The 57,671-nt window shown below is 46.1% G+C and carries 48 protein-coding genes, 1 tRNA gene and 4 pseudogenes; 42 read left to right on the forward strand and 11 right to left on the reverse strand.

All coding sequences use genetic code 11. From position 1 onward, the window contains the following. Positions 1 to 351: 351 nt before the first annotated feature. The 8 genes and pseudogenes from ACO9K6_RS14895 to ACO9K6_RS14930 form a co-directional block, all read left to right on the forward strand. The gene (locus ACO9K6_RS14895) at positions 352 to 1,161 is read left to right on the forward strand and encodes a DUF1963 domain-containing protein (protein WP_424768352.1); all 810 of its coding nucleotides are present in this window, start codon (positions 352 to 354) and stop codon (positions 1,159 to 1,161) included. 234 nt (positions 1,162 to 1,395) lie between these two features. Then, positions 1,396 to 1,698: a hypothetical protein gene (locus ACO9K6_RS14900; RefSeq protein WP_424768353.1), complete on the forward strand. Its 303-nt coding sequence runs from the start codon at positions 1,396 to 1,398 to the stop codon at positions 1,696 to 1,698. A gap of 172 nt (positions 1,699 to 1,870) precedes the next feature. After that, a complete protein-coding gene (locus tag ACO9K6_RS14905; RefSeq protein ID WP_424768354.1) occupies positions 1,871 to 2,395 on the forward strand; it encodes a WGR domain-containing protein in 525 nt (174 codons plus the stop codon). Positions 2,396 to 2,602: 207 nt separating this feature from the next. After that, positions 2,603 to 3,109, forward strand: a pseudogene (locus ACO9K6_RS14910) (IS110 family transposase); the annotation flags it as partial. A 195-nt stretch (positions 3,110 to 3,304) separates the two neighbouring features. After that, positions 3,305 to 3,595: a restriction endonuclease subunit S gene (locus ACO9K6_RS14915; RefSeq protein WP_424768355.1), complete on the forward strand. Its 291-nt coding sequence runs from the start codon at positions 3,305 to 3,307 to the stop codon at positions 3,593 to 3,595. A gap of 793 nt (positions 3,596 to 4,388) precedes the next feature. Further along, positions 4,389 to 5,561: an acyltransferase family protein gene (locus ACO9K6_RS14920; protein ID WP_424768356.1), complete on the forward strand. Its 1,173-nt coding sequence runs from the start codon at positions 4,389 to 4,391 to the stop codon at positions 5,559 to 5,561. 820 nt (positions 5,562 to 6,381) lie between these two features. Next, complete coding sequence (locus tag ACO9K6_RS14925) at positions 6,382 to 7,962, forward strand: recombinase family protein (RefSeq protein ID WP_424768357.1); 1,581 nt, start codon at positions 6,382 to 6,384, stop codon at positions 7,960 to 7,962. A 22-nt stretch (positions 7,963 to 7,984) separates the two neighbouring features. Beyond that, positions 7,985 to 8,083: pseudogene (locus ACO9K6_RS14930) on the forward strand (LuxR C-terminal-related transcriptional regulator); the annotation flags it as partial. A gap of 178 nt (positions 8,084 to 8,261) precedes the next feature. Here the strand turns inward: ACO9K6_RS14930 and ACO9K6_RS14935 are convergent. Next, positions 8,262 to 9,818: pseudogene (locus ACO9K6_RS14935) on the reverse strand (catalase); the annotation flags it as partial. 242 nt (positions 9,819 to 10,060) lie between these two features. Here ACO9K6_RS14935 and ACO9K6_RS14940 point away from each other — a divergent pair. The 8 genes from ACO9K6_RS14940 to ACO9K6_RS14975 all read left to right on the forward strand — a co-directional run bounded on the left by ACO9K6_RS14940 (position 10,061) and on the right by ACO9K6_RS14975 (position 22,318). Further along, positions 10,061 to 10,735: a tetratricopeptide repeat protein gene (locus ACO9K6_RS14940; protein ID WP_424768358.1), complete on the forward strand. Its 675-nt coding sequence runs from the start codon at positions 10,061 to 10,063 to the stop codon at positions 10,733 to 10,735. Further along, complete coding sequence (locus ACO9K6_RS14945) at positions 10,696 to 12,510, forward strand: sensor histidine kinase (protein WP_424768359.1); 1,815 nt, start codon at positions 10,696 to 10,698, stop codon at positions 12,508 to 12,510. Before ACO9K6_RS14940 ends, ACO9K6_RS14945 begins: the two co-directional genes overlap by 40 nt. A 100-nt stretch (positions 12,511 to 12,610) precedes the next feature. Continuing rightward, positions 12,611 to 14,209, forward strand: a complete 1,599-nt coding sequence (locus ACO9K6_RS14950) for an SWIM zinc finger family protein (RefSeq protein ID WP_424768360.1) — start codon at positions 12,611 to 12,613, stop codon at positions 14,207 to 14,209. Beyond that, positions 14,206 to 17,115, forward strand: coding sequence for a DEAD/DEAH box helicase (locus ACO9K6_RS14955; RefSeq protein WP_424768361.1), 2,910 nt, complete (start codon positions 14,206 to 14,208; stop codon positions 17,113 to 17,115). Before ACO9K6_RS14950 ends, ACO9K6_RS14955 begins: the two co-directional genes overlap by 4 nt. Before the next feature lie 9 nt (positions 17,116 to 17,124). Beyond that, on the forward strand, positions 17,125 to 17,316 hold the full coding sequence (locus tag ACO9K6_RS14960) for a hypothetical protein (protein ID WP_424768362.1): 192 nt from the start codon (positions 17,125 to 17,127) through the stop codon (positions 17,314 to 17,316). A gap of 185 nt (positions 17,317 to 17,501) precedes the next feature. Beyond that, positions 17,502 to 18,842: an extracellular solute-binding protein gene (locus ACO9K6_RS14965; protein WP_424768363.1), complete on the forward strand. Its 1,341-nt coding sequence runs from the start codon at positions 17,502 to 17,504 to the stop codon at positions 18,840 to 18,842. Between the two features lie 63 nt (positions 18,843 to 18,905). Then, a complete protein-coding gene (locus ACO9K6_RS14970) occupies positions 18,906 to 20,717 on the forward strand; it encodes a cache domain-containing sensor histidine kinase (protein ID WP_424768364.1) in 1,812 nt (603 codons plus the stop codon). Continuing rightward, on the forward strand, positions 20,714 to 22,318 hold the full coding sequence (locus ACO9K6_RS14975; protein ID WP_424768365.1) for a response regulator transcription factor: 1,605 nt from the start codon (positions 20,714 to 20,716) through the stop codon (positions 22,316 to 22,318). The genes ACO9K6_RS14970 and ACO9K6_RS14975 overlap by 4 nt, the downstream gene beginning before the upstream one ends. 98 nt (positions 22,319 to 22,416) lie before the next feature. Here the strand turns inward: ACO9K6_RS14975 and ACO9K6_RS14980 are convergent, their stop codons facing one another. After that, positions 22,417 to 23,556 carry a YfbR-like 5'-deoxynucleotidase gene (locus ACO9K6_RS14980; RefSeq protein WP_424768366.1) on the reverse strand — a complete coding sequence of 380 codons (1,140 nt, stop codon included), beginning with the start codon at positions 23,554 to 23,556 and terminating at the stop codon, positions 22,417 to 22,419. Positions 23,557 to 23,668: 112 nt separating this feature from the next. Here ACO9K6_RS14980 and ACO9K6_RS14985 point away from each other — a divergent pair, with 112 nt between their 5' ends. From ACO9K6_RS14985 to ACO9K6_RS14995, 3 genes are all read left to right on the forward strand, one after another. Beyond that, positions 23,669 to 24,652 (forward strand): bile acid:sodium symporter family protein, encoded by a 984-nt coding sequence (locus ACO9K6_RS14985; protein WP_424768367.1) that lies wholly within the window; start codon positions 23,669 to 23,671, stop codon positions 24,650 to 24,652. 67 nt (positions 24,653 to 24,719) lie between these two features. After that, positions 24,720 to 26,498, forward strand: coding sequence for a two-component system histidine kinase PnpS (gene pnpS / locus ACO9K6_RS14990; protein ID WP_424768368.1), 1,779 nt, complete (start codon positions 24,720 to 24,722; stop codon positions 26,496 to 26,498). 105 nt (positions 26,499 to 26,603) lie between these two features. Beyond that, positions 26,604 to 27,326: a response regulator transcription factor gene (locus ACO9K6_RS14995; protein ID WP_424768421.1), complete on the forward strand. Its 723-nt coding sequence runs from the start codon at positions 26,604 to 26,606 to the stop codon at positions 27,324 to 27,326. A 47-nt stretch (positions 27,327 to 27,373) separates the two neighbouring features. Here ACO9K6_RS14995 and ACO9K6_RS15000 read toward each other — a convergent pair whose 3' ends face one another. Then, positions 27,374 to 28,240 (reverse strand): AraC family transcriptional regulator, encoded by an 867-nt coding sequence (locus ACO9K6_RS15000; protein ID WP_424768369.1) that lies wholly within the window; start codon positions 28,238 to 28,240, stop codon positions 27,374 to 27,376. A gap of 179 nt (positions 28,241 to 28,419) precedes the next feature. Between ACO9K6_RS15000 and ACO9K6_RS15005 the strand changes: the two genes are divergently transcribed. Next, entirely contained in the window at positions 28,420 to 29,271 is an 852-nt protein-coding gene (locus tag ACO9K6_RS15005) for a lipoate--protein ligase family protein (RefSeq protein WP_424768370.1), read from the forward strand. A 24-nt stretch (positions 29,272 to 29,295) separates the two neighbouring features. Here ACO9K6_RS15005 and ACO9K6_RS15010 read toward each other — a convergent pair whose 3' ends face one another. The 4 genes from ACO9K6_RS15010 to ACO9K6_RS15025 all read right to left on the reverse strand — a co-directional run bounded on the left by ACO9K6_RS15010 (position 29,296) and on the right by ACO9K6_RS15025 (position 32,666). After that, complete coding sequence (locus ACO9K6_RS15010) at positions 29,296 to 29,727, reverse strand: threonine/serine exporter family protein (protein WP_424768422.1); 432 nt, start codon at positions 29,725 to 29,727, stop codon at positions 29,296 to 29,298. A 24-nt stretch (positions 29,728 to 29,751) separates the two neighbouring features. After that, positions 29,752 to 30,510: a threonine/serine exporter family protein gene (locus ACO9K6_RS15015; protein WP_424768423.1), complete on the reverse strand. Its 759-nt coding sequence runs from the start codon at positions 30,508 to 30,510 to the stop codon at positions 29,752 to 29,754. 38 nt (positions 30,511 to 30,548) lie between these two features. Then, positions 30,549 to 31,748, reverse strand: a complete 1,200-nt coding sequence (locus tag ACO9K6_RS15020; protein WP_424768371.1) for a M20 family metallopeptidase — start codon at positions 31,746 to 31,748, stop codon at positions 30,549 to 30,551. 81 nt (positions 31,749 to 31,829) lie between these two features. After that, positions 31,830 to 32,666, reverse strand: coding sequence for an AraC family transcriptional regulator (locus tag ACO9K6_RS15025; protein WP_424768372.1), 837 nt, complete (start codon positions 32,664 to 32,666; stop codon positions 31,830 to 31,832). Positions 32,667 to 32,799: 133 nt separating this feature from the next. On the opposite strand from ACO9K6_RS15025, the gene ACO9K6_RS15030 reads away from it, so the two are divergent. The 9 genes from ACO9K6_RS15030 (at position 32,800) to ACO9K6_RS15070 (ending at position 43,589) form a co-directional block, all read left to right on the forward strand. Further along, the gene (locus ACO9K6_RS15030; RefSeq protein ID WP_424768373.1) at positions 32,800 to 34,869 is read left to right on the forward strand and encodes a beta-galactosidase; all 2,070 of its coding nucleotides are present in this window, start codon (positions 32,800 to 32,802) and stop codon (positions 34,867 to 34,869) included. Between the two features lie 133 nt (positions 34,870 to 35,002). Further along, entirely contained in the window at positions 35,003 to 36,103 is a 1,101-nt protein-coding gene (locus ACO9K6_RS15035) for a methyl-accepting chemotaxis protein (RefSeq protein WP_424768374.1), read from the forward strand. A gap of 211 nt (positions 36,104 to 36,314) precedes the next feature. Beyond that, positions 36,315 to 37,070, forward strand: coding sequence for a phosphate ABC transporter ATP-binding protein PstB (pstB, locus tag ACO9K6_RS15040; protein ID WP_424768375.1), 756 nt, complete (start codon positions 36,315 to 36,317; stop codon positions 37,068 to 37,070). 37 nt (positions 37,071 to 37,107) lie between these two features. Then, a complete protein-coding gene (gene phoU / locus ACO9K6_RS15045; protein WP_424768424.1) occupies positions 37,108 to 37,767 on the forward strand; it encodes a phosphate signaling complex protein PhoU in 660 nt (219 codons plus the stop codon). A gap of 182 nt (positions 37,768 to 37,949) precedes the next feature. After that, positions 37,950 to 40,628, forward strand: a complete 2,679-nt coding sequence (gene polA / locus ACO9K6_RS15050) for a DNA polymerase I (protein WP_424768376.1) — start codon at positions 37,950 to 37,952, stop codon at positions 40,626 to 40,628. Positions 40,629 to 40,707: 79 nt separating this feature from the next. Continuing rightward, positions 40,708 to 41,568 (forward strand): DNA-formamidopyrimidine glycosylase, encoded by an 861-nt coding sequence (mutM, locus tag ACO9K6_RS15055; protein ID WP_424768377.1) that lies wholly within the window; start codon positions 40,708 to 40,710, stop codon positions 41,566 to 41,568. Between the two features lie 129 nt (positions 41,569 to 41,697). Then, positions 41,698 to 42,414 (forward strand): MntP/YtaF family protein, encoded by a 717-nt coding sequence (locus ACO9K6_RS15060; protein ID WP_424768378.1) that lies wholly within the window; start codon positions 41,698 to 41,700, stop codon positions 42,412 to 42,414. Between the two features lie 15 nt (positions 42,415 to 42,429). After that, positions 42,430 to 43,026: a dephospho-CoA kinase gene (gene coaE, locus ACO9K6_RS15065; protein WP_424768379.1), complete on the forward strand. Its 597-nt coding sequence runs from the start codon at positions 42,430 to 42,432 to the stop codon at positions 43,024 to 43,026. Continuing rightward, complete coding sequence (locus tag ACO9K6_RS15070; RefSeq protein ID WP_424768425.1) at positions 43,023 to 43,589, forward strand: lytic transglycosylase domain-containing protein; 567 nt, start codon at positions 43,023 to 43,025, stop codon at positions 43,587 to 43,589. The genes coaE and ACO9K6_RS15070 overlap by 4 nt, the downstream gene beginning before the upstream one ends. Before the next feature lie 101 nt (positions 43,590 to 43,690). On the opposite strand, the gene ACO9K6_RS15075 is transcribed toward ACO9K6_RS15070, so the two are convergent. Then, entirely contained in the window at positions 43,691 to 43,909 is a 219-nt protein-coding gene (locus ACO9K6_RS15075; protein WP_424768380.1) for a small, acid-soluble spore protein, alpha/beta type, read from the reverse strand. 141 nt (positions 43,910 to 44,050) lie between these two features. Here ACO9K6_RS15075 and nrdR point away from each other — a divergent pair, with 141 nt between their 5' ends. After that, positions 44,051 to 44,536 (forward strand): transcriptional regulator NrdR, encoded by a 486-nt coding sequence (gene nrdR, locus ACO9K6_RS15080; RefSeq protein ID WP_424768381.1) that lies wholly within the window; start codon positions 44,051 to 44,053, stop codon positions 44,534 to 44,536. Between the two features lie 43 nt (positions 44,537 to 44,579). Further along, positions 44,580 to 44,655, forward strand: a tRNA-Ala gene (locus ACO9K6_RS15085). A gap of 154 nt (positions 44,656 to 44,809) precedes the next feature. Here ACO9K6_RS15085 and ACO9K6_RS15090 read toward each other — a convergent pair. Beyond that, positions 44,810 to 45,445: a C40 family peptidase gene (locus ACO9K6_RS15090; protein WP_424768382.1), complete on the reverse strand. Its 636-nt coding sequence runs from the start codon at positions 45,443 to 45,445 to the stop codon at positions 44,810 to 44,812. Positions 45,446 to 45,887: 442 nt separating this feature from the next. Then, positions 45,888 to 46,958: a PAS domain-containing protein gene (locus ACO9K6_RS15095; protein WP_424768383.1), complete on the reverse strand. Its 1,071-nt coding sequence runs from the start codon at positions 46,956 to 46,958 to the stop codon at positions 45,888 to 45,890. A 179-nt stretch (positions 46,959 to 47,137) separates the two neighbouring features. Between ACO9K6_RS15095 and ACO9K6_RS15100 the strand changes: the two genes are divergently transcribed. From ACO9K6_RS15100 to ACO9K6_RS15145, 10 genes and pseudogenes are all read left to right on the forward strand, one after another. Further along, positions 47,138 to 47,497 carry a response regulator gene (locus ACO9K6_RS15100; RefSeq protein WP_424768384.1) on the forward strand — a complete coding sequence of 120 codons (360 nt, stop codon included), beginning with the start codon at positions 47,138 to 47,140 and terminating at the stop codon, positions 47,495 to 47,497. A 75-nt stretch (positions 47,498 to 47,572) separates the two neighbouring features. Next, on the forward strand, positions 47,573 to 47,953 hold the full coding sequence (locus tag ACO9K6_RS15105; protein WP_424768385.1) for a hypothetical protein: 381 nt from the start codon (positions 47,573 to 47,575) through the stop codon (positions 47,951 to 47,953). Continuing rightward, on the forward strand, positions 47,938 to 48,156 hold the full coding sequence (locus tag ACO9K6_RS15110; RefSeq protein ID WP_424768426.1) for a hypothetical protein: 219 nt from the start codon (positions 47,938 to 47,940) through the stop codon (positions 48,154 to 48,156). Before ACO9K6_RS15105 ends, ACO9K6_RS15110 begins: the two co-directional genes overlap by 16 nt. A 158-nt stretch (positions 48,157 to 48,314) precedes the next feature. Then, positions 48,315 to 48,620, forward strand: coding sequence for a hypothetical protein (locus tag ACO9K6_RS15115; RefSeq protein WP_424768386.1), 306 nt, complete (start codon positions 48,315 to 48,317; stop codon positions 48,618 to 48,620). Between the two features lies 1 nt (position 48,621). Next, positions 48,622 to 48,789 (forward strand): EAL domain-containing protein, encoded by a 168-nt coding sequence (locus tag ACO9K6_RS15120; RefSeq protein WP_424768387.1) that lies wholly within the window; start codon positions 48,622 to 48,624, stop codon positions 48,787 to 48,789. 31 nt (positions 48,790 to 48,820) lie between these two features. After that, the gene (locus ACO9K6_RS15125; RefSeq protein WP_424768388.1) at positions 48,821 to 51,265 is read left to right on the forward strand and encodes a sensor domain-containing protein; all 2,445 of its coding nucleotides are present in this window, start codon (positions 48,821 to 48,823) and stop codon (positions 51,263 to 51,265) included. A 21-nt stretch (positions 51,266 to 51,286) separates the two neighbouring features. Continuing rightward, entirely contained in the window at positions 51,287 to 52,102 is an 816-nt protein-coding gene (locus ACO9K6_RS15130; protein WP_424768389.1) for an alpha/beta fold hydrolase, read from the forward strand. 21 nt (positions 52,103 to 52,123) lie between these two features. Continuing rightward, positions 52,124 to 53,122, forward strand: a complete 999-nt coding sequence (locus ACO9K6_RS15135; RefSeq protein WP_424768390.1) for a GGDEF domain-containing protein — start codon at positions 52,124 to 52,126, stop codon at positions 53,120 to 53,122. A gap of 14 nt (positions 53,123 to 53,136) precedes the next feature. Further along, a pseudogene (locus ACO9K6_RS15140) lies at positions 53,137 to 53,620 on the forward strand (transposase); the annotation flags it as partial. 133 nt (positions 53,621 to 53,753) lie between these two features. Next, on the forward strand, positions 53,754 to 55,592 hold the full coding sequence (locus ACO9K6_RS15145; RefSeq protein ID WP_424768391.1) for a UbiD family decarboxylase: 1,839 nt from the start codon (positions 53,754 to 53,756) through the stop codon (positions 55,590 to 55,592). On the opposite strand, the gene ACO9K6_RS15150 is transcribed toward ACO9K6_RS15145, so the two are convergent. Beyond that, positions 55,580 to 55,870 (reverse strand): hypothetical protein, encoded by a 291-nt coding sequence (locus tag ACO9K6_RS15150; protein WP_424768392.1) that lies wholly within the window; start codon positions 55,868 to 55,870, stop codon positions 55,580 to 55,582. The genes ACO9K6_RS15145 and ACO9K6_RS15150 overlap by 13 nt on opposite strands. 519 nt (positions 55,871 to 56,389) lie before the next feature. On the opposite strand from ACO9K6_RS15150, the gene ACO9K6_RS15155 reads away from it, so the two are divergent. Next, a complete protein-coding gene (locus ACO9K6_RS15155; RefSeq protein ID WP_424768393.1) occupies positions 56,390 to 57,403 on the forward strand; it encodes an LLM class flavin-dependent oxidoreductase in 1,014 nt (337 codons plus the stop codon). Positions 57,404 to 57,671: the final 268 nt, after the last annotated feature.

Here is a 57,671-nt window from a genome sequence, read left to right on the forward strand (position 1 = left end):
TGCCCCGGCTACTGACAAATACACCACCAAAATATAAAGTGGTCAACCAGTAATAACTGGCTGACCTCATAATACGATGGGTAACGATAGTTGAACAAACAAGGAATAGTTTGCTACGGCAGCTGCTCCTTTCTTCGGTTAACGAATAAGTATGAACGTTTCAAATAAATAGTAATTGGAAAATAACTGCTTTAACATATGATCCCGAGAGTATTTAAAGTAATGATTTTGAAAGGTAGGGTAATGACATTGAACGTATTTAAGAAGGCCGCTGCATGCATCCTATTACTCATCTCATTAACAGCATGTAATGACGGTTACTATGAGAACTTGAATGAGGAGAGCCTAATTATGACTGATAAGACGTTAGAGCCTTCTATGGAAGAAATACGATTGATGTTAGAAAATGCAGGACTCGGTGGATATTGGGAGAAATTAAAACAGCATATTAGACCAGGATTCTATATGGTTCCAACGATAATTGACGAGGAGAAAATTGAGGTTGGAACTAGCAAAATAGGTGGACATCCTGATGTACCTTCTACATTTAATTGGCCTTCTTGGAAAGACCATCATATGTCGTTTCTCGCTCAAATTAATCTAGAAGAGTTCCCAATGAACTCCGTTGATTTGGAATATCCAACAAGCGGGATCCTATATTTCTTTTATGTGTACGATTCAGATCTCTATTATGACGATGATGCCTACGATTCCGATTCCAGGAATAACAATGTTGTCTATTTTGCAGCTGAAACTTCAGATTTAATAAGAATGGAACCGCCCAAAGATTTAATGGAATCCCAAATTTTCAAATCAGCCCTTATCGAGAAAAAGATTGAATTGACGATTCCCGACGGTGATTATTTGGACGCGAATAAACTTATAAAAGACAAAGGTGATTTGGAGAAATACTCTCTTGAATTTAGATCTAATTTCTTCGAAACCTATGATCAAGGGATCGGTTATCGTTTTTTAGGTCACATGACACCACTTCAATTCGGAGGCCATCCGAGCGACGAAATTCTATTATTTCAAGCTGATTCAGACGATGAGATTGGGATGGAATGGGACTTGTCTGGGTTATTATATTTCTTTATGGAGAAAGATGACTTCAAAAAAAGCTTTTTCGAGAATGTCTATACAAGCCGTGTAGGTACATAAGAAGTATTCATTGCCTCATTAAGCAAAAGTGTTAACGATAGTTAAATAACACACAAGGATGAGCAGACACTGCGGTGAGCTGCTCATTTAATTAAGCTAACGGGCAGTTTAGCGCAATGGTATATTAAAGCTTTGGACTTAATCGTTGGATTTCTTAGGGGGCAAATTAATGGACTATCTAAACACAAAACGATTGTTAATCTGGAGAGGACTTCAAGAAGGTGTAAGTAGGTAATGAAGGACATCATAAAGTTCTTGGTTGCAATTTTACCCTCTATTCTAATAGTTTGGTTGCTACTTGAGCTATATCCATATACAGGATTAGGGAGAATAATCGCTTTACCAATGATTTTCATAATAAATACTGCCATTATTTTAATTGCAATGGTAAGTATGAAAAGTATAAGAAAAAATCGGCACCCCGTTATTTGGATTTTAATCGTCCTTTTAACAATAATTATTTCAGTCGGTTTTTACCCTCAAGATGGTGGACCACATGTTATCAAACTAATTTGGGATAGCGTCATCGGATATTAAGCTAACGGGACACGATAGCACAGCGGTGGAACCGATCCATCGCTTATTTTGTATTGCTGGAAATCCGCTCAGCTAACGGGCAGTTTAGTTCCAATATGTGTTTATATTTTCGGCTGTTTTTTTATCTAAAAATAAAGGGTAAATAAGAGAAGTATGAAATGGGGTATTTGAATTGATTAAATTGATTAAAAAAGAGACCCAAATGCAATATTGGGAAGTTTGGGAAGATGGAAAAACTTTAATCGTACATTTTGGAGCCGTTGGAAATACAGGAGAAACAGAAGAAATAAAGTTGTCTTTGACTCAAAGGGCAAAAAAAGTGATGGAGAAATTAGCAGAAGAGAAAATAAAAAATGGATTCGAAGTTCTGGATGAAGATAGGCTGATTCAACTTGTTGTTCAGTACAGTTATGAAGAAGGAGAAATGGAAGCAACATTAACTAAAAGACATTCTGTTGAAGATTTAATGAATGAATGTTTAGGCTGGACTGGAAATGGTGCTTGTGATGGTGGGGATATTGGCGGTGGAACGGCTAATGTTTTTAACTATGTTTTGGATGTGGAAGAGGCATTAAAAGCAATACTTGAGGTACTAACACAGAATAATCTGCTTGAAAATGTAAGAATAGCCTACCTAAATGAAAACGAAGAATACATTTCGCTATATCCAGTTGATGCTTCTTTTGACATTATGTAATTGAGCTAAAGGGAGACGATAGTTAAATAAAGGAAATTAACGAGGCTGCCGCGAATATGTACGGAAGCCTCGTTAAGCTAAAGGGCAGCATTCCTATTATGGAGAAATACGAGATTTGAGAAACAAAAAGACTCCTTGGTATGATGTTGATGGGTCCACGATGCTGGCCAGCGACCGGACCCAAAAACAAGCCAAGGAGACTAGAAGATGAATTCTACTCAAAATGAACGTATTAATCAAATTACTTCTTCTACCTTAATTATCGGTATCGACATTGCAAAATTCAAACATGTGGCTCGAGCACAAGACTACCGCGGAGTCGAGTTTGGGAGACCCATTACTGTTGAGAACAATCGTGAAGGCTTTGAAATGTTCGTTAGCTGGTTCAGAAAGATTGCGACGGAGCAAGGGTTCCAGGACACCATCGTTGGTATGGAACCGACCGGTCACTACTGGCTGAACCAGGCCTATTTTCTAAGAGAACATCACATTACGTGCGCTGTGGTTAATCCGCTCCACGTGAAGAAAAGTAAAGAGTTAGATGACAATTCGCCAACCAAGAACGACATCAAAGATGCTAGAGTCATCGCACAGCTCGTCAAAGACGGAAGATACGCCGTACCTCATCTTCCCCAGGGCATCTATGCCGAACTAAGGGAAGCGATGAAAATTCGCGACCATCTGTCGACTGATCTGCGCATGGTGCAAGGCCGTAGACCTGGGCATTTTCTTAATAACGAGAAAAATGGAGAGGCTCAACCATACATGGTTAGCTTCTTTTCTCATTTTATGTGATTTTGAATCTAACTACTTACATTATCTGGGTAAATCTTATCTTTAAATCATGTTATTCAGTACGCTACTGAGAATAGTAGTGGAATTAATCTACCAAGGGTATCGCCAAAGGCTATGAACCGACTTCCTTTTCCACTCCCGCCGCTTAATGAACAAAAAAGGATTGTTGATAAAGTTGAAAGATTTTTGGATAGAATTAATCAAGCCAAGCAATTAATTGAAGAAGCTAAAGAAACATTTGATCTTCGTCGAGCAGCAATTTTCGATCAGGCTTTTCGTGGTGAGTTAACGACGAAGTGGCGGGAAAAAGTTCAATGTGAGGGTTCTGCAAAATCATTCTTAGATAAAATTCATTTGAAGAAACAAAATAATCAAATGAAAAAAGCAGTCAGTAAAACCAATTAAAATATCTGAACCCTACATGTTACCTGATGGATGGAAATGGGTCTTACTCTAAGAATTGATAGAGAAATCGACTTACGGGACATCAACAAAAACAAGTGACGATTTCGGAATCTTACGGACACAGAGACCCTTATTTCACAATATTTCATGCTTTTGGGCTTCATTACGAGGAAATAGTCCGATAGTATTTGAGCCTAAATTTCACAAATAACGGCTTCTGTATCCATTCGAGTGAAGCCTTAATAAGTCCAGCACTGATTATTGAGTTAAACCATATTAATAAGAAGAAATAAATTTTTCAAAAATGAAAAAAATGTAACTAAGAGCAGACCACAACTGTTTGTTCATTTTAATAAGGTTAACAATCTAAAAAAGACAACTCGATAATGTATTATTGGGAAAAAATCACTTTAAAACTCACTAATTATGGTAATAATGAGCAAGCTACATTAAGTGTGTAGAAGTGACATGAAAGCAGATTTAAACCTACATAAACTGGCTGGACTCTTTTAAAAGAGATTAAGGTTTATTGTTCTTTATAACGAATGGTGTTATACTTATCCTAAAATTGTAGGAGGGCGATTAAAAATAGTTATTGGTTTAATGGGTATAGTATTAGCAGCAATCTTTTTCTCTTATTTATTTATCTATACTCCAAAACCAAGTGACAATTATCCTTCTGATATTGGAATTAAACAAAATTTACTGACTGGTAAATTATATATTTATGATCGTGAGAAACATGATTGGGCAGAATACGTGCGATTAAATTAATAGGAGATTGGGTGAATTAATGACAAGTCGTTATGAAGAATTGGATTCACTAAGGGGTTTAGCAGCGTTATCTGTGTTTTTCTCACATATGCTTCTTATATTTAAAGGGAGTTTATTTTCTACTTTACTTTTTGAATACGGTCCATTACGATTCATGGTTGCTGGAAGTGAAGCAGTGACACTTTTTTTTGTCTTGAGTGGATTTGTCCTATCTTTACCTTTTTATTCAAACAAGAAATCTAACTACATTACATATGCGATTAAGCGTTTTTGTAGGATATATGTACCGTACATTGCAGCAATCATGATTTCACTGTTATTTTGGAATATGTTTTATTCGGGAAAGATATCAAGTTTTAGTGATTGGTTTAATGTAAATTGGTCATACCCTTTAAATATTAGTTCATTAATAAATCATTTATTGCTCATAAAAACTTTTACAAGTAATCTTAATAATGTGGTATGGTCATTGGTACATGAAATGCGAATATCGCTTATATTTCCATTCATCATGTTTTTATTGGTAAGAATGAATCTTAAACAAACTATTGGTATGGGAGTATTACTTTCTGTTTTAAGCTTAATTTATGCCACTGTAACTAATGCTCCATTTATTGGAACAGAATTATATGCCACTGTACATTATACATCTATCTTTATTCTCGGTGCATTGCTAGCTAAATATCGATATTCAATAACGAGTAAGTTATTAAATATACAAACAAAGTTTAAGATTTGTTTGCTTTCCTTCGGTTTTATCTTCTATCTTTACGCTCATCCTTCATTTATACTCAACATTGTATTTCATGGTTTTAATCCGTATTATCGGACAGTAATTGACTCATGGTTTACTGCATTCGGAGCATCAATTATTATTGTATTTTCAATTTCCTCTGCTCGGTTCGCTCATGTTTTAAAAAACAAGGCAATAAATTATATTGGCAAGATTTCTTATAGCCTATATCTTACTCATCTTGTAGTGTTATTTTCCTGTATTCATCTCTTACATGGAGTAATACCAACTTGGGCTATTTGTTTAGTTGTTTTGGTTTTAACTTTTGTTATGTCTAGTAGTATGTACTATTTAGTAGAAAGACCATCTATGAAATTAGGTAAGAACATATCTCGAATACTAAGCCTAAACAGCAAACATAAAACAATCGCAACTTCACCAAACACTAAATCATTATAAGACGACTCAAATAATCAAAAATTAGCTTTTTTCATGAGTACGTTTATTACGATTGATAGTCAAGCACTAGTTTTGGTTATGAGCCGAAAAAAATGCTGAGTATATTTGTTATTACATTAATAGCTCTTACGGTAGAAGTTTATTGCTCTCAATGGTAATTCAACAAGTTGGTCAGGCAAACATCAATGCCTAGAAACTAGCATCATTAATTATACCGCTCCCACCAGAAGAGGAACTCATTGAGATTACACGTGTAATAAATTCTTTAATTGATAAAGAAAAATATGTTATGCATGCATTGAATGCGGAAAAGGAGATAAATAATTTAGTACAATCTACCCTCTCATTAGCTTTTCAAGGAAAGCTTGGTACAAATATCGAAAGTGAAGAAAGTCCATTGCAATTGTTGAAAGAAATTATGTGAATTGGTTAATTACAAAGTAATTAGCACCTAAGCTATATGGAGCTAAACCATCATATTTCTTAAGAACAAGGCCTCCCTTTACTCGGGAGGCTTTTTTGATACCCCATCAATATTAATCTTTTTCTCAATCAGTTAAGCATGAGGAATTATTTAAAGAAAGCTAACCTGTCCCCCTGTAATAGGACAATCTCAACATGAAATAGGCATTACAACGAGGTGATGCCTATGCACAAACTACAATTCAAGATTATCTTTAAGGAATCTGATTCAGATATACCAATCCAACAGATCATTGACGAGTTGGTGAGAGATACCATCAGAAAGGTGCTCACCCAGTACGCTGATACAGGCTATAATGTTGATAACGAAAAGGATCAACGTTAGGTGGTAATACTTATGAACCATGATGTTACAGCGATATATATTCGGGTATCAACGACCAAGGCCTCTCAAAAAGACAGTCCTGAGCATCAGAAAGGCTTATGTGAAGAAAAAGCTAGGATGTTGGATATGGATGTTCATTATACCTACGAAGACCGTGACACGGGTACCTCCATCGTTGCAAGGGAGGAGATCCAGAAGTTAATACAAGACGCTCAAAGCAAGCATTTCGGCACTGTAATTTTCGCCTCACTTTCGCGTTTTTCTAGGGATACACTCGATTCATTGAATCTTAAGCGAATACTTGTTGACGCATTAGGCATCAGGGTCATTTCAATTGAAGAAAGCTTTGATTCATTAAAAGACAATGATGAATTGAAGTTCCAAATCATTTCTGCTGTGAACCAGAAAATGAGTGAACAGATTAGCCTTTCTTCTAAACGCGGAATACGTCAATCGGCATTGAAGGGGAATTTTACTGGCAGTATTACTCCGTACGGCTACAAAAAAGTTGTACTTGGTAATAGGAAAACTCTTGTGCCAGATGAAGATACAATGCAAGTAGTAAAATTGATTTTTGATTTGTACACAGCTCGGAAGATGGGCGACAAAGCAATAACGAATTATCTAAACAACGAAAGTGATATACCTTCGCCCAAGGGTGGGGTTTGGGGCATTACAACCATCCAAGTGATTTTGAAGAACGAGGTATATACAGGCGAGAACGTCTTCAGTAAATATGAAATAAAAAAAGTGTACAACGATATCAACAACTTGACAGACAGAAGCAAAAAACAAGTTCAACGAGACAAATCCAAATGGGAGAGATCAAACGGGAAAACACATGAAGCGATCATTGATGAAGAAACATTTCTACTCGCCCAGGAGATTCGGCTTAAACGCGGCGGTGGAAAGCGCGGAGGGGTAAGAAATAAAGTCAATGTGTTCGCGGGTATGATTTTTTGTAAGCATTGCGGTGCTTCTATGGTAAGCTGCAAATCCAAAAGTAGAAGCAAAAATACGAACGGTAAGGAATACCGTCATTTGATTTGTTCAACTAGAAGAAGACAAGGGGACAAAGGATGTAACAATAACTTGTGGGTTCCGTACTTTGACTTTCGAGATGAGTTAATATCAGATGTAAGCATTAAGCTTAAACGAATCATCGACGCTGAATCCATTACTAACGACTATAAGGGTAAAATCGTGAAAACAAAAACCTATGACAATGAAAAGGATATTAAGAAAATTGAGAAGGCCATTGAGTCAGCTCGTAAAATGCTATTCGAATTAAGAAAACAGAAGATGCTCGAAGAAATCGATAATGAGCAATATCTTTATGAAAAAGAGCTGTATGAAAAGGAGATCGCGTCTAATCAATCTAAACTCGTTCAGTCCTCTGCAAAGGCCGCTGAGGAAGTAAATATCGAGATCATTTACGATGCCATAAGAACTGCTTTAACTAAACTGGCTGAACTCACGTTCGATCATATGGATGAGATGAGACTTGTATTATCAAAGTTGATTGAGAAGGTAACAGTAAGTAAAGACGGCGAAGTGGAGATTTACACGCCGTTAGGACAATTGGAAGCTTGAATCATTCCTTTTATTATTATGTGTTTCAAAACACATCATGAATGTCATGCAGAAATTGAACGTAAAGGGTCGTTCGCAGGCGGTTGTCGAGCTAATCAAGCTTGGGGAATTACAAATCTGACATAGCCAGAAATCGGGCGGCATAGTGATATGCTGTCTTTTTTTGTGTCATTTTACAAACCGTAAGCACGAATGTGTTTACAGCAAGAGAGTAACAAGTGCTTAAGAGCTGCTAGTGCAAATAGGTGCTTACAAAAAAAGCAGAGAAACAGCTCTCTGCCTTTTATCCTCAATACAATTCAATACCCGTCGGTCGAATGGCCAAGCTCTTCGGAAAGCTCCATGCCTTCGTTGGCGGGATTCGTGCCGACATGGCTGCTATCCTTAGTGCGCAGATCGGCTTGCTGCAGCCCTTCGGCTACTAGCTTCCCGTATTCGGCATCTGCATGGGTAAAATGCTGTACCATTTGATCTCGAATAATGGTGCTGCAGGTGCTTAGCGCCCCTACTAAATTTTCAATCAGCTCATCGCGTTCCCATTTTTCCAGCTTGCGATAGGTTTCGCCAGTCTGCTTGTAATTGTTCTGGCGGTCGATTGGCTCGCGGACCAGCTTGGCCGAATAGGAGGGCTCATGAGGCTTGCCGGAAGGAGACGCCTCCTGAAGGCCTCCAAGTACAGAGGGCTCATAGTTGATATGCGGATTTTGTCCCGGAGCGATATCAACATAGAAGGCCATCTGACCGTCTCGCTGATTAGTAGCAACCGGCTTCTTAGGCGCATTGATCGGCAGCTGCAAATAGTTGCTTCCAACACGGTAGCGCTGCGTATCCGAATAGGAGAAGGTGCGTCCCTGCAGCATTTTGTCGTCAGAGAAATCGAGTCCGTCGACTAATACGCCAGTGCCGAAGGCTGCCTGCTCTACCTCCGCAAAATAGTTTTCCGGGTTTTTGTTCAAAACCATCTTGCCTACTGGCAGCATGGGGAACTGCTCAGGGTCCCATAGCTTCGTATCGTCAAGCGGATCGAAATCAAGCTCCGGATGCTCATCATCGCTCATCCATTGTACCTGAAGCTCCCAAGCGGGATGATCGCCTCGTTCGATTGCTTCATACAAATCCTGTGTGGCATGATTGAAGTTTTTGCCCTGCAGCTGCTCGGCTTCCCGCTGCGTCAAATTGCGGATGCCCTGCAGCGGTTCCCAGTGATATTTCACCAGCACGGCTTTGCCTTCCGCATTCACCCATTTATATGTATTCACGCCGGACCCCTGCATTTGCCGGTAATTCGCAGGAATTCCCCATGGCGAGAACAGGAACGTAATCATATGGAGCGATTCAGGAGACTGGGAGACGAAGTCGAAGAAGCGCTCCATGCTTTGTACGTTCGTAACGGGATCAGGCTTGAACGCATGGATCATGTCCGGAAATTTTAAGGCATCACGGATAAAGAAGATTTTCAGGTTATTGCCGACCAAATCCCAATTGCCGTCCTCCGTATAAAATTTCGTTGCGAAGCCCCGCGGGTCGCGAAGCGTCTCCGGTGAATGGGTTCCGTGAATAACGCTTGAGAAACGAACGAACACAGGTGTTTGTTTACCTGCTTCTTGAAACAGCTTCGCTCGCGTATATTTAGAGATAGGTTCATTTCCAAGCTTGCCGTAAGCTTCAAAATAGCCATGCGCCCCTGCGCCTCTGCCGTGCACGACACGCTCGGGGATGCGTTCACGGTCAAAATGGGAAATTTTCTCGATATAATGATAGTTCTCCAGCGTCGAGGGACCACGGTTTCCGATCGTTCTTATGTTCTGATTGTCGTGGATAGGATGTCCTTGCCGATTGGTTAACGTTTGATCTGACGTTTCTTTGGATGACATGATGCTTAGCGCCTCCATCTTCCTGTAGATTTTTTCCGACTCGTCTAGTATGATATTAAATTCCAGTTCTTATTCGAACAGTAGAATCGACATTTATTTATTAACTGTAGTGACTCTTAATGAAGTGGATTTTATGGTATGATGGAACTATATGCGTGCATTCCCTAATATGGGCATAAGCTTGCGAAGCACACTTGCTTTCGCAATTTTTTTGGGAGGATGAGATGTTAAAATTAAGTCTTGTGCTTTTTTTGGCGTGGATATTCGGAAACCCATTTATTGCGATCATTGTTCTGCTCATTTTATTCTATGCCCTGGATCGCCGCTTTGTCGGGCTGTCGCCAAGCTTCATTAAACCATTGAAGCGATTATCGAGAATTAGGAAGCTGAAGCAGCATACACAGTTATCGCCTAATGATGTATCCGCCAAGTTGGAGCATGCGCGTCTCTTAATAGAAAGAAAGAAGTATAGCGAAGCATTGAAGTGGCTGGAGCCGCTGGAGCATACGCTTGAGGATTCGGCAGAATATTGGGATGATCTCGGCCTAAGTTACTTCTATTCAGGAAACTCAGATCGCGGAGTAGCATGTATGCATCGTTCGTTGGAGCTTAACCCGCGTGTGAAATATGGAGCTCCTTACTTACGCCTTGCCACACATTATTCGAAAGCTCGTACAGATCAGGCGCTGTCTTATATTCGTGCTTTCCAAGAAATCCATTCCTCCTCCTGCGAGGCCTACGACCGTCTGGCTGCCATCTATAACCTTATGGGTCAGAAGAATGAGGCGGCGCGTGTCGTCGAGGATGGCCTTCGAATCTATCGGACATTACCGCGATTTAAGAAGCGGCAGGAGCGCAAATGGGCGGTTCGATTGCTTTTCAAAAAAATAATAGGATGAAAATTAGACAGAAGGGCAAGATGTGGGAGATGCAGCGCAATATTTGGCTTATGGCGATCGGAATTATCGTCGTATTAATTTTAATTAACAATTCAGCCTACTACTTTTTAACGAAAAAAACGTTAGAGGATTCCTTCAATGAGGAGCTGCTCGAGCATGCCAAGCGGCTGGAAATATCGCTCGAGCAATCCAGGCAGGGGGCAGAGCTGTTTCAGGATCAGATTGGGAGAGAGTTGAGAACGGCTTCGATTGCAGCACAATATGCGCTTGATCCAGATGTGGAGAAGGTAACGAACGAACAGCTGGTTGAGCTGAGCAAGAAGCTGGGGATTAGCCATATTACCCTTCTCAAGAGACTTCCCGACGACATTGTTTTATACAAATCCTCAGATGATTCCCAGCTTGGCAAGAGCACAAAAACGTGGGAGCCGTGGTATGAGGTATTCAATCAGCTGTTCGATGAGAAGAATGCATCCGTAGATTGGTTAGGGCAGACGCTTCCAAATTTCTGGAGCGGTCCTTTTGAAGTATCATCGACGAGGCTGGACCAGGTTAATAAGTGGGGCTATTACTACGACGGCGCGACGAATTACATAACGGATCCTTACGTCGGCTACGAACGGCAGGAGGAATACGAGAATGCCACTGGTGTTCATCGGATGATAGAGAATTCCGTGCAAAGCAGCGAGTCACTGCTGGAAATTGCTTTTATTAATCCGGAAACATTCCCAGACGGAGAGCAAACGATTCATCCGAATGGCGATGTGCAGGGTCACAAGGTTCAGGAGCCGATATTTTACGGCTCTTACACCATCAAGTCGGAGAAGGACACCGAGCTGGTACGACAAGCTTATTTCTCCAAAGAAACGGTCACGCTAAGAGAAAATATTAACGGCAAAGAAATATTCAAAATGTTTATCCCCGTGTTCGCGACGGATAAAGGAATTAATATTACCGATCGAGACGGCATCCCGATGGACAGCTATGTGCTGTCATTAACCTCCGACTACCATATTATTCAGGAAAAGCTGGACTCGCAATTTTTAAACCTCGGACTTATCATTATTTTATTGACTGGTTTAAGCTTGCTGATTGCGGTTGTAGCGATGAGGTACTACAGACAGTCGCGCGATAAAGTCGTTAGCGTTACCCAAGAAACGTATGTGGAAGAAATCAATCAGCTGTTCCAATCGATTCGCGCTCAGCGACACGACTTTTTGAATCATGTGCAGACGATTCATTCGCTTGCGGAGCTTGAGAAATCGAAAGAGCTGGTTGCCTATACGAAGGAATTAACCGGAGATATCAGGCTGATGAACGACATTATCAACATTGGCAACCCGGCTATTGCGGCGCTTGTACGTTCGAAAATATCCCAGGCGGAAAGCCATAGGATCCAATTTAGCTGCTCCTTTACAGGCCTCAATATGCAGGAAATGGGCGTGAAGACACTGGATGTCAATCGTATGCTCGGTAATTTGATCGATAATGCTTTTGACGAGGTGCTTAAATATGAAGAGGACAGGCGACATGTTACGCTGATCGGCAAACAAACGGCTGATGATCTGGAGTTTACGATCAGCAATTCCTGCGAGCAAGCGGATGAGATCGTAACGAAGCCGCTCTTTGAGTCGGGCTACTCCACGAAGCAGCAGGATCATCAAGGCCTGGGGCTCTCGATTGTGAAGTCCATAGCTGAGCAATACAAAGGAGATATATTTGTCATAGCGGAGCCGGCGGGCAAGCTGACCTTCACTTTGAAAATTCCGCTCTAAAAAAAGAGCTGCGCCATGCCGGCCGAATTCTATTCGGTGGCATGGCGTTTTTTTTGTTATAATAGAAGGAATGTACATTGTTCGGAAAGGAAGCGGGTGAATGTCTGAAATGCGCCTTAATGAAAAGCTGTATGCGGCCTTTGAGCAGCAGCTGAACGATCATGCGTCGATTGCGATTTTGAAGCGCGGCTGGAGCTACTATACGGAAGGCCATGTGAACAGCGCGAATGCGGGTGGTCATGAAAATATTTATGGTGTTGTGCAAGGCTCGGACCTCTACGCCGTTATTCTAGATGGGGGACATTTTAGGTACAGCTCCTGCACCTGCCCCTACAACGGATTTTGCAAGCATATGGCTGCGGTCTATTTCCAATATTGCAGTCAGCAGGAAGGCGGTCATGAGCAAGCGGAGCGAGCTTATTTCCGGCTGCTAGGCCTCTCGGCTGCAAGCAGTCTGCTTAAGACGACACAAGCTGAACGTCCCGCACCGGAGCTTCTTGAAGCACCTGGCGATTCAGCAACGGCTGAGGAGTGGCTGGCATGGATGGATGCCAAGCACGGTGAGGTATGGCAGAAATGTCGTCATTCTCTTCATGCTCTCCAGCCAGTTCTGTCCTCGTTGAAAGGCTTGTCCAAGGATTGGGAGAAGCCGATGCAGCGGCTCCACTGGGCTGCCGCGATCCTATTCGTATTGGAGCAAGCAGAGCGAGCGATTACAACGGTAGATTCCTTCAGCAGATATTATCATGAAATGTCGTTTGCTCGCATGGCCGAGCCATGGGTTGAGCATTTGTATACGCTTATAGCAGAGCTTACACCGGGTGCGATGAATGAATTGGAAGAGGCGTGGTCAGACGTGCTGGTTGCGCGCGTGAAGAAGCGGGCATCAAGCGCTGAGCAGCAGCTCTTTGAATGGGGCTTCATGTATTTGGCTTGGAGCGAGAAGCTGTCGGAGAACCGCGGCTGGCACGAGCGGGAGCTTAATTCTATGCTGGATTGGGTAGAGCGCGGCGAGCAGCCGGACGGTAACCAGGCGTTTTACCATATGGCGATTGCGATGATGTATTTTTTTGACAAGCAGGATGAGCTGGCGATTCATCATTTTGGCCGGACCAGCTTTGATCGATCACAGCGTGTGATGTATCCATGCGTGGCGCAGCGGATGGAAGAAGGAAAATGGGAGCTTGTGCTGCAGTGGATGAGCTTCTTGTTCGAGCACGTAAGCAAGGTGAAGAGCGGACGCACGGTTGGACCGTTCATTACGCTCTGCCGCCGGGCAGACCAGGATCGTCCAGACCTGGACATTTGGACCGAATATATGACGCGGCTGCTGCCGTATTCCTATACAGAGCTCTCCGATCATTGGCTTGACCAGAAGCGTTATGACGAATGGGCTGATCTTCAAATTTTGATCGGTTCCCGAATTGAGGATGCAGGCGCTCATGCACTGCGCGACATTGCCAAGCAGGCGCCGCGTGTGCTGCTGCCGCTGTACCATCAATCGATAGAAGCATGGATTCAGACACGTAACCGGCAAGGGTATCGGATGGCTGTTAAACAGCTGAAGAAGCTGGAACGACTCTATAAAGCAGATAAGGATACGCCGAGATGGGAGCATTATATTAACGGTCTAGTTCGTAAGCATCAGCGTTTGAGAGCGTTTCAGGAAGAGCTGTGGAAAGGGAAAATTGTAACATGAGAGCATTCGTAGGCACACGTAAGCTTGTAATAGACGGATTTTGGAATGAGGAGGAGGGCGAAGCTTCGCTCTTGATGAGCGCTCTTGACCGGAAGGACGCGGCGGATGGAAGACTTCGCTCCCTGCTGTTCGCGTGGCATAAAGCTTCCTGGTACGGTGCAGAGATTGAAGAAATGAACTTAGGCGAGAGAAAGCTGTTAAAAGTGCCGCCTCTCCTGGCTGTCGATTATTTATCCTCGCCGAAGCCTGTACGTCTGCTTCAAATAGAGTGGACAGCGCGGTTAGCTGTGCTGCAGCATATGGCAGAGCAAATAAGAACAGCACTGATAAATGGCTGGTTCCTGCCGGACTTCGAAGGGTGGACAGACGACAAGCGCAGCTGGAAAATGGCCATACCCGAGCAGGAGGAGCAGTTGAACCGCCAATGGAATGAGACGGTGCGAGACGCTCATGCTAATGGAGATCATGGGATTGAGCGGTGGCTAAGCAGTGCAATCGAGCAAATGCTTGCCGAATATGAGCAGTCTGCACTTGCTTGGCGGGATATAGGCGCAGCTTCGGGCGAAGCTGTATTGAGGCAGAAATCCACCTATGAGGAGGATTGGCTCATTGCTATCGGACTGCGAAAGGATACATTGCCTTTCCGAGTTGCGGTCCAACTGGTCGAGCCGGGCGATGTTGGCGGCTGGCGGCTTCGTCCTGTGCTGCAGGACCGTGATGGCGGCGAGTGGCTGCCGATTAGGAAAAACGGTCGGCAGAATGGTTGGGAAATAGATGCCAATGTCAATGATGAGCGATATATTCCTTCGGCCTGGCTGACTCATTTGGATGAAAAGCTGGTGAAGGAGCAGCAGAAGTGGATAGCTGCTCTGCCAGAGTGGACAGCCGCAGATGATGACGGCAGGCTTCGGGAGGAGCTGTCCGAGAATGAGGCTTGGCAATTTCTTGAAGAGGCAAGCGTTCGGCTGCTTGAGGCAGGCTGTCCAGTGCTGCTGCCTAGCTGGTGGGAGGCTGTTCGCTCACGCAAGCTGAGATTAAAGGCGAAGATGAAATCTTCCGTAGGTTCTGCGGCGCAGCCCATGTTCGGGCTTGATCAGATCGTACAATTTGATTGGAAGCTTGCGCTTGGCAATGTGGATCTGTCGGAAGCGGAATTTCTCCAGCTTGCGGAGCAGAATCGTCGTTTGATCAAGATCGGGGAAGAATGGGTGCATCTCGACCCGCAGGACGTAACTCAAATTAAGCAGTGGCTGAAGCGCATGGGCAAGAAGAAGGGCCTGTCGTTTCGTGATGTGCTTGAATTGCACCTTCGCGGAGGCACGTCACTTAATGAGGACAGTGAGCTAGAGTCGGATTGGCGAGCCGAGGTTGAGTTGAACGAGCATTTAGCCGCTTGGCTCGAGCAGCTGCAGCAGGTCTCGCAAATTCCGCTTGTCGATGTTCCGAAGAGCTTTCTCGGTGACCTTAGGCCTTATCAGCATCAAGGGGTATCATGGCTGCTGTTCCTGAGGCGCTTTGGCCTGGGAGGCGTTCTAGCGGATGATATGGGACTCGGCAAAACGATTCAATTCATGGCTTATCTCATCTATATTAAGGAACATAAGCTGCAAGCAGACGGTCCTTCGCTGCTCATATGTCCGACTTCCGTAATCGGCAACTGGGAGAAGGAGCTGGAGCGGTTTGCCCCAACACTTCAGGTCATGCTCCATTACGGAAGCAAACGCGACAAAGGCGAGGCGTTGAGAGAAGCAGTGCAAGGCGCAGATCTCGTGATTACCTCGTATTCGCTCTCCCAGCTCGATGAGGAAGATCTGAGCCTGGTCCACTGGGACGCACTTTGTCTCGATGAAGCGCAAAATATAAAAAATGTATATACGAAGCAATCCAGCGCCATTCGCCGATTGCCGGCGAATCACCGGCTTGCGCTTACGGGTACGCCGATGGAGAATCGTTTGACCGAGCTTTGGTCCATTTACGACTTCATTAATCCGGGCTATCTTGGCAATTTGAATGAATTCCGGCAAGCTGTTGTGAATCCGATTGAGAAGACGCGCGATGAGAGCCTGATCAGCGGTCTGCAGCGCTGGGTGAAGCCATTCATGCTTCGGAGAGTGAAGAAGGATCCATCGATTCAGCTGTCTTTGCCGGACAAAAATGAAACGAAAACCTATATGACCTTAACGGCTGAGCAGGGAGCCATGTATGAAAACCTGGTCGCTGATCTGCTCGAAAATCTGGATAAATTAGGTCCTATGCAGCGAAGAGGTCTCATCCTTGCTGCGCTCACAAAGCTGAAGCAGCTATGCGATCACCCGGCTCTGCTGGCGAATGAGAGAAGTACGGGTTTATGGGATATCGAGCGATCGAATAAGGTCGCGAGACTTCTGGAAATGTGCGAGGAAATTGCGGCTGAAGGGGAGCGCTGCTTGATCTTTACTCAGTATGTTGAGATGGGTCATCAGCTGCAGCGGCTCCTCGAGCAGCATCTCGGTATGTCTGTGCCCTATTTGCACGGCGGCGTAACGAAGGTGAAGCGCGATGAGATGGTCGAGCGGTTTCAGAATTCGGAGGAGCCGTGCAGCGCCTTCGTGCTATCACTAAAGGCAGGCGGAACAGGGCTTAATCTGACCGCTGCGAATCATGTCTTCCATTTTGACCGCTGGTGGAACCCCGCAGTAGAAAATCAAGCGACTGACCGTGCGTTCCGGATTGGGCAGACGAAAAATGTTCAGGTGCATAAATTTATTACGCTCGGTACGCTCGAGGAGAAAATTGATGAAATGATCGAGCGGAAGCAATCACTTAACGATCAGGTTGTCGGTCAGTCGGAGCAATGGATAACAGAGTTGTCCACGGATGATCTGCGGGAGCTGTTCTCCCTGCGTAAATCCTGGTTAAAGGGATGAGGGATATAAATGTCTGATACAAGCCTGCGAGCAAAGCAACATAAACTTGGGCTAGGTGGCGCATCCACTGATGAGAATAAGGATAGCCAGCTGCCAATTGATGAAAAAACGGTTGTCAATCCTCATTTGGATGGCGCCAATCAAGAGTGGAAGCGATTTTACGAGGTTATTAAGCAACTAACAAAGGATATGCGTGACTAATACGCTGAAATGTGATGGCCTGCCAAGGGGGATTCGTGAGGCAGGCCATCCGTGTGTAGCCATCATTCAAAAAAAGAGAATAGTATCCCTTGCAGCGTATAATTTTGGCCTCCTCTCGCAATAAAGGTAAAGCATATAATAAAGAGAGAGGCAACAAGCAACACCACAAATGAGGAGGTTCTCGCATGGGAAAAAGCTTTACTCTGATTGCCGCCCTTATGGTTGCTGTAATACTGCTTGTATCCGCTTGCAGCACCACAAGCTCCGAGGGCACGGACAAGCAGGCCGAAGCCGTTGGGCCCGCTAATCAGGCAAAGGAAGTAACGCTTTCTCTCCGTCATACTCAAATCAAGGAAACAAGCAAAACACGCTTGAAAATTTTAGAGGATGTCGTCGCAAGAACAGAGAAGGAAAACGAAGGAGTGACCTTCAAGCTGGAGGGCATCGACGAGATCGTTAACCGCGACCAGAAGCTGAAGGCAGAGATGGCTGCAGGCAATCCGCCGGATATTTTTGAGGTTTTCGGCGGCGCTGACTTGAAGCTGTATGTAAAAGCGGGGCGAATGCTTGATTTGACTCCGATTATTGAAGAGCTTGGCATCCAACATCAATTCGCAAGCTTGTCCGAATTTACGATCAACGGCAAGGTTTATGGCTTGCCCTTTGGAGGCTACAGCGAGGCTATTTTTTTCAATAAGAAAATGTTCTCCGAGCTTGGACTGGAAATACCGACGACCTGGGAGCAATTACTCGATATTGCCGATAAAATCAAGGCGGCAGGCTATACGCCCTTCGGGCTTGCCGCGAAGGATGCTTGGGTAAATGGGATGTTATGGAACTCGGTGATGGAGCGTCACGTCGGGATGGACGCGCTCAGTAAAGTAGTCTCCGGAGAGACGAAATGGACGGATGAGAGCTTTGTTAAAGGCTTTGCCAAATATGCCGAGCTCGTCAATAAGGGATATTTCACGGAGGGGGCGCTCGGCCTGGCCTATGTGGATCAAGGCGCCCAATTGCTCTCCGGCAAAGCCGCTATGGTATTCACCGGATCTTGGGATGCTAACCGATTCACAAGTGAAGAAGCGGGTGCGCTGAAGGGACAAATCGGTTATTTCGCTTTCCCCGCTATCGCTGATGGCGCTGGAGATCAAACCTCGATCAACGCTTCCTATTCGAATGGATTCGGCTTCTCTTCTAACCTTAGCGATCATCAGGTGGCGGTCGTCAAACGATTCATTGCAAATTTTTTTAATGAAGATATTCAGAAACGCACTCTAATTGAGGACAAAATGCTGCCTTCTATGAAGCTGACCGATCTGTCAGGCGTCGACCCGTTAATTTCAGAGGTTTTAACCGTTATGGCGAACGCTTCTAGCTCATGGCCGGCATTCGACGCGATCACACAGCCGGCTGTAACCGCAGAGATCGGCTTTGGACTCCAGGAGCTGATCGGCAAAGTGAGCACGCCCGAGCATGTAGCTGCCAAAATTCAAGCTGCTCAGGAGAAAGCGAACTCTGCGCAGTAAGCGGCAGACATGAGCATGAGCTATGACGAAGTAACAAAGCGATAAGGAAAGGAGACCGACCCATTGAATCTGCGACCTAAGCTGATGCTGGCCTTCATTCTTCTCATCATTATCCCTATGATTGGGCTTGGGATCTTCTCCTTTATCAATTCGGAGGCGCTGCTGGAGAAAAAATACAGCGAGCAGACGGAAATTTCACTCAAGGCAGTGGGAGGCAACATTCGATATTTCTTTCGCGAGCTGGATCAGCTCTCCGATGGCAATTTGACCAGCCCGGAGCTGCAGGATACGTTAAAATACAGCACCTATTCCTCAAACGATGCCAGGACGCAAATAAAAATCAATCAAGCGGAAAAGGAAATGAACCGCATTTTGTTTCAGCATCCGGCGGTTAGCTTCGTCGTGTTATATGCGAAGGATGGGACGATGTTCCGTACGTTCCGGAATGATCCGACGACCTTCAGACCTATTTCCTTCGATTTGCTGCAGCAGCATTCGACCTATAAGGATGTGCTGAACTTAGGAGGCCGCCCGCTTTGGATCGGTCCTTACGAGCAGCGTGTGCTGACAGGCGTCCAGCCGCCGCTTCTTACGCAAATGAGGCTGGTGAAGGACATCGAAACGTTTAACGACTTAGGCGTGATGGTGACCCAGTATAAAACCGAAGAGGTTTACAGCATGCTGAAGGCCTTTCAAAACCCGAGTGCTGACGGCGAGGATACAAGGTATGTCATTGTGAACAAAGCTGGGCTTATACTCCTTGACAGCCGCAAGGAAATTGAAGGGCTGAACATCAATCATTATACGGATGCGCAGCCTCAAGCTACAGTAAGCTATGCAAGCTCACGAGAGAGCTTTGAGGAGGTCGACAGCCTCGTATCCTCTTATCAATTGGATCGTAATGGCTGGGTGCTTATTTCCGTGAAATCCTGGAATTCGCTTACGAATGAGAATGTAAGATTCGTTCAGTGGATCGGGATGATTACCGTGATGGGAATACTTTCGGCTGTGCTGTTCAATGTTTTTTTCGTGAATCGCGTTGCGAAATCAATCATTAAGGTTGTTCGTAAAATGAGGCTTGTGGAGCAAGGGCTGCTCGATATCCGAGTCACCGCGCAGGGCAGAGATGAAACGGTACTGCTTGCTAACAGCTTTAACAGCATGGTCGAGCGTATCGGAAATCTTCTTAGCGAGGTGCGAAGAGAGCAGGCCCGCAAGCAGCATGCGGAGATGATGCTGATGCAGGCACAAATTAAGCCTCATTTTCTGTTTAATACATTAGAATCGATTAATGCGCTCGCAGCGCAAAACGAAGGCGCAAAAATAATGCTCATGGTTCGCAGATTAAGCAATTTGCTGCGCACGAGCATGCATCATTCGGAGGAAATCAGCATACGTCAGGAAATCGAGCATGCGCGCAGCTACCTGGAGATTCAAAAATACCGTTTTGAAGAGCTGTTCTCTTATGAACTGAACGTTCAGGAGGAGGCGCTCGAATACACCATCTTGAAGCTCACGCTGCAGCCGCTTGTAGAAAATAGTATCCAGCATGGATTTGAGGGCTATGCGGATGGTGCTGGCGTCATTTCGATTGAAGTTACTGCGCTGCCTCAACAAATTGTGATCATGATTCAAGACAACGGGGCAGGCATGAGCGAGGATGTCCTGCTGCGATTGGCGGCAGGCATGAATCCTTCAAGCAAGTCGTCAAGTGAGGCAGAGCTTGGAGAGCGAAGAGGGCTTGGTCTGCGAAATGTAGCCGACCGCCTTCGCATTCATTATGGACCAGCATATGGGATTTGGATATGCAGTCAAGTGGGCAGCGGGACCACAATCCGCTGTGTTATTCCAAAGAGCCGAGGTGAAGAACGATGACCGGAAAAGTGCTTCTAGTAGACGATGAGGCTCATATTACGAGAAATTTAGAGAAGGTCATTCCCTGGGAAATGCTTGGATTAACCGTAGCAGGCGTAGCTAAAAACGGTGTTGAGGCGCTGGAGCTGATGGAGCAGATCAGCTTCGACCTGCTGCTGTGTGATATTCGTATGCCAGTCATGGACGGTCTGGAGCTGGTACGGCATATTCGCGACAAAAGCTTAAACTGTGACATCATTATGCTCTCGGGCTATCAGGATTTTACGTATACGCGGGCGGCTATCCAATATGGCGTAAATGATTACGTTCTGAAGCCGATCCCGTATGACGAGCTGACAGGGGTCATTGCAAGGGTCATGGCGACTCAACGGAACAAGCAGAAGCAATTGCGGGAAGAGCAGCAAAAGCTGGGGAGGATGATCGACCTTGCCAGCGAGAAAATACTATATGATATTATCATGGATTATACGGACGTGACGGGTGACAATTGGCTGCTTGCAGGCCATGAACAGCTGTTCGAGCAGCAGCAATTTGTCTTGATCGTGCTGGATCTCGATGTCAGTTCGGAGAAAACAAAGGATTGGCGTGACTGGTCGGACAAGGAACGAAAGCTGTGGAATTTTGCTGTCTGCAACGTGCTTCGCGAGAATCTGCATCAAGGCGGGCTGCATCATGCTGTCATCCAAATACGAGATGGGGAATGGTGTGTTCTAATTGAAAGCGAGCAAACGGCCGCCTTTGATCTGGAGGCGATACGAGGGTGGGCCAATATGCTGCTTACTGCGGTCAATAATCATGTGAAGCTATCCTTGATTGCCGGCATCTATCGCGATTATGCTGGCGTTGTTGATTTATCGCAAGCTTATAAGCATGTGCAGCAGGGCATGCAGCTTACGCCGGTACATGACATCATTACCGTCTATCCTTCGGAGCGGCAGAAATCCTCACAGGCGGATCAAGCTTTCTGGGACACGGCGGAGAAAATTATCGGTGCGGTTAAGCGCGGCGACTCAATCGCGGTTGATCATGAGCTTCAAAGCGTGACAAAGCAGCTGCTGCAAATGAATGAGCTTTCCCTCAATCGCGTGAAGCCGCTGCTGCATTTTTTCGTTCTGCATCTCATGCGAGAAATAAAGGAGATGGGAGTATTCACGAAGGAGCAGGAGGATATGCTTTGGCGCAGACTTGATCGGCGCTTCGGCATTAAGGATTTGTTGTCTGTCATTCGCCAGGTAACGAACACGGTGTCGGATAAATCGATGGATAAAAAGAAGCAATCAGAGCGTTCAATGATGGAGGCAAAGACGTTTCTGGACCGCAACCTGTACCGCGATCTAAGCGTAGAGGAGACCGCGACACATGTGGGCCTCAGCAGCTCGTATTTCAGCCTGCTATTTAAGCAAACCTTTGGTGAAACGTTCATTGAATATGTAACCAAACAGCGGATGGAGCGGGCAAAAATCATGCTGACGGAGACGCCTAAAAGCGTGGCACAGATCGCGAAGGAGGTCGGTTATGCGGAGCGGCGGTATTTTACGAAAGTATTTATGAAATATACAGGTGAGAATCCGACTGATTACAGGGCCAAATCGCCGAGCTAAACGATTCGAGCTGCTGATCTAGCGAGCAATAGGGCGGTCCCTCCAGTAGTAAAATCTGCGGGAGGGACCGCCCTATATTCATGGGAATGGGACTTTTATTATCCAATTAAATTGGAGTAGGTCAAATCGTGCAGAATGTAGGCAAGGAAAAAAATAACGCAAGGGTTCTCGTAGCGATGCTGGATTTTGACGAGCTGGTTGTAATAAGTGTCTGCATAATGGGGATTGTTGCGCATCTCCAGGCTTGCCTTGATTAAGGCATCTAGCTTATCGGCGATGTCGACCATCTCGCCAACCTCATCATCGGATTTGCTGTGTACGATGTACTCGATCATGTCCGGATGGAAGAAAGCGGGCAGCTTGCTGATCATCGTTTGCGCCGTTTCCTGCTCGTACAGCTCGAAGGCGCGTTTGATATTAGGATTATTATGTTTAAAATTGCTTACGACATCGCCGGACAGCGCCTCGGGCAAGTCATGAAGCGTTGCTTTTGCCAGCAGCTTTAAGAGATCAATGCTTTTGCTGCCGAAGCGTTCAATTTCAAGAAGGCCATTAAACAAGGCCAGCGAAGCGACCCGGAACGAATGTGTGGCATCATTATCGGGAACGAGATTGTAGCTGCCATTCCAGCGTTTGACCGTATCCAGATTGATAATGTATCCAATAAATTCGTATAAGCCTTCCTTCTTATCGTATTCCTCCAGCAGCCAGTCGACCGATTCAAGTCCTTTAGCCTGCAGCGCTTCTCTCAGCTCCAGACGCTTGGCTTGGAAGAACGGATTGGTGTCGCTCAGCGATTCCCTGTGGCAATACAGGAAAGCATCCAGCGTATCGATAGCATCTACCAGACGGCCGACATGCGTATCATCCTGTGCGTTTACGATAAAATCGAATGCGGCAGGCTGTAGTGATTTCGATAAATAAGAGACGATTTCCTTGCTAAGCGCCGTCTCGTAAGCTCGTATATGATCCATGACGAGCGATTCCTTCTTCGTGACATGCTTAATAGAACCTGTTCCCGTATTGTTCAGATCCCCCCATAGGCATCTGGCGAGCAGCTTCAGCTTATCCAGCGGATGGTTAAATACTTTCTCTTCGATGATGCCGATCAAAATGGACAAGGCCGCGCAGCGGAAGCTATGGCTTGCCGCATTATCCTCAAAGCGCGGGGCGTATTCGCTCCATCTGGGTACATATTGCATACGGATGATGGTGCTTGTGAATTTGCCGTTCTTCATTCCTTACACTCCCTTAGGCAGCTTCAAGCCGAAAACCGCCGTTCATCAGTAAGACTGTCTATGCTATTATAAAGCTTATGTATGAAAACGACTAGAAGAGGTAATGAGGAAAATGGGTATACGTGAGTTTGGTTTGACCTTCAATCGGCAGTTTGAACGGTGGATGTTTATTATTATTCCGGCTTCATTGGTACTTGGTTTTGTATTTGCTTCGCCGCTTGCGCCATTCATTCAATCGGTTCCGTATTTGTTCGCCTATGTGACGCTTACGATGGCCATCGGCTGCGGCCTTGGCCAATTGCGCGCGGTGATGCGCAGACCAGGCATTATGGGGCTTACTTTTATTATCGCGCATGTTCTGTCTCCGCTTGCCGCATATGGACTCGGAACGCTTATTTTCGGCGCCGGTTCACCGTACGTGGTTGGTCTGGTGCTTTTCACGATCATACCGATTGGCGTCTCTACGGTGCTCTGGGTCGGCATGTCGGGCGGCAGCGTGCCGCTTATGCTGGCGATGGTGGTGCTGGATTCGGCGCTTAGCCCGCTGATCGTGCCTGTCGGCATTCAATTGTTTTTTAACTCAGCCGTCGAGGTGAAGGCTGGGCCCATGATTATTGATTTGCTAATCATCATCGTGCTGCCGACCATCATTGGTGTTGCGCTGCATCAGCTAAGCAAGGGACGTATTCAAGGTTTCGTCCAGCCTGTCGCAGCACCGATCTCGAAGTTATGCTTCGTTGCTGTCGTAGCCCTTAATGCATCTGCAATAGCTCCTCATGTGGAGCAGCTGAAGGAGGACATGCTGGTGCTTGTTCCGCTTGTTGTCGTTCTCGTAGGCATCTGCTACGCTCTTGGCTATATAGGTACGATCCATTTGCGTAATCATGAGCAGCAGGTGACCGTTTCTTATGCAACGGGTATGCGCAATATATCGCTTGGCATCGTGCTGGCGCTTAGCTATTTCAGCCCGCTTGCGGCTGTGCCGGTCGTATTGTCGATCCTCATTCAGCAGCCCATTGCAACGGTTCATCAATATATTTTACAAAAACTTTATAAAAAGAAGTCTGGCGAAACCGCTGTACGGGATGTACGATGAAATTTATAGTTTGCACGATGAAGCATTCGCTGATAACGCGTAATTACTACGTTAGGGAGTGAAAGGTATGAACAGCTTTCGGATGAGGCTGACGCTTATTATGATTACGATGATTGCCTTATCGGTTGGCGCGGCAGGCTTATTCATGGCAAATTCCTTTAAGGTTAATCATATCAATGCGCTGGAAGACAACATGGTCCGTGAAATGAATATCATTGCAGCGAAGATAGAATGGAAATCAGGCGATTTGACTAAGCTCTATGCTTATTATACGAATGAGGCGAAGGAGCTTAAAAATTATACGGGAGCTCGTGTGACGTTTATACGCAGCGATGGCGTCGTGCTTGGAGATTCAGACTGGGATCCGAAAAGTATGGATAATCACCTTGGTCGAGTCGAAGTGAAGGAAGCAATCGAGAGCGGTACGGGGCGAGCGATTCGGGCAAGCGGAACGGCTAACCAGAACAATATGTATGTAGCGATACCGGTTGAGACAGCACCGATTCAGGCGCCCAAAATCATTCGGCTCTCGATGAGCTTAAAGGAGGTTGACGAGAGTATACGTCAACTAACGCTGGTGCTCATCGTCGGGTTGCTGGGGCTCTTCATCGTTGCCGCATTCATCAGCTATCGGATCGCTTTAGGCTTGACCCGCCCGCTGGAGCAAATAACAAGAGTTGCGCAGCGAATTAAAAATATGGATTACCAGGCAAGGGTAAAGGTATCGAAGCAGGATGAGATTGGCGAGCTTGGCCATGCGATCAATGCGATGGCCGACAGTCTTCAAGTCCAAATGAGCCGTATTCAGCAAAACGAGAATCAGCTTGAAAGCGTCTTGAATAACATGATTAACGGTATCGTTATGATTGATAAAAATGGAAAAATTGTGCTCATGAATAGACGTGCGGAGCTGGTGCTGGGCTTCTCCGCACGCGATCTTGTCGGCCGGCATTACGCGGAGGCGAAGCAGCAATACGAGCTGTCCCAAATGATTCAGGAGGGCCTTACAGGACAGCAGCATTTGCGTGAGGAAATTACATTCTACTTCCCGGAGGAGAGACTGCTTGAGCTTAATTTGGTGCCAATTCATCCGGAAGGGAATGAGTTCGCCGGCGTGCTTCTAGTGCTGCAGGATGTCTCGGCCATCCGAAGGCTGGAGCGGATGCGCAGTGAATTCGTTGCGAATGTATCCCATGAGCTGAAGACGCCGATCACTGCGGTTAAGGGCTTTGCTGAGACGCTGCTCGGAGGTGCAGTCGATGATCCAGAGACAGCGCGATCGTTCCTGCAAATCATTTATGACGAGAGCGACCGGCTTAACCGTCTGATCGGGGACATTCTTGAGCTATCGAAAATCGAATCGCGCCGTATTCCGCTCGTGCTCTCACCCATCGAGATGGATACCTTCATAACGAAGTCGGTTACTCTAATGGAATCGGAGGCCGCCCGCAAAAACATCGAGCTCGGCATGAGTATAGAGCCTGGTTTGTATGTCGAGGCTGACGAGGATCGGCTTCGTCAAATCATAATGAATTTGCTTTCCAACGGCATTAACTATACGCCGGAAGGCGGCAGGGTATCGCTTAGCGTAGAAGGGATCGGCGATGATTATATACGCTTTCAGATTAGCGATACAGGCATCGGAATTCCGAAGAAGGATTTGCCGCGTATCTTTGAAAGATTTTATCGTGTGGATAAGGCCCGCTCGCGCAGCTCAGGCGGGACAGGGCTTGGCTTGTCGATCGTCAAACATCTTGTGGAGCTGCACAGAGGCACGATCTCGGTCACGAGCTCTATCGGTATCGGAACGACGTTTACGATTGAGCTTCCAGTGATACAGAACTGAAAAAGATTTACCTATTATTCATGAACCATGATAAACTTATTGTAAAATGTTTAATTATTAAATAGCAGCATCCGCATGCTGGAATTCGCTTGGCTGGAGGTTAACATGTCGCATAAAGTGCTCGTAATCGAAGACGAACCGACACTGGCAAGGCTTTTGTCTTACAATTTGACGCAAGAGGGCTACGAAACGACGGTAATCGATCATGGCGGAGAAGGGCTGCAGACCGCTCTGCAGCGCAGCTTCGACTTGATTATTCTAGATATTATGCTGCCTGGCATGAACGGCTTTGAGGTTTTGAATCGCCTTCGACAAAATGGGGTAAGAACGCCGGTAATTATTTTAACGGCCCGCAATGCCGAGGAAGAGGTCGTGCAGGGATTGAAGCACGGCGCGGACGATTATATTACGAAGCCGTTTGGCGTGGCCGAGCTGCTTGCGCGCGTATCGGCGGTGCTTCGACGGACGCAGCAGGAGGACAGCAAGCCTTTGGAATCATCCGAGAAGGTTATTACGGCAGGAGATTTATCGATTTATCCGGAGAAATATGAGGTTATTTTAAATGGCGAAGCGATTCCGCTTCGTCCGAAGGAATTTGAGGTGCTTCTTTACTTGGTGCAGCGGCCAGGCATGGTGATTACGCGCGATGACCTCATGAATGTCGTGTGGGGCTTCGATTATATCGGCGGCCAACGAACAGTCGACGTCCATGTCAGCTCCCTAAGGAAGAAGCTGGAGCTCAGCCAGCAATCAGTTCAAATTGAATCGATTCGCGGCGTAGGCTACAAGCTCGTTATGCCAAAAAAGCTCGCTACCCCTAAAGCATAGGGTAGACGAGCTTTTTTTTCATGTGAATGACTGAAATACAGACGGAGCTATTGACGATTCCAGACTAGCATTTTACGTTGAAACTGCTTCGGTGAGCAGTCATTGTATTTTTTGAACATTTTATAGAAATGAGCCATGTTCGGCATGCCGATCCGCTCGCCAACCTCCGATATGCTCAAATCCTTCGTCAATAAAATCCGCTCTGCCCATTTCACTTTGCGGTAGTTTACGTATTCCGTAAACGAGAGACCGATCGTCTTTTTGAAATATTTGACGAAATAATAGTAGCTCATATTGGCGATCTTGCATACCTCTTCCACTTGAATGCGATCGGTTAAATGACTCTCTACATAGTCAAGCACGGGCTTCAGCCGAACCCGGTCGAAATTATCCTGCTCGATGAGCACCTTTTGTGTATCATTGCGCAGCAGGAGCAGCAATATTTGTTTGATCAGCACGCTAACCGCAAGCTCATAGCCAGTCTCCTTATGCGACGCTTCATTAAGAATTTGCTGGATGCAGGAGGCGGCTTTCTGCTTCACTTCACTGTTTTCCTCGAAAATATAATTCGCCTTGCTAAGCGGCATTTGAGTTTCGGAGAAATAACGCATATAAGGAATCGTGCTTTGGTCGAAAAATTGCTCAAGGTCAAATTGCAGGACGATATAGTTCAGCAGCCCCACACTTCTGTCACGGTGCAGCTCCGAAGCTCCGATCAGAATAACGTCTCCGGATTGCAGGTGAAAGCTCTCTTCATCTACATAAACGTCCAGCCGGCCTTCGAGAATTAGCAGCAGCTCCAGCTGTTTATGGTAATGCCAGTTTGTGTATCCTTCAAAATCGCGCATGGTTTGAAATATGCGCAGCGATAGAAGCGGGTTTTCATATGCGACCTTTTCATTTATAGCTTCCAATTGTTGCGTCCTCCCGGGCACTGTCTCAGCGATATCTATATTGTAGTGAAACCGTTATAGCTTGGCAATAAGGGATACTTGAATAGGGATGCGCGAAGAGAGCAATAGCGTTAAAATGGTAATAAATAAAAGCGGCGCAATGGCCGCAGGTTAGACTGGTGAGGTCTGGGGGTTGGACGATGGGACAGGATATATTCAAGAATGCCGGGCTGAGCAATGTGCTGCTGCTCGATCGGATGAACGATAGAACAGAACGGGACGTGCTTTATTCCTTTGCGCTGGATGAGCTGCTATGTCGGAGTACGGGGCGAGGCGGTCCGTCTATTTGTCATATCTGGCGTCATCCGCGTGCATTTGTTATGGGGCTGCGCGACAGCAGATTGCCAGGAGCAGCAGCCGCGCAGCGCCGGCTGGAGGCGGAGGGCTGGTCGACAGCGGTCCGCAATTCGGGCGGCGCTGCGGTACCGCTCGATCAAGGAGTGATCAATATATCGCTTATCCTGCCGAAAGCAGCTGAGTCGTCAGTCACGCATTTTCATGACGATTTCGAGCGGATGTATGAGCTGATTAAGCAGGCTCTTCATCATACAGGCTGCAGGGTGGATAAAGGCGAGATAGCAGGCGCCTATTGTCCGGGTGATTATGATCTAAGCATCGGCGGGTTCAAGTTCTGCGGCATTGCCCAGCGAAGGCAGGTGCACGCTTATATCGTACAAGCCTTTGTTGTTGCAGAGGGCTCGGGCCGGGAACGTGCTCGAATGGTACGATCCTTCTATGATCAAGCCGCAAATGGAGAGAGCTCCTTTGCTTATCCGGTTGTTACGGATGAAAGCACAGCCAGCCTGGAGGAACTGACTGGACTCGGTATCTATGCGGGACAAACCTTCGTGGATGCTGTTAAGCGAGTTATACTATCACAGCATTCAACGGAGGAGTTAAAGGAAGCGGAGGCGCGGCTTGTGATGCCGACAACAGAGCAAATCATGGATATGGCCGCCGTGCTGAGGTCACGTTATGCAATACATCCGTAAATATTTATTGCACCTGCAGTCATCCTAATGCCGTTCGGATTTACGAATAATTTGATTCACAACCTCCGAAAATACGAGACCGATCGCAATCGCCCCTGATATCATAAAGGCTTTGACCGCTAGCTGGACGGCGGAATCGTAATTGTCCTCGACCACGTTTCGCATGGCGTCGTAGGCGAGTCCGCCTGGGACGAGCGGGATGATTCCCGCGACGCTGAATACGATAATGGGCGTTTTGTACAGCTTGGAAAATAACTGGCTTATGACCGTAACGACGAAGGCCGCAATGAGCGTGGCCGGAATGGCGTCAAGTGAAAGCTCGATGCAGGACACGTAGACGAGCCAGCCGATCATTCCGACCGCGCCGCAGTGGATCAGCGTCCGCTTCGGTACATTGAAGATGAGGCCGAAGGCCGCTGATGCGATGAAGCTTGTGAATAGCTGCTCAATGATCATCAAGGTCGTTTCCTCCCATTCGCGTTAGTAGAAAGAAAGCACAGCAGCAATACCCGCCCCGATCGCAAAGGCCGTAAGAAAGGCCTCAGCCCCCTTGGAGAGACCTGATACCAGATGCCCTGCCATCAAATCCCTTACCGCAGCTGTAATATGTAACCCTGGAACAAGAGGCATGACCGAGCCGATGATGATCTTATCCAGATCGGCTCCGAAGCCATAGCGTACAGATAACACAGACATGGTGCCGATGAGCAGAGCGGTTATAAATTCAGCGAAAAATTTGATCGGAACAATACGATGCAGCGTGATAAAAAACCAAAAGCCAAAGCCCCCCGTGATGAGAACGGGGACAAAATCCCGCCAGCTGCCTTGGAACATAATCAGAAAGCAGCCGCTTGCGATCGCGGCAGCTGCTATTTTCAGCCAGGCTGGATAGGCGGAATCGGATTTGTCCAGCTGCTGCAGCAGCTGATGTGCTTCGCTTGCGGTAAGCTTGCCCTCGCTGATCCGTCTGGATATATCGTTTACGGAGGACACCTTTAACAAATTGGTTGTCCGATTGGAGATGCGAACGAGTCTCGTTACCTGGGAGGAGCCGTCAATTGCAAAAATAATACCGGTCGGCGTAACGAAGCTTTGCGGGTTTTCGATACCGTAGGCGGAAGCTATACGAACCATCGTATCCTCAACCCGATAGGTTTCACCGCCGTTTTGCAAAATGATTTTGCCGGCTAACAGGCATATTTGCGTAATTTCATGGCTGTTAGCAGCTGATTCGTCCAGCATGCCGTATCTCCCCTTTGCGCAAGCGTGAAGTGATGCTAAATATGTTGCTTCGTTAATCGCTTCGATTGCTGTTCAAATTCAGCACGGATACGGGCCAGCAGATCCGGGCTTGCACACACGTCATAAGCCGTAGCGGCGAGCATTTTGGCGCCGAACAGCATGCCGTCTAGGGCATAGTCCGTCATAGCCGCATCGCGGAACGCTTCGGTATGAAGCATCAGCCGGTCCTGCACGACCTTCACGAAAGGATGAATTGCAGGGCAGCGGATGGATACGTTGCCAAGGTCCAGCGAGCCGTGATCCTTGCCGATTTCGATTTGCTCCGGCGGTATGCCTGCTTCGATCAGATTTGCGTTAAACTGCTCAGACAAGGCTTCGTTTGTCAGCAGTTCGTCATAGGAGAACTCATAGTTGCTGACTTTCAAGGAACAGCCGGTTTGCAGGGCGGCCCCCTCAGCGCAGCGCAGCACTTTAGCCGTCAGCTCATTGGTATAGCTGCGAGAGGCGGAGCGTACATAAAATTGGGCTGAAGCGTAATCTGGAATGATATTCGGCGCTTGTCCTCCGTTATCAATGATGCCGTGAATGCGGGCATCGCTTCTCGTCTGCTGACGAAGCGCGTTAATGCTGTTGAACAGCTGGAGCACGGCGTCGAGCGCGTTAATGCCTTCATAGGGACTGGCAGCTGCATGTGCTGCAACGCCTGTAAATTCAAATTGAAGCGCATCAAGTGCCAAAGACTCGCCGGATTGCTCAAAGGTATGATAGGGATGCGCCATGAGGGCGAAGTCGCAATCATCGAATAAGCCCGCGGCCGCCATAGGCACCTTCGCGCCGCGCGTTTCCTCGGCTGGCGTGCCGTAGATGCGGATTTTTCCGCCTAGCTGCTGCTTGGTCAGCGCTGCTTTTAAGCCTGCCGCGGCTGCTATGCTCATGGAGCAAATAAGATGATGTCCGCAGGCGTGGCCGATGTCCGGCAGCGCATCATATTCGCATAGAAAACCTACCGTTGGACCCGGCTTGCCGGTATCGAAGGTGGCGATGAACGAGGTTTCGATTTCCAGAATGGCGCGCTCCACATGGAAGCCCATTCGAGTCAGTTCCGTGCAGAGCAGCTCAGCAGCAAAAAACTCCTCATGACCAAGCTCCGGCCGACTGCCAATAGAGCGGGAAATGGTGCGGAACGTATCCGCATGGTGATCAATCTCAGCAAAAATTGTTTGTTTGTCGGACATAGCTAGACAACCTCCTGAAATTCAATATGCCATCGTAAGAGCGGCAGATATGATTTTGATACTGCATTATCATGCTAATCGTTAACGCATTCCGTGAATTTTTTTGAACTGCTCAGGGCTGAGACCCTCCAGCCGCCTGAAGACGGAGCTGAAATAGCTGGGCGTGTCGAAGCCGACGCGCCGGGCGATTTCGTGCATTTTGACATCGCTCTCGTTGAACATGAGCTCCTTGCTGCGATTGATGCGTTCCCGATTCACGTATTCCATCGGCCGCATTTTCATCGCCTTCTTGAACAGCAGGCACAAATACTGCGGCGTCACGTCGATGCAGCTGGCCAGATCCTTGATTGTAACCAGTCGATTATAGTTGGCTTCTATATATTGAAAGACCGGTTGAAGCTTAAAGTAGTTTTGTTCAACCGAATGGGAGCTTACCATAATAACTTTCATCAAATCGAGCAGAAACATGTAAATAAGCTTGGAGCACTCCAGTCCGAGAAAGGCGCGGTCCGATTGCGTCATGGCATAAATATTTTTCATATGGGTAACTATCATATCATGATCTGCAGTGGAGTAGACACCTGATTGCGTAATTCCTGCCTGCCTGAAGAGCGTGTCCGACAAGCTGCCCCGAAAGCTAAGCCAATGGATGTCCCAAGGCTCCTGAACCGCAAAATATTGATGAGGCTCGTTCGGAAAAAGACAAAAGCCTTGACCAGCGCGAACGGTCATTTTTTGTCCGCCGACATGCAGCTCGCCAGTGCCCGACATCACCTGCAGCCATTGAAAATGTGGATAACCGTCCGGGCGGTCGATCGGCTCTTGGTTGCTCCAGTGCCCGATGCTTGTCAGATAGACGGGGAGGGTTGTGTCCGTCTCTGTCAGAATCGGGAAAACCATCGTATCGATTATAAACACCTCCTGTTTCATATTTTGATAGTTATGCGAAAATCCTATTATTTTATTGATAATATGAACCATTTATAATATGAATATCATTATAGTATATCTAATATGGGCTATAATCAAGACGAACCTGGAGGTTATCGATATGAGTATGAAATTCCCGCCGATCAGCGGCAAGATACCGCAAATGCTGCACGGAGCAGACTATAATCCAGACCAATGGCAAAAGTATCCGGAGGTGCTTGAAGAGGATATCCGGCTGATGAAGCTTGCGCATTGCAATGTGATGTCGGTTGGCATATTTGCTTGGATGGCGATTGAGCCTGAGGAAGGTGTATTTACGTTCGAGTGGCTGGATACGCTGCTTGATAAATTCGCGGCCAACGGCATTTATGCTCTATTGGCTACACCAAGCGGCGCCCGTCCGGTATGGATGTCGCAAAAATATCCTGAGGTGCTGCGCGTTGCCCAAAACGGCATTCGAAATTTGCACGGCGCCCGCCACAATCACTGCTTCACTTCTCCGATCTATCGCGAGAAGGTGAAGATCATGAACTCGAAGCTTGCTGAGCGCTATGCGAACCACCCGGCTGTTATCGGCTGGCATATTTCCAACGAATACGGCGGTGAATGCCACTGCTCGTTCTGCGAGGAGGCGTTCCGTGACTGGCTTAAAAGTAAATACGGCACCATTGAAGCGCTTAATGATGCGTGGTGGACAACGTTCTGGAGCCATACGTATACGGATTGGAGTCAAGTCGAGTCCCCAACGGCGCGCGGTGAAAATGCCGTTCACGGCCAAAATGTCGATTGGAGAAGATTCGTGACAGATCAAACGGTAGATTTCTGCCGTCATGAGATCGAGCCGCTTCGCGCAGCGAACAGCGAGCTTCCGATAACAACCAATTTCATGCTTGATTTCGAGCCGCTGAACTATTGGAAGTTTACAGATCTGCTTGATATGATCTCGTGGGATGCTTATCCGACCTGGCACGACAATGGTGGAGACGACAGCGAGCAGGCTGCTTGGATCGCTTTCAACCATGACGTGTTCCGGTCGCTGAAGGGCGGCAAGCCGTTCATGCTGATGGAGAGCACGCCAAGCATGACGAACTGGCAGCCGATCAGCAAGCTGAAGCGCCCGGGCATGCATATGCTCTCCTCGCTGCAGGCGGTAGCGCATGGCTCGGATACGGTGCAATACTTCCAGTGGCGTAAGAGCAGAGGCTCGAGCGAGAAGCTGCATGGTGCCGTTGTGGATCATGTCGGCCACGAGCATACCCGCGTATTCCAGGATGTAGCTGAGCTTGGCGCGACGCTGGAGAAGCTGACAGAGGTTGTTGGCACGACGGTGAAGCCGGAGGTTGCGCTTATTTATGATTGGGAAAATCGCTGGGCTGTGAAGGACTCGCAAGGCCCTCGCAACGGCGGGCTTCATTATGAAGAAACAGCGAAGCGTCATTATCGTCCATTCTGGGATCTCGGCGTTCCCGTTGATGTGATCGATTCGGAATGCGATTTTTCGCAATACAAGCTGTTAGTAGCGCCAATGCTGTACATGGTCCGTCCGGGTGTTGGTGAGCGAATTGAGCGTTTTGTGGAAAATGGCGGTACGTTCATAGCAACCTATTGGAGCGGAATCGTTGACGACTATGATCTTTGCTTCCTGACTGGCTTCCCGGGACCGCTTCGCAAAACGCTGGGCATTTGGTCGGAGGAGATTGATTCGCTGCATGACCATGATTCCAACCGTGTGGTTATGAATGAAGGCAATTTGCTTGGCCTCGAAGGCGAATTCGAAGCGCGCGAGCTGTGCGACTTGATCCATCTTGAGGGCGCGGAGGCGCTTGCGGTTTATGGCGCGGACTTCTATGCCGGCCGTCCGGCGTTAACCGTTAATCGGCTTGGAAAGGGCAAGGCTTACTATATCGCATCGCGCAATGAGACTGCATTCACGAACGAGCTGCTGGCCAGACTTGTTGAGCAGGCGGGCATCGCGCGAGTAGTAGATTCAGAGCTGCCACATGGCGTAACAGCGCAGCTGCGGACGGATGGCACAAACGATTACGTCTTCGTCTCGAATTTCAGCGCGAACGAGGCGAATGTGCGTCTTGATGGGCGCAGCTATTCGGATTTGTTAACGGGAGCCATCGTTGGAGAAAGCGTGGAGCTAGGCGCATACAGTGTCCGTATTTTGAGGCGCGAGTCGATATGAAATATCGTAATCAGATGAAACGTCTTTACAAAAACTGTTGAATTTAACATAGCGATAATATAGTTTTGCATTATTGTTGATGCTTTAGGCCTATAGTGAGTGCATGCGGATCGAGAAGGAAGGGTGAAAGGCTATGCTGGCATCTGTTATGGAGCTTGGAGCTAAGCTTGAAGTTAGAAAACAAGGGGACACAAAGCGAAGCGATGAGATCAGGACTGATGATGATGCTCGTAGGGAGATACGTAATGCGCAGCTTGATGCGTCTTCCGGGCCGGCACCAAGGCAGACTGTCCACTTACAGCATTTTTTGCGTCAAGCACCGATTGTCACCATCAACCATACATGCAAAGCAACCTTGACCCTATTTAAACAACATCCGGAGAGCGAATGCGTCATCGTATGCGAAAGTGGGAATAAGCCCGCAGGGCTCATGATGCGAAATCACTTTTTCCTGAAGCTTGGTCATCGATTCAGCGCAGATCTGTATGATGAGAAGCCGATTACGATATTAATGGACCCAAACCCGCTTATGGTCGATTGCCGCTTTGCCCCGCAGCAGCTTATCGATAGCGCGCTCGGCCGGCAAGACAGAACGATCCGTTCGGCGGAGCAGCGCGTGGACGAGATCGAACAGGCCGTAAGCAGCGTTCGTCAATCTACGGTGCAAGGAGAGTCGCTCTCTGTTGAGATGGTGGATTTAACGTTAACGGGGAAAAATGAGCTTGATAAGGTGACGAAGGCATTTGGCTCGATTACGGACAATTCCCGGCTGCAGGAGCAGCAAATGGTTGAGCTTCAAGCGGAAGCCGGAACCATAAGCAAAGTATCCTTACGGATTAAGGAGCTTGCAGAGCACAGTAACCTGCTTGCGCTCAACGCTTCGATAGAGGCGTCGCGCGCAGGGGAGTACGGCCGAGGCTTTGCTGTAGTAGCGGCTGAAGTAAGGGAGCAGGCCAATCAGACGAAGCAGCTCGCAAACGAGATAACGTATTTGACGCGATCGATAGTGAACGCGATTGAGCAGACAACATCGATTGCGCAAGCCGGGCGAGCAGAAACGGCTGCCAGTGTTGCGCATATCCATCAGGCGGTGGAGGCCTTTAACCATTTATTTCGTGCGGCGGCGGATAACCGAAGCAGCGCGAAGGAGATTGGAATGCTATCGGAGCAAACGCATCAGCAGGCTGTTCATGTTGCAAACGAAATGAAAAGCTTGCAAAAGGCATATTTTTAACATAACGTTAACAAATCAACTACACTTGCTTTACAATACTCTTGTAAGATTACTCTTGTAAGATAAAAAGCAAATATACTTTCATATGACGAATAAGCAGCGCATTTGCTGTCATTAGCTTGTACATTAGGTGATGAAAATGTGATGTCCCGCCGGGCATCACATTTTTGCCGCAGGAGCAGCCATTAAATGACTTACAGAGGAGAATGATATGGAGTCACTTATAGATATCAAAAAACTGAATTTATATTACGGCGCATTCCATGCCCTGAAGGATGTTACGCTAACCATTCCAGAAAAAGCGATAACAGCGTTTATCGGTCCTTCCGGCTGCGGAAAATCGACATTGCTGCGCACGCTTAACCGGATGAACGATATGATCCCGGGAACGAGAATTGAAGGCGATATAAAAATAGCCGGCAAAGATATTTATTCAAGCGAAGTTGAAGTGGAGACGCTGCGCAAACAGATCGGGATGGTGTTTCAGCAGCCCAACCCTTTTCCAAAGTCGATCTACGACAATGTCGCTTACGGTCCTCGCTTGCATGGCGTAACTAGCAAGAAGGAACTCGATGAAATCGTGGAAACGAGCTTGAAATCCGCTGTTCTTTGGGAAGAGGTCAAGGATCATTTGAAGCGCTCAGCTTCAGGGCTGTCTGGCGGACAGCAGCAGCGGCTGTGCATTGCGCGCGCGCTGGCGGTTAACCCGGACATTTTGCTTATGGATGAGTCCACTTCTGCGCTTGACCCGATCTCAACATTAAAGATTGAAGAGCTTGCTAAAGAGCTGAAGGATAAATATACGATTGTCATGGTCACGCACAACATGCATCAAGCGGCTCGTGTTTCGAATCAGACGGTCTTTTTTTTGAATGGCGAGGTTGTTGAATATTCGGAAACAGAGAAGCTGTTCTCCAATCCGACAGATCAGCGAACTGAAGATTATATAAGCGGTCGCTTCGGCTAAGCCAGGCGGCGAAGAATATGAGGGGGAATATGTGATGATGACGATTCGCAAGGATTTTGACCAAGGGCTGGAGCACCTTCATAATCTGCTTATTGATATGGGTACTTTCGTAGAAAATGCGCTAGTGGAATCGATGGAGGCTTTGAAAACGGTCGATGTGGAGCGTGCCAAGCAGGTTATTACGAAGGATCCGACTCTTAATCAAATGGAAGAAAAAATTACAGAGATCGGATCCAAGCTGATTGCCACGCAGCAGCCTGTTGCCAAGGATTTGCGCCGCATACTAGCCGCTTTCAAAATCGCCAGTGATTTGGAGCGGATGGGTGATCTATCAGTTGATATCGCGAAGGTTGTACTTCGTTTGGAGGGTCAAGCGCTGATCAAGCCGCTTATCGATTTGCCGCGCATGGCAGAAATAGTGCAGCTGATGACGTATGAATCCATTCAGTCCTTCATCCAGGAAAATGTCGACTTGGCTTATAAGATGGCGAAGGACGATGATCAGGTTGACGCGCTATACGGGCAAATTACCCGCGAGCTATACTCGATGATGATGGAAAACCCGCGCACGATTACGCAATCCTCCTTACTTAGCTTTGTGGGCCGTTACCTGGAGAGATTCGGCGACCACGCAACCAATATCGGCGAAAGCGTTGTTTATCTCGTAACCGGCAGCAGACCGGATTTGAACGTTTAATAGATGAAGAGGTGTCTCATAAGTAGTTATATCTACTTAAGGGGCTCCTCTTTTTTATGTAACAGCTCTGTTCAATGAGATTGGATTGACGGTCCCTCCTCTGGCTCACGATGCTTGGGCAAGGGTTATTTTGTGGTATAATACGGGGTATGTATGCTTACGAAACGAGGTATTGATCCCATATGGAAAAATGGATGCTAATTGACGGAAATAGTATTGCTTACCGCGCTTTTTTCGCTATGCCGCTGCTGACGAATACAGCCGGTCTGCATACGAATGCGATATTTGGGTTTACAACGATGCTGCTGAAGCTGCTGGAGCAGGAGAAGCCGACGCATGTGCTGGTGGCATTCGATGCGGGTAAAATCACGTTCCGCCATGAGGGCTACACGGAGTATAAGGGCGGAAGGCAGAAAACGCCGTCTGAGCTGTCAGAGCAATTTCCGGTTCTGAAGGATCTGCTGCGGGCGTTCAGCATTGAGCAGTACGAGCTGTCTGGCTATGAGGCAGATGATATTATCGGGACGTTAACCCGGGCTGCGGACGAGAAAGGCGTTGAGGCGATCGTCGTCACTGGCGACAAGGACATGCTCCAGCTTGCATCAGAGAAGGTTACGATTGCATTGACGCGCAAGGGCGTAAGCGATGTTGATCTCTTTTCACCTGAGGCTATTCAGGAAAAGTATGGGCTTAAGCCATTGCAAATTATCGATCTTAAAGGACTTATGGGCGATGTGTCGGACAACATTCCTGGCGTACCGGGCGTTGGCGAGAAGACGGCGCTGAAGCTGCTGCATGAATACAGCACAGTGGAGAATGTGCTTGATAGTCTGGACAAGCTGAAGGGCAAACTGAAGGAAAATATTGAACAGCATAAAGAGGATGCCCTCATGAGCAAGAAGCTGGCCACGATTTTTCGCGAGGTGCCGCTTGAGAAAAATGCGGATGACATCCGTTACAACGGCTATGAACCTTCGAAGCTCGCTGAAGCGTTCCGTAAGCTGGAGTTCAAATCGCTTATTGAGCGGCTGGAGCTGGATGGCGGGTCGGATGGTGCAGAAGAGACAGCGCAGGCTGCTGCAGCTGAACTGACGATTCATGTCATCGAGTCGGACAAGGATTCGGCTTTGCTGGAGCAGCTGCTGGAGATGCTCGGAGAAGAGGAGAAGAACGGCTTGTACGTTGAGGCGATAGGCGAGAATCCGCATCATGCGAAGCTTGTTGGACTGGCGGTCGCGACAGAGGAAGCTGTATATGCGATGCCTTTCTCGCTTCTTGAGAAGCCTTGCGCCGCAAAGCTGCGCGATTGGCTTAAGCAATCGGATAAGCCTAAATACGGCTTCGACCTGCATAAGACCGAGCTTGCGCTGCGCTGGAGCGGAATCGGCTTCGAGGGCGCGGCTTTCGATGTGCAGCTCGCTGCTTATTTGCTCGATCCTACAGATTCGAGCCAAACGCTCAGCAGCATTAATGAAAAGCATGGTCAGCCTGCCGTTCCTTCAGATGAAGCCGTGTACGGCAAAGGGGCAAAGTTCAGACTGCCCGAAGCAGAGACACTGTATCGGCATTTGGCGCTTAAGGCGGAGGCTGTACGCCGGCTTGTGCCGCTCTTGACGGAGGAGCTGGAGCGCACGAGCATGAGCAAGCTGTATTTTGAGCTGGAGCAGCCGCTGTCCCGTATTCTCGCTGGCATGGAGCATTTGGGAATTAAGGTGGAGAAGCAGGAGCTGGAGGCGCTTGGCAGCGATCTGGAGCGTCAGCTGGCGACCATTGTTGCCGATATTTACAAGCATGCCGGGACGGAGTTCAACATCGGCTCGCCGAAGCAGCTTGGTGAAATTTTGTTCGAGAAGCTCGAACTGCCGGCGAGGAAAAAGACGAAAACCGGCTATTCAACGGATGCCGAGGTGCTGGAGGATCTGGCTCCTTATCATGATATTATTCCGCTCATCCTGCATTACCGCCAGCTGGCAAAGCTGCAGTCCACCTATGTGGAGGGCTTGCTGAAGGAGGTTCGTGAGGAGACGGGCAAGGTACATACGTATTACCGTCAGACGATTGCGGCGACGGGACGTTTGAGCAGCCAATTCCCAAACCTGCAGAACATTCCAATCCGGCTGGAGGAAGGCCGCAAAATTCGAAAAGCCTTCGTACCGTCCGAGCCTGGCTGGTTCATTCTGGCCGCTGACTACTCTCAGATTGAGCTTCGCGTGCTTGCTCATATTTCGGGCGATTTGAATTTGAAGGAAGCATTTATTCATGATATGGACATCCATACGAAGACCGCGATGGACGTATTCGGCGTCACGGCGGATCAGGTGGATTCGAACATGCGCCGCTCGGCGAAGGCCGTTAACTTCGGAATTGTGTACGGAATCAGCAGCTTCGGGCTATCACAAAACTTGAAAATCAATCCGAATGAGGCATCTAAATTCATTGAACAATATTTTGAAGTGTTCAAAGGGGTACGCAAGTTTATGGACGATGTCGTGAAGGATGCGCGCCGTGATGGCTATGTGACGACGTTGTTGGACCGGAGACGTTATTTAAATGATATTAATGCTTCAAACTTCAACCTCCGCTCTTTCGCGGAACGGACAGCGATGAACACGCCAATTCAAGGGACGGCTGCCGACATCATTAAGCTGGCGATGGTCCAAATGGATGCGGCGCTGCGCGAGCGTAAGCTCAAGAGCCGCATGCTGCTGCAGGTACACGATGAGCTCGTATTCGAGGTGCCGGAGGATGAGATGGAGCTGATGAAGAAACTTGTCCCGGAAGTGATGGCCGGAGCGCTTAAGCTGGATGTTCCGCTTAGGGCAGACGTGAGCTTCGGCGATAACTGGTATGAAGCGAAATAATTTACCATTGATGGCGATCGTCCATTCTGGATGACTTCAATCGCTATTTTTCTTATAATGGTAGTTGAGGTGAGGAGAAATGCCTGAATTGCCAGAGGTAGAGACAGTAAGAAGAACACTTATAGAACTTGTAGCGGGAAAGCGGATAGCTTCTGTTACCGTAAAGCTCCCGCGTATTATACAGCGTCCTTCGGAGCCTGAGCAGTTCGCGGACGCGCTGGCTGGTCATACGATTCAAACGGTCGAGCGCCGCGGAAAGTTTTTGCGAATTATTTTGGACGGATTGGTGCTTGTATCCCATCTTCGGATGGAAGGGCGTTACGGCATGTTCAAGTCGGATGAGCCGGTTGAGCTTCATACACATGTGATTTTTCATTTCGATGATGGGACGGAATTGCGATATAAGGATGTCCGGCAGTTCGGCACGATGCATCTGTTCGCGGCGGGCGAAGATCTTCAGCTGCCGCCGCTTAACAAGCTTGGGGTTGAGCCGCTGGATGACACCTTTACGTTGGACGTGCTGCGCACAAAGCTGCAGAGGCGCTCAACGAAGATCAAGCCGCTGCTGCTTAATCAAGAGCATATCGTCGGCCTAGGAAACATTTACGTCGATGAGGCTTTGTTTCAAGCCCGTATACATCCGGAGCGGACGCCGGATATGCTTAAGCCGGCGGAGTGGAAGCGATTATACGAAGCGATTCGCGCGACGCTCTCGCATGCTGTAGAAGCGGGCGGTTCCTCGATCAAGTCGTATGTGAACGGGCAGGGCGAGATGGGAATGTTCCAGCATCAGCTGCTCGTATATGGCAAGAAGGAGGAGCCTTGTCCAGCTTGCTCAAGGCCGATCGAGAAATTTATTGTTGGAGGCAGAGGCACGCATATATGCGGCAAATGCCAGCCGTTCACGAAATCCAAGTTGAAGATAGTGGAGGCGAAGTAGCAAGTAAGGATCGACATGCACAGACAAATACTCCCTGCATATGATGGTTCTGTTACGAACGATAGGCGTATGACTACTCACTGATGAAGAGTGAGTCTGGCAGCCGCCGTGCGGGGAGGGGCTTTACGATTGTTCGCGCATGTTGCATCTTTGTTAGTGCTTGCTTTCGCGGTTAGCTTGGATGGCTTCGGTGTAGGTGTTACGTATGGTTTGCGCCGTATCCGTATTCCATTATTGTCGGTGTTCATCATTGCTTGCTGCTCGGGTCTTGTCATTTTCTTATCGATGCAGGTTGGCGGCTGGTTGACTGGCTTCCTATCCGAATTCGTCGCGCGCCTTATCGGTGCGTGTGTGTTAATCGTCATTGGCGGCTGGGCGCTGCTTCAGCTGAAGCGCGGAAAGCAAAATGATGAGTCTATGGAGCCAGTGGATGAGGTTCACCCAGAAAACAAGGTACAGACATCAGCTTTGGGCAAACCGGCAATAGGTGAGTTAGCCGGTGCTGCTCTTGTCGTGATGGTCGAGCTGAAGCGGCTCGGCTTAGTCATTCAAATCTTGCGAACGCCGCAGGCGGCCGATGTTGACAAGTCGGGCACGATCTCCGCATCGGAGGCCGTGATGCTTGGTGTAGCGCTATCGCTTGATGCGTTCGGAGCGGGAATCGGCGCGGCGCTGCTCGGTTTGCCGGCACTATTGACGGCGCTGACGATTGCGCTGGCAAGTGCTATTTTTCTCATCGGAGGCATTCGTTTCGGCTTTCGCTTCTCCTCTTGGAGGGGAATGCAAACATTATCCTTGCTTCCAGGCATATTATTGATCATGATGGGAATCATGAAGCTGTTATAATTTGAGGTGAAATGGATGATAATCGGATTAACCGGCGGTATAGCCAGCGGTAAAAGCACAGTTGCTCGTATGCTCGTTGAACGCGGTGCGCTGCTGGTCGATGCCGATCAGGTCGCAAGGGAGGTCGTTCAGCCCGGCGAGCCGGCGCTAGAGGCTATTGCCTCTTCGTTCGGACAAGCTGTACTGGAGACTGACGGTTCATTGAATCGAAAGGCGCTGGGAGAAATTGTTTTTCGCGATAAATCAGCTTTAGCAAAGCTCGAGGCAATTACTCATCCCGCTATTCGAGAGCGGATGCAGAATCGTATACATAAATATGCAGAGAAGCATCCGAAAAGATTAATTGTAGCGGATATCCCGTTGTTGTATGAAACAAAGCAGCAAAATCTTTACGAAGGCGTTATGGTTGTTTATGTACCTGCGATTATACAGCGGGAGCGGATGATGGAGCGCAATGCAGTTACGCTCGAAGAGGCGGAACGTCGTGTATCGCTGCAGATGGATATCGAGCAGAAACGTACGCTAGCCGACTGGGTCATTGATAACAGCGGGACGTTAGAGGAGACGGAGCGGCAGGTTGAAGATTTTTGGAAAAGTCAGGATTTGCTATGAGGGTATTGCGCAAGAAGAGAGTATTGCTGGTGCTGCTGCTCGGACTCATGACCATACTTTTTCTAAAATCGGACTGGCTCGCTGAATGGATGTACCCGATCCATTATAAGTCAGATATCCGCGCAAGCGCTGCCAATTACGATGTAGAGCCGCACTTGGTCGCTGCGATCATACGCAGTGAAACGAATTATCGGACAGGTCAGGAATCCCGGAAGGGTGCACTGGGCTTGATGCAGATTATGCCGAATACGGCTAATTGGATCATTCAGAGGGCAGGCTTTAAAGAAGTGACAGAGGATATGCTAATGCATCGCGCGGATGTCAGTATTGAGGTTGGCTCCTGGTATTTGCATTCCTTAATTCATCAATTCGGGGATAATCATGTTGCTGCTGTAGCGGCATATAACGCAGGCCCAGGCAATGTACGCAAGTGGTTGGACTCCGGTGTATGGGACGGAAGAATGGAGACCGTCAAGGAAATTCCGTTCGGCGAGACAAGGCACTATGTACAACGTGTCATTTACTATTATAATAAGTACAAGGATTTATACCCGAGCTTCTAATGCTCTTAACCTTTGAACATACAACAAAGCCTTGGAGGCCCGTCGTATCATGGACGAGCCTTTCCAAAGCTGCTGTTATTCATACGACATTTTATGAATCATTATTTGTATTGACCAGCAAGGGATTGCTCGGCAATTTGTACCAGTCGACGCGTGATGTATCCACCGATAGAACCAGCGTCACGTGTAGCCATGTTGCCGTAGTATCCGTCTTGTGGAATCGCAATGCCAAGCTCCTGAGCCACTTCATATTTCATTTGGTCAAGTGCTGCAGTCGCTTGCGGTACAACCAGCTGGTTACTGCTGCGGGATGCGCTCATGTATATTCACCTCCTTGCGGTTGGTAAACGTATTATGTGCAATATTTTAAGGATCATTACAGGAATTACATGGAAAAGCAAAATACACGATAAAGCTTATCTTTGCAGCTGAGCTAGCTTAGAAAGGAGGCCGTACACCTTATGAAATGCCCTTATTGCGACTTTGCCGGAACAAAAGTATTAGATTCCAGGCCGGCCAACGAAAATAAATCGATACGTCGCCGCCGTGAATGCGAGAAGTGCAGCCGCCGCTTTACGACCTTTGAGATGATTGAGGAAACGCCGCTTATCGTCATCAAAAAAGACGGAAGCCGCGAGGAATTCAGCCGCGACAAAATTTTACGCGGTCTCATCCGCGCCTGCGAGAAACGTCCAGTTCCCATTGAACGCCTCGAGGTCATCGTATCCGAGGTCGAGAAGGAGCTCCGCACCACGGCACTCGCCGAGGTGGAAAGCAGCGACATCGGCGGCATCGTGATGAGCCAGCTCTACCCTGTAGACGAGGTAGCCTACGTCCGCTTCGCCTCCGTCTATCGTCAATTCAAAGATATCGATATGTTCATGAAGGAGCTTAACAGCCTGCTCTCCAAGCACCCCATGAACAGCAGTATTAAAGATAAAGATTGACATTTTTGACGACCCTATGCTAATATCAATCTTGTCGTCATTTGGGGCCTTAGCTCAGCTGGGAGAGCGCTTGCATGGCATGCAAGAGGTCAGGGGTTCGATCCCCCTAGGCTCCACCAAACACAAATTTTAAACACGCCGAATCAGGCGTGTTTTTTTGTTTTTGGTGGAGCCCAATAGGGGCGAGCCCTGGGTGACAGCCCCTTCTTTAACACGTTTTTGATTCCTGAACTTATCCATTATTAATAGAAGTACCAATAGTGGTTTTGAAGTTTAATCTTCATTTTCTTGATTTTCACCATTTGATGGTTTTTTATATTCTGGATATTTACTTGTACTTGGTGTTTTTTCAGATTGAGGTTGTGCAAGGATTTCCTGTGGATTAGTCACTATAGGTTGTCCATTCGTCGGTAGCACGCGACGTGCGGTTACATAGGTCCGGTCCCACGTGCTGCCTGAGAACTTCGAAATCGTTACACCGATCCCGACCCTATAGGTATGAAGAAGTTGTCCATTACCCATATATATACTTACGTGATTAATGACGCCATCACGGTTTGTATCTGAGAATATCAAATCACCCGCTTGCAGTTGATCTCTGGGTACAAAAGTACCGACATTGGATTGTTGTCTTGATGAGCGAGGGATACTTATCCCATTCTGCATAAAAACAAATTGAGTAAATGAAGAACAATCAAAGGCGCTGGTTTGGCCCGATTTTGCTCCGAATTTATAAGAAACACCAAGAAATTGTTTACCTGTTGCAATAATATTATCAGCATTCGATGCTGTTGCTGCATGTGCAGAAGGGACATTCAAAAGCATTGTACCTGTGGAAAGTGCAACCGTTAGACTTAAACTAGCAGCAATGAACAATTTGCCGAAACGTTTGTTAGAAATCATATTCATCGTTTCCTCCCCATGGATCTTTTATTAGTGATTGAAATCACCTGAAACAACCATACCACAAATAAATTATCCATCATTTACTATAAAGACAAATATAGTAGATTCCCCTTAGCTTTTCTTCCTATTATTAAAAAACGATGAGAATTCTCACATCAAACTCTTATTGACTATTCAGGCAATGAATACACAAATTTAAAACACGCCAAATAGAGGCGTGTTTTTTGGGATAAGCCTAACACAGGGGGCGGACCCCAAAAATCATATCGAACGTGTAAATCGGTCCCACAAGTGGTAAATCCGGATATTTTCCTGTCGAGATAAAACAATAATTCAATGGTTCGATCGCTTATTCAGTATGTGTCGGATGATCCATAATTATGCATTTCTCTTGTCCAACGATCTACATACACGGAATCCCATTATCGGGTACGTAAGCCTATCACTAAGCCTTTTTTTGCAGCTCTTTATTAAGCTCATTAATCCGCCGCGCAGCTAAACGTAGCTCCATCTCATCTATAACAATATGTGAGAGGGTTTTTAATATATTGAGTTCATCCTCTGTTATAGTACGCGGGTGAAGGTCTATTATGCTTAGTACACCTAAATTGTAATTGTCATGTGTGGTCAGTTGTACTCCAGCATAGAAACGCAGCCCAAGTTCACCGGCAACTAACGGATTTGCGAGCGATCTGGGATCAATACTAGCATCATTGATAACATAGGGAACATCGCAGAGAATTGCGGATGCACAAAGACCAGGAACACGATCTATCTCTTGAATATCTACTCCTTGATAAGATTTAAACCAAATTCGGTCTGTGTCAACTAGACTAATAATTGAAATAGGTACTTGAAAGAGTTGTGCGGAAAGAGAAACGATTCGATCAAAAGCACCATCAGGAGGGGTATCAAGAATATGGTATCTTTGTAAAGCTTGAATACGCTTATGCTCGCTCTCAGGATTAATATGAGAGTAGATTTGAAGAACTTCGGTAATATCAGTAGAGGCGGTAAGGACCCCAACTATCCTTCCATTTGCATTTAATAGCGGTTTTCCATGAATATCATAATATCGATCTCCATTAGATAAGCGAAATTGGATTGTTTTTCGAAGAGGCTTGCCGGTGTCAATGATCGTTTGTTTCAGGTTCATCAGTTCACTGGTTCCTTCATGAATAGCTATTTCATCATCTCTTTTTCCAATTAAGTCATTCGGGTCGAAATCGAAATGGGCATTGAAGATCCAGGTATATCTTAATTGCAAATCACAATGCGCTACAATGAAGGGAGCGTCCTCAAGTACTGTAAGGAACGGGACGCTGGAATCATTGAAAAAAAATGTCGATGGATTAAATTCAAGAACAGTCGCGATTGCTTTTGCGACTTCGACACTCGGTGTGCGTACCCCATTTTCAATTTGTCCGTAATAGGAACGATCAATGAAAGTTTTGGACGCAATCTCTGCTTGAGTCAATCCTTTTCTTTTTCTTTGTTCGATCAACCATTGTCTCAAATAAGTTGCCCACCCTTCATATGCGACATTGTATCCGCTTTCATTATACTATATGTCGAATGATGTGGCTATTTGCCACATCGAAAAGATCTATCAGAAATGTATGATTATAGTATAAGGAACGATTTATTATTTATTAATACTATAATGTGGACTACTGCAGATGAGGGGGGAATATATTGGCATCTATAATTCTAGCGGATGATGATAAATCTATTCTACTGCTGTTAAAGGAATTTATTAAATTGACCTCCCATCAAGTTGTGGCATCCTTCGATAATGGTAAAGAGGCTCTGGAGTATTACTTAGCACATTCACCTGATTTATTAATTACAGATTTTCAAATGCCGGCTATGGATGGAATAGAACTGAGTAAAAGGATATTGTCTCTGGATTCACATGCATTAATTATATTATGTACAGGGGAGCCTGCGCAGATCAAAAGTGAAGCTGAATCTCTGGGTATCCAACTATTGGAAAAACCATTTAAAATGGAATATTTCTTTGAAATTGTTGAACGAATATTGCGAGAGAAATAAGGGTATTTGCAATCATGATATCAAGCAGCTTGACGAACTCTAAGAGAAATTTATGGGCAATGAGGGAGGATAGCTATGACAAAACAGAAGACAAAGATGTTTAATGCACTTAGCGTTTCAAAAATTGTCGGTTTATATCTTACGTGCGGTATCAGTTGGATTTTGTTTTCAGATTACTGGCTAAGCTATTTAAATGTTCAAAATATACAAGAGAAGCAAACCTTAAAGGGTGTTTTTTATGTGCTTATAACGGGTTTGTTTCTTTATTATCTTCTAAAAAAATTGTTGAATCAGGTATCATCTGCCAACCAAAAAGCCATTGCCAGCGAACAAAGATTCCGTGAAATTTTCCAGCACGCAAATGATGGTATAGCACTATTTGCAATCGACTCCGCACAGTCGGTTATGTATATCGATTCCAATGCAATGATGGTTCGACGATTCCTGTTGAGGTAAATTCGAAAGCGTTTCCCAAGGATAATCGTCTAGAGGTCGTATCTATTTTTAGAGATATAAGAGACCGGAAAGAGGCGGAAATTAAGATCCGTTTTCTTGCCAATCATGATTATTTGACGAATCTGCCTAATCTCAGGGTATTTTATGATGAGTTACACCAGCAAATCGATAGCAGAAAAGAATTTTTGCTTTATATTGTTTAAATTGATCGATTCAAGTGGTTGAGAAATACACTAGGAAGGACAAAAAGTAACGAAATTATTAAACAAGCAGCCGAAAGATTTGTTAGCTGCATGGCAAATCGTGCTATCCTCTAGACGGTCAAGATACAGAGAGTGTGATTAGGGTTGCTTATTATGTATTGAATCTTTATCAGGAAGAAAATCAACAGCTCTTTGATGAGCATCGAAGGAATTCTTACAAAAGAAAGCTGCTCATTGAACAGGATCTTCCCTTTGCAATTCAAAGGGAGCAGCTGAGCGTTGCGGTGAATATCTCCATTCGACAATTTATGCAGAGAAGTTTTGTGGAGGTTGTAAAACAAGCAATTTTTGAAACCCGCATTCAACCAGAGTGCCTGATACTTGAAATCACAGAAAGTATTGCAATGAATGTTGAGTCCACACTTCCCATTTTTGGTTCAAACGATTATTTCCTTGGCGCATAATATGAATGTGCAAGTGGTTGCTGAAGGTGTAGAGGATTTAGGTCAGCTTGATCGAATAAGAGAGCTTCATTGCGATATAGTTCAGGGTTATTACTTTAGTCCGCCATTGGATATGGTTTCATTAAGAACTTTTTTGAATAGGAGTTATGGCGAAAAAGAATATCGATAACCTAGTAAACAGACAGGAAGGGAAGATCATTATGACTGACTATCAGTTTTTAGTTGAAAATTCTATTGCAGGAATGTTTGTATATCAGGATGAGCATTTTGTTTATGTGAATGAGGCGTTTGCCCACATTTTCGGATACTCCTCTATACAAGAATTTCTTGACAGCAAGATTCAACTGAAAGATCTGATGCCGCATGAATCCTATATAACGCTGCTAGAAGAACGCAAAAAGCGAGAGCAAGGAGGAGCCCACAATAACAGCCGATTTGTTATTGAGTGCTACAATCAAGATGGACATTTAATTTATGTAGAAGTGTTTGCAAAAACACAGACCTTCATGAACAAGTCCATCATGTACGGAACGGTTATCAATGCAACGGAGTCTGTTACATCCCAAAAAAAACTCTCCTTAAGTGAACAACGATATCGTTCACTCTTTGAGTTTAATTCAAATCTTATTTATTCCTTTGATCTTGAAGGGAATTTTGACAGTATGAATCCGATGGTTACAGAGACCTTAGGCTATAGCTTTGAGGAGCTCATACACATTGATTTCAAGCAGTTCATTTATTCTGAAGATTTACCTCATACCATGTCTAATTTTATGGATGTCATTCAAAATGGAAAGCGTCGATCCTATGAAACACGGATCATCCATAAATCGGGTGAAATTCGTCATACCCAAATTATTAATCTTCCTATCTATGTTGATAATCAAATTGTTGGCGTATATGGAATCGCTCGCGATATAACGGAATTGAAAAACTATATTCAGGAAATTGAACGGTTAGCCTATCAAGACCACTTAACTGGATTGCCGAATCGAAGACATTTTGAGGAGAAATATAACGATTTTTTTGATCAACGACAACCCATCGTGTTGGCGATTATGGATTTGGACGGCTTTAAAACTATTAACGATACCCTTGGACACGATATTGGTGATGAGCTGTTAAAGGTTTTCTCTGAATTGCTTAAGGAGTATGCTGGTGGCGCTTTCATAGCTAGGCTGGGCGGTGATGAATTTGCTTTGGTATATCCATCAGATAAATTGGATAATACCTTGCGGATTACCGAAGAGCTGTTGAAACAATTGAAAAATCCTATATATGTAAAAGAGTTTGAGCTATTTGTTTCGGCCACTATCGGTATAAGTAGCTCGAATGGAGCTGATCTTACGCCGCAAGAGCTTTTTAAAAATGCAGATATCGCATTATATAATGCAAAAGCCGATGGCAAGCGGCGGATTTCTGTTTATTCGCAGAATCATGATATTGAAACGTTGAAGAAATTTATTCTTGCTAGAGATATTCAAAAGGCGATTACGGATAAACAATTTTATATAGAATATCAACCAAAATTTAATTTGATGAAAAAGAAAGTTACCAGTGTTGAGGCTCTCTTAAGATGGTCTCATCCTTCCTGGGGAAGTATTTCACCTGATGAATTTATTCCAATAGCTGAAGAATCAGGTTTGATCGTAGAATTGGGACAATGGGTATTAGAAACTGCCATTCGAGAAATGAAACCTCTAGTAGAAGAGTTTCATATTAGTGTATCCGTAAATGTTTCTGTTATTCAAATTATGAACAAGGATTTTACGTTGAGAATAAAGCGGATTTTAGAAGCGGAAATATATGATCCTGCTAAGCTAGAGCTTGAGATAACGGAAACGGCTCTTTATAATTCGGAAGAAAGAATGAAAAGCTTTTTAGCAGATTTGAAGGCTTTAGGGGTAAGAGTGTCGTTGGATGATTTTGGAAAGGGTTATTCCTCCTTAAGCTTTATTCAAAAATACGACATTGATATTGTGAAGCTGGATAAATCTTTCATTAATTCCTTATCAAGAAGCGAGCGAAACGCCAAAATTTTATCAGGCACGTTGGCACTGTTACAGACAATAGGAGCTCACGTCATTGCTGAGGGCATCGAGACGATGGAGCAATATGCCTTCTTAAAAAGTCATCACTGTGAGGAAGCGCAAGGGTATTTATTCTCAAAGCCCATTCCGGCAAGTATGCTGCGCAATGCTATATATAGCATACCGAACTCCTTTGATCGTGTATCAAAATACGAAGGAACAGAGCGCAGGAGATTATTTCGAATTAAGCTTGTGAGGGAAACAAAATTAGATTTGACGATTGTTAGCATTAAAGGACATACCACCTCGGTTGGTTATACAGCTATACAGGTACTAAATTTAGGTCCAGGAGCTCTCTCTTTTTCATTGGCATTCAATTTACCAGTGTCCAAGGATTTTATTTATAAATTCTCAGGTGTATTGAATGGGGAACCCCTATCGATCATGGGCTACATTGCCTGGAGAGAAGAGGCGGATCAAAACGAATTTATCTATGGTATTTCATTCATATACAAAGATGAAAAGGAACAAAATGAACTCATTCGGTTATTAAATCAAATTGTGATTAAAAACAAAAAAAACACAGTACTAACTTTTACGGATAACATTTCATAATATTAGCGGGAGTGATCTCAAATGATTAATGATATTAGAATACGAAACAACGTAAAAGTGCTGGGTAAAGGTGAACAGCCGATTTTATTTGCACATGGATACGGATGCGATCAGGATATGTGGCGGTATGTCGCGCCTGAATTTGAGGAAGATTATCGTGTAATCTTGTTTGATTATGTAGGTTCCGGAGAAACAAATATAGATGATTATGATCCGAAACGATATAATCATTTAAAGGGTTATGCACAGGATGTACTTGAAATTGCAGAGACATTAGAGCTGAACAATGCTATTTTTGTAGGGCATTCGGTCAGCAGTATGATTGGTATGTTTGCTTTAATTAAAGAACCCAAGCATTTTGAGCGACTTATTATGCTCGGATCTTCTCCTTGCTATGTCAATGATCTACCAGACTACTATGGTGGATTTGAGATGAAGGATATACAAGAGCTGCTTACCATGATGGAAATGAATTTCACGGGTTGGGCTAGCTATTTGGCACCAATTGTCATGAAGAATCACGATCGCTGCGAGTTAACAGAGGAACTGGAAAAAAGCTTTTGTTCAAGAGATCCCGTAATTGCGCGTCAATTTGCAGAAGTAACCTTTTTGTCTGATTGTCGCAGTGAGTTAGAGAAGCTTACTGTCCCATCACTGATTCTGCAATGCTCTGAGGATAGTATTGCTCCTAAAGAAGTAGGGGACTATCTTCATTCACGTCTTAAAAACAGCACGCTGCAACTCATGCGCGCAAAGGGTCACTATCCTCATTTGAGCCATCCGGAGGAAACAGCTCAATTGATCAAAAACTACTTGCAGAAATCTATTTTGTTTTAAGAGGGGAAGGGGCTAGGCGATATGGATGACCAGTTAAATTATGCCCCATGCGGATTTCTAACACTCTCTAATGCTGGAATAATCACGGAAGTAAATCAAACATTACGGAATATGCTTCATTATGAACGTAACGAGTTGTTGGAATGTCATATTGAATCACTGATGTCAGTAGCCAACAAGATGTTCTTTCACACTTATTTTTATCCTTTTATTCAATTATATGGACATGTGAATGAGATGATTATTTCACTTAAGACTCGTAGGGGTGAGGATTTGCCTGTGCTCTTAAATGGAATTCGTAAGGAACGTAATGGAGAGACATTTATTGATTGTGTGATCGTAGAGATGCGTAAGCGGATTAAGTATGAAAAAGAAATCATTCAGATGAAAAGAAACCTTGAGGAGCTATATAAAGAGAAGCATGCAGCAAATGAGCAATTGAAAGCCCTGCATCAACAATATGAAATGAAACAAGCAGAGTTAATCAAGTTAAATGGTCAGCTTGAAACATTAGCATTGACAGATGAATTAACTGGATTGAATAATAGGAGATATTTTCAAGAAAGTCTGGTAGCAAATATCGCGTTGTATAACAGAGTTCAGTTGCCATTCTCCATTTTACTTCTCGATATTGATCATTTTAAACGCATAAATGACACTTACGGTCATCCCGTCGGAGATAAAATTCTTCAAAAGTTAGCCAAATTAATAAAATTCGAGTCGAGGGAGGTCGACATCGTAGCTCGGTATGGAGGTGAAGAGTTTGTCATTATTCTTCCGAATACGAATCAAAGCGGTGCTGTTCAAGCGGCGGAGAGATGCCGCAAAACGATTGAAAAGGCTTCATGGGATGATGAATACTTTATAACGGTAAGCATTGGTGTGGCGACGATCTCGCATGGGGATAATGATCATACATTATTGGTGAAGGCTGATCGCGCACTTTATGCTTCTAAGAGTAGTGGAAGGAACTGTGTAACGCACTCTTCAGATTTAAATCAATTTAAACATAAGGCATAATAGCATCTGTTATGGAGCATAAGTATAGGGTGGAAGACCGGATCGTCAGCATTCATCAGCCGCATGTCCGGCCGATCGTGCGCGGGAAAGCCAAGGCGCGCGTCGAGTTCGGAGCCAAGATCGTGGTGAGCATGGTAAGCGGTTATACCTGTCTGTCGTTCAAGCGGATCAAATCTATCACACGCGCGAGAACCGGCGTTTCTGCATGTAGCAGGGCAGTGGACCGGCGCTGGGACGCAAACCGAAGAATGGCCTGACAAATGAAGAGAAACAAGTCGACAAGCAGGATACCGGCGAACGAAATGCGATCGAAGGTAATTTTGGAGAAGGCAAGCGCAAGTACGGGCTTGGCTGTATTCGCGCGGCCTTGCAAAGACAAGCGAGTCGGTGATTACGCTGCAACTTCTCGTGATGAACCTCGAGCGCAGGCTCCGTCTTCTCTTTTTTCTTATTTTCGTGTTCCTGTCTCGTCGGCGCCTAGCTCTAAATTTCAGTTAAAGAATCGTTCAGCAAGTCCTGACTTAGAGAGGGAATATGACTATACTCAACATTAAGTTTTAAATTATGAACCGCAATTTTTACTGTGCATTTGTATACAGAATACTGAGAATAGCTGGATTGGAGTCAAATAATGATATATCGCAATTTAGAAGAATGCATTATTGATTTAGAAAAGCATGGACATTTGGTTCGTATTCATGAAGAGGTTGATCCTGATCTTGAAATGGCTGCGATACATATGAAGGTTTTTGAGGCGGGCGGTCCTGCATTGTTGTTTGAAAATGTTAAAGGCTCGAAGTTTCGTGCGGTTTCCAACCTTTTCGGGACTGTTGAGCGGAGTAAGTTTATATTTCGACAAACCTGGGAAACCACACAAAACGTAATTGCTTTGCGCAACGATCCGATTAAAGCTTTAAAAAATCCATTTAAGCATATCGGGACGGGACTTGCAGCAAGTAAAGCGCTCCCCTTAAAAAAATCCGGCGGCCAGCCGGCTGCCTTACAGGAAATCCAAATAGCTGACCTTCCTCTCATTAAACACTGGCAAGGGGATGGCGGCGCTTTTGTCACCCTGCCCCAAGTGTACACGGAAGATCCGGAAAAGCCGGGAATTATGAATTCCAATTTGGGCATGTACCGTGTTCAACTGAGTGGAAACGAATATGAAATGAATAAGGAAGTTGGGGTTCATTACCAGATTCACCGTGGAATCGGCATCCATCAGCATAAAGCGAACAAACAAGGAGCCCCTCTTAAGGTGAGTATTTTTATAGGGGGACCGCCAGCACACACGTTGTCAGCCGTTATGCCATTGCCGGAAGGCATGAGCGAGTTGACCTTCGCGGGCTTGCTTTCTGGGCGTCGTTTCCGCTACAGCTATATCGATGGCTTCTGTATTAGCAATGATGCCGATTTTGTAATAACAGGAGAAATTCATCCGGGCGAGACCAAACCGGAGGGCCCTTTCGGCGATCATTTGGGCTATTACAGCCTTACACATCCTTTTCCTGTCATGCGAGTGCATAAGGTGTATGCCAAACAAGGCGCTATATTTCCGTTTACCGTCGTAGGACGGCCGCCTCAAGAAGACACGGCATTCGGAGAGTTAATTCATGAACTGACAGGAGATGCGATTCAACAAGAAATCCCAGGGGTAAAAGAGGTTCACGCAGTAGATGCCGCAGGCGTACATCCCTTGCTCTTTGCAATTGGCAGCGAACGTTATACTCCCTATCAACAAGTTAAACAGCCGGCTGAGATTCTTACTATCGCTAATCGGATTTTAGGAACGGGACAACTGAGCTTAGCCAAGTTCTTATTCATAACGGCAGAAGAGAGTCAGGCATTAAGCACTCATCATGTAGAGGATTTTTTAACTCATATCTTGGAGCGTATCGATCTTCATCGCGACATTCATTTTCAAACGAATACAACGATTGATACTCTTGATTATTCAGGTACTGGATTAAACAACGGCAGCAAGGTTGTATTCGCAGCGGTTGGAGATAAACAAAGGGTTTTGTGTACAGAGGTTCCAGACACTTTGAATGAGCTGCAGGGATTTGAACATGCACGCTTGGTAATGCCGGGTATTGTAGCGATCCAAGGGTCAAAATTCACAAATTACACCGAAGCGCAGCAGGAATTAAGAGGCTTAAGTGAAGCTATCCGGGAAAAGGGTCCGCTTTCATCTTGTCCAATGATCATCCTTTGTGATGATAGCCATTTTATGAGTGCGACGATTAACAATTTTCTTTGGGCTACGTTCACACGCAGTAATCCTTCACATGATATTTATGGTGTGAACAGTTATTATGATAACAAGCACTGGGCTTGCGATAATGTTATTATTGACGCCCGTATTAAACCGCATCAAGCACCGCCGTTAATACCGGATCCAGCTGTTGAAAAAAACATCGAGCGATTATTTGTTAAAGGCGCTAGTTTAAGCGGCATTCAGATGTCTTGAATAATACTGCGAGAGAGCGCATCGCTGGCAGCGATGAGGTCAGGGGTTCGATCCCCCTTGGCTCCACCATAAACAAACCTTGTAGCACCGGGACTTCCCGGTGTTTTTTGATTTTTGGGGAGCGTAAACCGGCCAAGAATCTCGTCGTGGTCACACGTTTGGTCACACTGACGAATTTTTTTGGGTGTAAAATCAGGCTTCTCGAATTTCTTGTGAAATTGCAGAGCATCGTATTCCTCGATAAAAAAGAAATCGCCTTGTCCATTTTTATAGGGCAAGGCGACTACTTTGACACATATCAACACTTCGATGAAAGGCGGTCAATTGAGGAAGAATCATTATTGAATCGATCACAATAAGTAGTTGAGCAGCAAACGGCCTGCTCAACTACTTTTTTTCATAACGCGTGCCTAGCCCATATAGGAACTAGACGGTGTGAGTCTTAACGAGATAGGGGCGCCGCCTCGCAGCCGACTAGCAAATGGTGGCTCATTAGAGATTGCTTCTAATATGCTCCATCGTTGGGTGAAGGAATTTGAAGAAGGTAAACACGAGGTCACTTCACTTGATGGGATAACGCCGTTAGAATCCAAGGTACTTGCCCTGTAAAATGATCAATTGAAAAAATTGCTTGGTGAACAAACATTAGAGATCGAGATCTACGTGATTTAATAAATCGTTGAATAGGCTTCGTCAGCCATTAAATCAGGATTCGGACATCCCCCTTGGTTCTACATTAATTTTCTTTACAATGATGCTGAGTTATAATGAGTGCAAGCAGAGGAGTTGTATTCATTATGATTAAATTAGGCGTACTTGATCAGGTATATGTCTCTGAAGGCCGAATAGCCGCAGAAGGACTGCAGCAATCGACTCGTCTCATTCAAGCAACGGAGGCTCTAGGTTATTCCCGTTTTTGGGTGTCCGAACATCATTCCATGCCTGCTCTGGCTTTCTCAAGTCCTGAGGTGTTGGTTGCCCATTTGGCAGCAGCTACCTCACGTATTCGTGTAGGTTCTGGCGGCATCATGCTCCCGCATTACAGCGCGTACAAAGTTGCAGAGAATTTTCGGCTGCTTGAGGCACTTCATCCCGGCCGCATTGACCTGGGTCTGGGTAGGGCGCCGGGTGGTACGCCACTTGCTACGAGAGCTTTGCAGCAGGATAAGTACGTTGATGTGAATAAATACCCTCAGCAAGTGCTTGATATTATCGGCTATTTGCATGATTCCATGCCTGCTGGACACCCCTTCGAGAAACTGCTGGCATCTCCAGTGATTTCGACGGCTCCTGAAATATGGCTGCTCGGTTCCAGTGGCGAGAGTGCGAGAATTGCGGCGATGCTGGGTACTTCTTATGCGTTTGCGGAATTCTTTGGGACGCCTGAGGGAGAAGAGGCGACAAAGTATTATAACGAGCATTTCGAGCCCAACAACGTTTTGGAGGATCGTCCGCGCTCGATGATTGCAACACTTGCGATCTGCGCTGAGACGGAAGAAGAAGCGAACCGGTTGGCGTTGAGCGGAGATTTGTTATTCCTCGGTATTCGAACTGGTCGAGAGGTTCCGTTCCTGCCTTCTGTGCAGACTGCAGTTGATTATCCATACACGGAGATGGATCTGCTGCATATTCAGCAAACTCGCCAGCGGAGGGTTATCGGTACACCGGATCGGGTGAAGGAGCAACTGCTTAAGATGAGCAAGGATTACAATGTTGAAGAGATTCTCATCAACAGTCCAATATACGATGAGAAAGCGCGAATTCATTCCTACAGGCTGATCGCGGAAGCATTCGGGATGAATATGCAGTAATATGAAAAACACGCCAGATTAAGGCGTGTTTTTTTATGCTTGCTACCCCAATCCTTCTCCTTGTGCTCCCATCAATATCCAAAAAAATTCAGTATAAAGACTCTTTTTATGAAACACACTATGACACCCTTGAGAAACATTATATGCCTCATGTTAAAAGAGATGGCCGGTACAGGTATGATTGAATTGTGAGAAGGACATAAGAGAAAACAGCCCCAAACGGACATTTCTCAATACTTTCTTACAATAACCCAGAAGAAAAGAGGAG

Source organism: Paenibacillus praedii, from assembly GCF_049725345.1.
In the GTDB taxonomy this organism is placed as follows: domain Bacteria; phylum Bacillota; class Bacilli; order Paenibacillales; family Paenibacillaceae; genus Pristimantibacillus.

Bases quoted from the DNA above. Each gene is read 5' to 3' on its own strand.
- ACO9K6_RS14985 (WP_424768367.1), top strand. From the start codon at position 23,669: ATGGGTATACGTGAGTTTGGTTTGACCTTCAATCGGCAGTTTGAACGG.
- ACO9K6_RS14975 (WP_424768365.1), top strand. From the start codon at position 20,714: ATGACCGGAAAAGTGCTTCTAGTAGACGATGAGGCTCATATTACGAGA.
- mutM (WP_424768377.1), top strand. From the start codon at position 40,708: ATGCCTGAATTGCCAGAGGTAGAGACAGTAAGAAGAACACTTATAGAA.
- ACO9K6_RS15105 (WP_424768385.1), top strand. From the start codon at position 47,573: ATGACAAAACAGAAGACAAAGATGTTTAATGCACTTAGCGTTTCAAAA.
- ACO9K6_RS15030 (WP_424768373.1), top strand. From the start codon at position 32,800: ATGAGTATGAAATTCCCGCCGATCAGCGGCAAGATACCGCAAATGCTG.
- ACO9K6_RS15075 (WP_424768380.1), bottom strand. From the start codon at position 43,909: ATGAGCGCATCCCGCAGCAGTAACCAGCTGGTTGTACCGCAAGCGACT.
- ACO9K6_RS15010 (WP_424768422.1), bottom strand. From the start codon at position 29,727: ATGATCATTGAGCAGCTATTCACAAGCTTCATCGCATCAGCGGCCTTC.
- ACO9K6_RS14965 (WP_424768363.1), top strand. From the start codon at position 17,502: ATGGGAAAAAGCTTTACTCTGATTGCCGCCCTTATGGTTGCTGTAATA.
- ACO9K6_RS15090 (WP_424768382.1), bottom strand. From the start codon at position 45,445: ATGAATATGATTTCTAACAAACGTTTCGGCAAATTGTTCATTGCTGCT.
- ACO9K6_RS15120 (WP_424768387.1), top strand. From the start codon at position 48,622: ATGAATGTGCAAGTGGTTGCTGAAGGTGTAGAGGATTTAGGTCAGCTT.
- ACO9K6_RS15130 (WP_424768389.1), top strand. From the start codon at position 51,287: ATGATTAATGATATTAGAATACGAAACAACGTAAAAGTGCTGGGTAAA.
- ACO9K6_RS15020 (WP_424768371.1), bottom strand. From the start codon at position 31,748: ATGTCCGACAAACAAACAATTTTTGCTGAGATTGATCACCATGCGGAT.
- ACO9K6_RS14920 (WP_424768356.1), top strand. From the start codon at position 4,389: ATGACAAGTCGTTATGAAGAATTGGATTCACTAAGGGGTTTAGCAGCG.
- ACO9K6_RS15145 (WP_424768391.1), top strand. From the start codon at position 53,754: ATGATATATCGCAATTTAGAAGAATGCATTATTGATTTAGAAAAGCAT.
- pnpS (WP_424768368.1), top strand. From the start codon at position 24,720: ATGAACAGCTTTCGGATGAGGCTGACGCTTATTATGATTACGATGATT.
- pstB (WP_424768375.1), top strand. From the start codon at position 36,315: ATGGAGTCACTTATAGATATCAAAAAACTGAATTTATATTACGGCGCA.
- ACO9K6_RS15070 (WP_424768425.1), top strand. From the start codon at position 43,023: ATGAGGGTATTGCGCAAGAAGAGAGTATTGCTGGTGCTGCTGCTCGGA.
- coaE (WP_424768379.1), top strand. From the start codon at position 42,430: ATGATAATCGGATTAACCGGCGGTATAGCCAGCGGTAAAAGCACAGTT.
- ACO9K6_RS15155 (WP_424768393.1), top strand. From the start codon at position 56,390: ATGATTAAATTAGGCGTACTTGATCAGGTATATGTCTCTGAAGGCCGA.
- ACO9K6_RS14915 (WP_424768355.1), top strand. From the start codon at position 3,305: ATGAACCGACTTCCTTTTCCACTCCCGCCGCTTAATGAACAAAAAAGG.
- ACO9K6_RS15135 (WP_424768390.1), top strand. From the start codon at position 52,124: ATGGATGACCAGTTAAATTATGCCCCATGCGGATTTCTAACACTCTCT.
- ACO9K6_RS14995 (WP_424768421.1), top strand. From the start codon at position 26,604: ATGTCGCATAAAGTGCTCGTAATCGAAGACGAACCGACACTGGCAAGG.
- ACO9K6_RS14900 (WP_424768353.1), top strand. From the start codon at position 1,396: ATGAAGGACATCATAAAGTTCTTGGTTGCAATTTTACCCTCTATTCTA.
- ACO9K6_RS15125 (WP_424768388.1), top strand. From the start codon at position 48,821: ATGACTGACTATCAGTTTTTAGTTGAAAATTCTATTGCAGGAATGTTT.
- ACO9K6_RS14895 (WP_424768352.1), top strand. From the start codon at position 352: ATGACTGATAAGACGTTAGAGCCTTCTATGGAAGAAATACGATTGATG.
- ACO9K6_RS14925 (WP_424768357.1), top strand. From the start codon at position 6,382: ATGAACCATGATGTTACAGCGATATATATTCGGGTATCAACGACCAAG.
- ACO9K6_RS14960 (WP_424768362.1), top strand. From the start codon at position 17,125: ATGTCTGATACAAGCCTGCGAGCAAAGCAACATAAACTTGGGCTAGGT.
- ACO9K6_RS14940 (WP_424768358.1), top strand. From the start codon at position 10,061: ATGTTAAAATTAAGTCTTGTGCTTTTTTTGGCGTGGATATTCGGAAAC.
- ACO9K6_RS14955 (WP_424768361.1), top strand. From the start codon at position 14,206: ATGAGAGCATTCGTAGGCACACGTAAGCTTGTAATAGACGGATTTTGG.
- ACO9K6_RS14950 (WP_424768360.1), top strand. From the start codon at position 12,611: ATGTCTGAAATGCGCCTTAATGAAAAGCTGTATGCGGCCTTTGAGCAG.
- polA (WP_424768376.1), top strand. From the start codon at position 37,950: ATGGAAAAATGGATGCTAATTGACGGAAATAGTATTGCTTACCGCGCT.
- ACO9K6_RS14980 (WP_424768366.1), bottom strand. From the start codon at position 23,556: ATGAAGAACGGCAAATTCACAAGCACCATCATCCGTATGCAATATGTA.
- ACO9K6_RS14945 (WP_424768359.1), top strand. From the start codon at position 10,696: ATGGGCGGTTCGATTGCTTTTCAAAAAAATAATAGGATGAAAATTAGA.
- nrdR (WP_424768381.1), top strand. From the start codon at position 44,051: ATGAAATGCCCTTATTGCGACTTTGCCGGAACAAAAGTATTAGATTCC.
- ACO9K6_RS15035 (WP_424768374.1), top strand. From the start codon at position 35,003: ATGCTGGCATCTGTTATGGAGCTTGGAGCTAAGCTTGAAGTTAGAAAA.
- ACO9K6_RS15005 (WP_424768370.1), top strand. From the start codon at position 28,420: ATGGGACAGGATATATTCAAGAATGCCGGGCTGAGCAATGTGCTGCTG.
- phoU (WP_424768424.1), top strand. From the start codon at position 37,108: ATGACGATTCGCAAGGATTTTGACCAAGGGCTGGAGCACCTTCATAAT.